This is a genomic window from Streptomyces coerulescens (assembly GCF_042657965.1).
Taxonomy (GTDB): Bacteria; Actinomycetota; Actinomycetes; order Streptomycetales; family Streptomycetaceae; genus Streptomyces; species Streptomyces coerulescens.
In genome coordinates this window covers 1-55,853 of record NZ_JBHSKM010000046.1, presented here as the reverse complement: position 1 = coordinate 55,853, position 55,853 = coordinate 1, and the positions used below count along the sequence as shown (strand labels likewise).

The window sequence follows — 55,853 nt, the reverse complement described above, 5'->3', positions numbered from 1 at the left end:
GGTGGCGCTGGTGATGTTCATCGCCTCCAACGCCCTGGGCACGGTGGGCGACATCCTCTCCGACGCCATCTCGGCGATCGGCCTCCAGATCGCCGTCTACTACGGGCTGGCGGGTCTCGCGGCCGTCGTCGCCTACCGCAAGATGCTGCTGACGTCGGTGGGCGACTTCGTGCTCGGCGGTCTGTGGCCCCTGTTCGGCGCCCTGTTCATGTTCTGGATCTTCGTCGAGTCGCTGGGCGAGCTGAGCAGTTCGGCGGTCGCGATCGGCCTGGGCGGTATCGCGGCCGGTCTGATCCCGATGCTCTGGTACTGGCGGCAGGGCAGCGACTACTACCGGCCGGCCAAACTGGACGCCACACAGACCGTCCGGGCGGACTACGTCCCGGCCGATGGCGGCGGCGACAACTCCCTCGTCCACGAGGGTCTTCCGACCGACTTCTGAGGGAGACCCCGATGGCGCGAGGCAACTTCAGACGCGACTTCACTCCCGACTTCGACCCCGACTGCGGGGACTCGGCCCTGACCAGCGCCCGCCAGGACATCGTCATCGGCCGCTGGCAGGGGCTGCGGGAACTGCTGCGCTCCACCGGGCCCGACTGGCCGGTGCGGGGTCACCGGGTGCGGCTGCTCGCGCAGGCCTGCGCGAGCAGTTCCACGGTGGAGTCGTGGCTGGCCGCCGAGCCGCACAGCGGTGACGCGCTGGTGCTGCGGGCGGCCACGGAGACGGCCCGGGCGTTCAACGTGGCCATCTCCGCGGGCCGGGGCGTACCGATCGACACGCGGCGCATCGACACCGCGGTGCTGTCGTGCCTGAAGGCCGCCGACTCCTATCCCGACGACCCGACGCCGTGGATCTCGCTGATCTCGGTGGCCCGGCTCTATCCGAAGGGGGTGCGGCGGCAGGAACTGGGGCGCTGGTGGGACGAGTTGCACGGCCGCGACCCGTACAGCGTGGAGGGGCATCTCCAGGTGCTGCACTACTACTCCTCGCGCTGGCACGGCACGCACGGCCTGATGTACGACTTCGCCCGTGACGCGGCCGGCGTGGCACCCTCCGGCTGCCCGCTGCCTGTGCTCGTGCAGTACGCCCGGGTCGAGGAGTTCCGCTTCGCCCTGGACGCGGCCAAGGGACAGCACGCCTCGATGGGGATCGGCCAGCACTGGAGCAACGACGGCGCCGTCAGCGACGTACGCCGGACCTGGGAGCGCTGGATCATGGGCCGCGCCGCGAACGACGTGGCCCCGGTCGAGCTGCGCGACCTCAACTACCTGGCCCACGCGGCCTGTCAGGCGGGCGTCCACGACATCGCCGCGGCCCTGTTCCGGATGCTGGGACACCGGGCCACTCGGGCACCCTGGGTGTACACCGGCGACCCGGACAAGCAGTTCGTCAAGTGGCACCGGGAGGTGGGGGTACGGGGCTGACCCGCACCGACGGGTGAAAGGGCCGGCCGGGAAACGCTGTCGGGCTCACAGGGCCCGGCGCCGGACGAGCACCGCGAGTACCGCCAGGCCCGGAATCAGCGGCAGCCACACCGTCAGCATCCGGTAGCCGATGACGGCGGAGGCGGCCGCCGCGGCCGGGGCGCCGGAGAGGGTGAGCGCGAGGGCGAGCGCGGCGTCGAGGGAGCCGATACCGCCGGGCGTGGGCAGCAGGGCTGCGGCACTGCTCGCGGCGAGGTAGAGCAGCGCCACCCGGACCGGGGCGAGCGGCAGGGCGACGGCGCGGGTGACGGCGATCAGCACGGCACAGTGCAGGACCACGAAGGCCAGCGAGCCTCCCCACAGGGCCGCCGCTCTCACCGGTCGGGCGTGGACCGCCGTGATGTACGCCCACACCGCCACCAGGGCCCGTCGGCACCGAGGCCGCAGCGGGCCGGCCAGCACCAGGAGCACGACGGCGGCCGCGGCACAGACGGCGGCGACGAACCCGCCGTTGACGTGCGGGAGATGCAGCACACCCGGGGAGGCCGCGAAGAGTACGGCGATCAGGGCGCCCCGGGCGATTCCACCCGCGGTGCCTTTGACCGCGACGGCGGTGGCGGCGTCGCCGAGCGGTAAGCCGCGGCGTATGAGGAAGCGCAGGTTCACTGTGGCCGTGCCGAGCCCGGCGGGCAGTACCTGGTTGGCGGCGGAAGCGGCGAACTGTCCCGCCACCAGCGGTCCGGGCGGTAACCGGCGCGGCACCGCGCCCTGCTGGGCGAGTGCCGAACACGGCCAGGTCAGCAGGGTGATGGCGGCGGCGACCAGCAGCCAGCCCCGGTCGGCTTCGGCCAGCCGGACCGCGCCGGTCTGCAGCACCGGCCAGTGTCGCCGGGCCGGCAGGGCCACGGCCACCAGGACGGCGAGCGTGAGGGCGGTGTGCCAGTAGAGCCTTCTGCGCCGGAGGGGGGTGAGGATCTCCTCCGACGTCATGCCGTTCCGCCCGCGAGCGGCGTCGGGGCGATGCGGACGTCCAGGCCGTCGAGGCGATGGAGTTCCCAGTCACGGGCGTGGTGGGGCGGCTCGTGGCCGGGCCGCGTGAGGACGCCGACCGGGACACGGCGGGTGGTGCGCAGGATGTCGGCCCTGGTGGTGTTGGCGTTGTGGCCGTTCGTCGCGCCGGAGGCGCAGCCTGCGTAGTAGGCGACGGGGATGGCCTCGTGCCCGGTCAGCAGGCAGGGCGGGCGCACACCGAGGCGGTGCAGTTCGGTGGCGGTGCGTGCCCAGGCGTCGCGGGCGGCGGTGATGCGGTCCACGGTGCGGTCCAGGACGGAGTACTGCACGACCAGATGTCCGGTGAGCACGAGCCCGACGACGGCCGCGACCGCGGGGCGCCACCGTCCGTTCGGCGTGGTGACGACGTGGAACAGCGCGTCGGCGACCGGGACGGCGAGCAGGGCGTAGGCGGGCAGCAGGAAGCGGGGTGCCGCGTAGCCGATGAGGAACAGATAGGGGAAGGCGGCTGTCGTGGCGCAGGCCAGCGGGATCAGGCTGCGGGCGGTACGGCCGGCGCGGACCGCGACCCTGAGGCCGTAGGCGGCGAGCAGGGGCACCACCAGCCACCAGGCGAACACGGTCACATGGGGCGTAGCGATGTCGCACGGCCGGCACAGCGTGCTGCCGACGAGGCTGCGCAGCTGGTCGTCGACGGCGAGGTTCCAGCCGAGGTCGCCCTGGATGCGGGAGGCCTCGTTCAGCCGCTCCCGCAGCCCGCCGTAGCCGATGTACGCCTCGATGACCCACTGGACGCCACCGGCGAAGAGCCCGGTGGCGAGGGCGGACCCGAGGCGCCAGTGCCGTGCCGCCACGGCGAGGCCGAGCAGCGGCATGGTGACCCAGACGGCGTCGGTGGGCCGCATCCACGCCATCAGCAAGGCGCCCGCGAGAACGCCCCACAGGGCCCGGTGGTCGAACCGGTCGCGTCGGGCGCGCACGAAGCAGCCGACGCAGATCAGGGCGCCGAACGCGACCCAGAGGTTCGGCATGGCCTGCGGGCCGTAGAAGAGGGTGATCCACAGCGTGGTGAACAGGGCGCCCGCACCTGCCAGGACGCGGGCCGGGAACAGCCGGCGCCAGACGCGCAGGGCCAGGTACAGGGCGAGTCCGGACAGGACGGCGAGGAAGACGCGCAGCAGGACGGTGGAGTCCGACCAGGAGGCGATGGGCCACACCAGCAGCGGGACGCCCCGCGCGCGGGGAGCGCTGAAGAACGCGGCCGGCGCCTCGGTCCCGACCTGGCTGACGTAGACGACCTCGTCCCAGCCGAGGCCCATCGAGGGCCGGACGAGGAGGAGTTGGAGGAGGGTGAAGGCGGCGGCCACGGCCGTGAGCAGGGCGTCTCCGCGTGTCCGCCAATGCCTGCCGGACACGAACACCTCGTGGTGTCGCCCCGCACCGACGAACATGGGCTTCGTGCCCTGAGCCATCGTCCACCCCTCACCCCTACGACCCGTAGGGCGGCTGAGCCCACAGCCCGGCGAGTGGGACAGCGGGGACCGGAATGATCACAAACATGGACAAACTATCCCGCAGGGGGTAGGTGTGCCGAGCATCGTTCGGCCAGGCGAATGACATGGGCCGATGACCGCACGGCCAAGTGGGTCCGGTACACCGCCGGAAGCCGCCGCGGCCCGGGTGCCACACTTTGCTGTGTGACGTTGACCTTCGACGACCTCCTCGCGCGCGCCCGCTCGCTCCCCCGGGACGGCCGACGCGCCGTCCTCGGAATCGCCGGCAGCCCCGGGGCGGGCAAGACGACGCTCGCCGAACGCCTGGTGCGGGAGCTGAACGGTGTCGGGGCCCCCTGGGTCGCGCATGTGCCGATGGACGGCTTCCATCTCGCCGACGTCGAGTTGGAGCGGCTCGGACTGCGGGACCGCAAAGGCGCGCCCGACACGTTCGACGCGGCGGGGTACGCGGCGCTGCTGCGGCGGCTGCACGAGGACGCCGCTGACGAGATCGTGTACGCGCCCGGCTTCGAGCGGGTGCTGGAGCAGCCGATCGCGGGTGCCGTGCCGGTCGAGCCGGCGGCCCGGCTGGTGGTGACCGAGGGCAACTATCTGCTGCTGGACACGGCCGCGTGGGCCGGGGTGCGGTCGCGGCTGGACGAGGTGTGGTTCTGCGAGCTCGACGAGGAGGTGCGGCTGCGGCAGCTGATCGCCCGGCACGAGCGGTTCGGCAAGTCGCACGAGCAGGCGGTGGCCTGGGTGATGCGCTCGGACCAGCGCAACGCGGAGCTGGTCGCCTCGACCCGGGACCGGGCCGATCTGGTGGTCCCGGTCACGGCACTGCCCGCCCCGCACGAGCCGCCGACGGCTCGTGCGGGGACGTGAGCGGCGGCCTACACGGCCTTCAGGGTCAGTTCCGGCTCTCCGTGAGCGTCGCCCGCGGGCTCGCCGATCACGGCGGTGAAGGACTCGGTGCGGACCGTCAGACCTGAACCGGTGGCTGCGAAGACGGGCGAGAAGGGACCGGCCGGTCCGTAGCGTACGGCGAAGACGTGCAGGTCGTCCGGGGCGCCGGGGGCCGGTCCGGCCTCCAGGGCCGTCGAGCCGACCAGGTGGCTCCAGCCCAGGTCGGGATTGCCGTAGCCGCGGGGATCGGCCGCCAGGGCGAAGGCGGCCTCCTCCTGGGTCCGTTCGGCGCGGGCGTCGAAGTGGTCCACCGCGTCCGACTCGGGGTGCGTCAGCCGCAGTTCACCGTCCGCCGTGACCTCGCCTTCGGCGGTACGGCGCACTCGGTCGCCGTCGTCGGCGGCGTACGGCAGTCCCGCCAGCAGGTAGGGCGAGCCGGGGAGCCGTTCCACCGCGACCGTCGTCCACAGGCTCGTGCCGTCGGTGACGTACAGGGACCGCACATGGCGCAGGACGTGGTCGCGGCCGACGACCGGCTTGGTGACCAGTTTCGCCCGCAGGCCGCCGGCGGCGATGTCCCGGACCCGGGTCTCGCCCATCGGCCGGCAGTACAGGAAGCCGTCCGTCACCGGGCCGAAGCCGTGCTGCCGGTTCACGGCCGCGGGGAGGTAGTAGGTGCCGGCCGCCTCGACCAGTGACGGGGTCATCCGGTCGTCGAAGGCCACCGAGACACCGCCCGCGCGCAGTTGGTGGCGGGCCGGGGTGGTGGACGGTGTGCGGTGCCAGCGCGTGCCGTCCTGGATCTGCCAGACCAGCATCCACGCGAAGTGCCCGTCGATGCCGCCGTCCGCCTTGACCGCGTGCCGGCCCCAGCGGGTGTCGCCCCGGTAGCGGCCGAGGTCGGAGCCGATCCGTGCGCTGAAGTAGCGCAGCCCGAGCACCGACTCGAAGCCGCTGTGCTGCTCGCTGTAGCGGGGGCCGCCGTGGTCGAAGCCGCCGCCGGGCAGCCGGGCGTCGATGTACCGGGCGAGCGCGTCGCCGTCCTCCGCGAAGACCGCCTCGCCGCTGACGCGATGGGCCTGGGCGAGGAAGGACAGGGAGATCGGGCCGTAGTTGTTGTCGTAGGCGCCGCCGTGCTCGGGAGGCAGCAGGGCACCCCGGTCGCGCACCCGGTGGGCGCGGATCCTCTCCTCGTACAGGCGCAACGCGCGCTCGCGCGTCGCTTCGCCGTCCGCGGCAGGGAGATGGCGGGCGAGCATCAGGCCCCCGACCACGCAGCCGACCGCCTGGTTGCCGGCTTCCTGAGGGTTGAAGAACGTCGCCTCGGTCAGCCACCGCCAGTATCCGTGGGCGACCCGCACGAGCTCGGCGCGCTGCTCGTCCGCGACGAGCCCCTCCGCCAGGTCCAGCAGGTTGACCGACTGCAGCAGCGCCCACACGGTGCTCGGCCAGTCGCCGATGGGGTGGGCGCCCGCCTCCAGGACGTAACGGGCGTACGGCAGTCCGGTGCCGCGGGCCGTCAGGTTCGGGTAGCCGGGGTTGTCCTCGGTGTACACCCGCTCCCGCAGATGGAAGGCGAGGCTGCGGCGCACCGCCTCCGGCAGCCGGGGGTCCTTGCCCCGCTGCCAGGCGAGGGCGAGCAGCGAGGTGACGCCGAGTGAGGTGTCGCCGATGTCGTCGCCGCAGTCCGGGTGCTCCAGGCTGCCGTCCGGTGTGAGCCGGGCGAGGGCCTCCTCGACGACACCGGCGAGGACCGCGTCGTAGGCCTCCGGGGTGTCGGGGAGGTCGTGCAGGGCGCCGAGCTGGCGAGGGAGATGCACGGGGTCAGCCCTTCATACCGGAGGTGGCCATACCTTCCACCAGCCTCTTCTGGAAGATGAGGAAGCAGATGAGCGTCGGCAGGAGGGCGAGTGTCGACATGGCGAACATCGCGCCGTAGGAGGAGCCGCTCGTCTGGTCGAGGAACAGGGTCAGGCCGAGGGGGACGGTGAACTTGTCGTTCTGCTGGAGGTAGACGAGCTGGTGCAGGAAGTCGTCGTACGTCCAGATGAAGGTGAAGATCGTGGTGGTGATCAGGGCCGGCTTCATCAGGGGCAGGATGATCTTCCAGTAGATCTTCCATGGGTTGGCGCCGTCGACCATGGCGGCCTGGTCCAGCTCGCGCGGTATGGAGCGGATGAACTGCACCATCAGGAAGATGAAGAAGGCGTCCACCGCGAGGAACTTCGGCACGATCAGCGGCAGGAACGTGTTGATCCAGGTCAGGTTGTAGAAGATCGTGTACTGCGGGATCAGCACCGCCTGCGTGGGCAGCATCAGCGTGCCGAGCATCAGGCCGAACCAGATCTTCTTGCCGCGGAACTCGAAGCGGGCGAAGGCGTAGGCGGCCAGCGAGCAGGAGATGACGTTGCCGATCACCGCGCCGATCGTGACGATCAGCGAGTTGGTGATGTACAGCGAGAAGGAGTTGCCGGAGCCGCTCCAGCCCTCGGAGTAGTTCTCGGGGCGCACCTGGTTCGGGATGAGCCCGGGGTGGGTGAAGATCTCGGTGTCGGGCTTCAGGGAGCTGCTGAGCATCCACATCAGCGGATAGAGCATGACGACGGCGACGCCGATGAGCAGGGTGTGGGCGAAGATGCGGCGCGGTCCGGTGAGCGAGCGCAGCCGGTGCAGCGGTGACTTCGACGGCTGGGCCGAGGTGATGGCGGACATGGTGAAGGACTCCTCGCTCGGACGTCAGTCGTCGTAGTGGACCCAGTAGCGGCTGCCGATGAAGTTGACCGCCGTGAACAGCGCGATGACCAGGAACAGCACCCAGGCCAGCGCCGAGGCGTACCCCATCTGAAGGTCCGTGAAGCCCTTCTTGTACAGGTAGAGGGAGTAGAGCATGGTCGAGTTGAGGGGGCCGCCGGAGCCGTTGCTGATCACGAACGCGGGGGTGAACGTCTTGAACGCGTCGATGATCTGGAGCACCACGTTGAAGAAGACGATCGGCGTGAGCAGCGGCAGGGTGATCCTGAAGAACCGGGTGACGGGGCCGGCGCCGTCGATCGAGGCCGCCTCGTACACGTCCTTCGGCAGCTGCTTGAGGCCGGCGAGGAAGATGACCATCGGGGTGCCGAACTGCCAGACGGCCAGCAGGACGAGCGTGTAGAGCGCGGTGTCGGGGCTGGAGATCCAGTCCTGCCCGGTGTCGAGGCCGAACCAGCCGAGGAAGTCGTTGAACAGGCCGTCCCCGCCGAAGACCTGCCGCCACACGATGGCGATGGCCACCGCACCACCGAGCAGCGACGGCAGATAGAAGGCGGCCCGGTACAGGCCGATGCCCTTGAGGTCGCGGTTGAGCAGCATGGCCACGCCGAGGGCGAGGGCGAGCTTGAGGGGCACGGAGACGACGACGTACACGAGGGTGGCGTGCACGGAGTCCCAGAAGACCGGGTCGTCGTGGAACATCCGGTCGTAGTTGTCCAGGCCGACCCACTGCGCGGGCGTCAGCAGGTCGAAGTCGGTGAAGGACAGATACAGCGAGTCGAGCATCGGGTAGATGGTCAGCCCGAACAGGCCGACGAACCAGGGAGCCAGGAAGAGGTACGGCCACCAGCCCCCGCCCCGCCGTCTGGCGAGCCGGCGCCGCATACGGTCGCGCTCCCGCTGGTCGGCCCCGGCCACGGAACCCGGCGGCTCCTTCACGACCGCGTCGGTCTGCGCGGTGGACATACTCATCTCTCCCTGGCCCTCTCCCGGTGCTGCCTATGTGCCCTGCCCTGCAACGCCCTGAAGGGGCGCGGGGCTCTATTTGAATTGCGGCTACCGCCGCGTGGGCGCGACCAGCCACAACGCGCCCGCAGACGCAGAACGACACATCCCGCCACCCCCTTGGGCGCTACCCCCCGAGAATCCCGGCGGCCTGATCGAAGAACTCACCGAGCTGCGCCTTGATCGACTTCTTGCCGAAGGCCACCGCCAGGTTCGACTGGAACAGCAGATCCCAGATCTGGTCGGCCCCCTGCGGCGGCGGCACCGGCGCGGGCAGCGCGTTCGACGCCTTGGAGACACGCTGGGAGATGTAGTCGGCGTTCTCCATGTTCAGCTTGTCCGTCTCGGTCAGACCCGAGGCGATCAGATTGCGGGCCTTCTCGGTCGGCGGAATGCCGCGGAACAGCTGCATGTCCTTGATCGCGGTGTCGTCCTGGGCGAAGAAGTTCATGATCTTCACCGAGTCGGCCACCTTCTTGCTGGCCTTGGTGGCGCTCAGCAGCACACCGCCGTTGACGAAGTTGCCCTCGCGCGCACCGGAGAAGTCGCCCTGCGGCGTCGGCAGGAAGTCCAGCTGCGCGTCGGTGATGGAGCCTCCCGCGCCGTAGACACCGGAGTCGAAGGTGAACAGGGCCTTGCCTATGACGACCGCGTTCTTGGTGAGGTCGTTGTGCGCGGCGGAGGTGATGGCGGGCGGCGGGGAGGCGTTGGTCTTCCGCATCTCCGCCCAGTACTCCCACCATTCCTGGAGGGTGTCGGAGGTGAAGCCGAGCTTCTTGCCGTCGTCGGAGAAGAACTGCTGGCCCTTCTCACGGGCGAAGATCTCGAAGCACTGGAGGGTGGAGCCGCCGCCGTCGTCGACGCCGTAGATCTTGCCGCCGCTCTTCTTGTGGACGTCCTGGGCGACCTCCTTCAGGTCGGCCCACGTCCACTCGCGGTCCGGCAGCTTCAGGCCGAGGTTCTCCAGGCCGCTGCGGTTGACGGTGAGCTGGTTGACGCCGATGCCGGACGGCACGCCGTAGAGCTTGCCGTCGACCGTGCCGGCGGCGAGGAGCGTCTTGGAGAAGCCGGTGAGGTCCAGGGACTTGCCGACGTAGGAGTCCAGTGGGGCGAGGACGCCCTTGCGGGCGTACTGCGCGACCAGGGCGGTGTCCATCTGGAGCAGGTCGGGGGCGCTGCCGCCGGCGATGTTGGTGTTGAACTTGTCGAAGTAGCCGTCGTAGCCCTGGTAGGTCTCGCGGATCTTGATCTTCGAGTTCTGCTTCTGGAAAGTGGCCAGCGCCTTCTTGTAGGCGTTGTGGCGGTCGTCGCTGCCCCACCAGGTCATGGTCAGGTCGCTGCTGGTGCTGCCGGCACCGGTGCCACCGGCGCAGGCGCTGAGAGAGCTGCCGAGCGCGCCGGCGACGGCCAGTCCGCTCGCGGTGCGGAAGAGGGTTCTGCGCGAGATCTGGTGACCCACCGGGTCCTCCCTGGATGTGCGTGACGGATCGCCCGGCCCTGAGGCGGCTCGGATCCCTGTGTGGATGGCGTTTCCCGGCCCGCGACCTCGCCCGGTCGCACCGCCGTGTCGGACGGGGTTCCGCGGCCGTGGTCCCGGCCGTGACCGTGCGAGCACGCCCTCGCACGGCTCGCCGTACGTGTCGTACGGCGGAGTACCTCGTCCCGAGCCGGGTCCCGCCGGCTCAGAAAGCGCTTGTCCGGACATTGGCAGAAGCGGGGCGAGTCCGTCAATGCTTCGCCTGGAGAGCCCCGGTCACGGTTTGGATTCCGTGGGCCACGGCGAGCCGGGTGGCCCCCACGACGGTGCCGCTGTCGGCGAGCGCGCTGCTGACGACCTCCGTGGGCCAGCTCAGCCGGGCGAGTTCGGCCCGCACACCCGGCACCAGCTGCGGGTTCGAGCCGACGGCGCCGCCCAGCACGATCAGCCCGGGATCCAGTACGGCAGCCACGGCGGCGGCGAGTCGCCCGATGTCGGCGGCGTGCCGCGCGACCACGGCACCCGCCGTGGCGTGCCCTTCACCGGCGAGCGCGAACAGCCGCTCGGCGGTGTCGGGGCACGGCCCGTCGGCGTCCCGCCATACCTCGGCCGTGCGGCGCAGCAAGGAGTCGACGCCGATGTGCTCCTCGAGCGCCTCCTGGCGCGGTTCGCGGCCCTCGTCCCACGGGTACGGCAGCCGGGCCACCTCACCGGCCGCTCCGTTCGCCCCGCGCAGCACCCGGCCGCCGACGACGATGCCGAGGCCGATGCCCACGCCGATGCGCAGATAGCCGAAGGTCTCCCGGCCGCGGGCCGCGCCCTGGTGCAGTTCGGCGAGGGCGGCGCAATTGACGTTGTTCTCCAGGTGGACGGGGACGCCGGGCGGCAGGGCGACGGCCATGGCGTCGAAGACGGGGCCGGCTTTGGCGGTCGCGGGCCGCATCCCGGTGCCGTCCCGGTCCCGGGTGGTGACATCGCCGACCGCGACGACGACGGCGCGCAGCGGGGCGTCGACCGGCAGCGCGTCGAGCGCCTTGCGGACGGTGTCGGCGGCCTCGGCGCGGGTGCCGGTGCCCGTGGCGAGCAGGGTGCCGTCCAGGGCGCAGCCGCGCACCTGGGTCCGGGCGGGTCCGAGGTCGACGGCGAGGACGGCGCCGGAGGCTGGCCCGAGCCGGTAGACGGCGGCGGACCGGCCGGTGGCGCCCGAGGCGGTACCGGAGTGGGCGGCGAGGTCGGCGGCCTCCAGTTCGGCCACGGCGGTGGAGACGGTCGGCTTGGACAGGCCCGCGCCGGCCGCCAGCTGGGGGCGCGTGGCGGTGCCCGCCGCGGCCAGCACAGCGAACACCCCACGCGCGCTCTCGCTCAGGTCCATGGTCTCCCCAGGTCGTGCTGCGGCGACATTACGCGCCGCGATGATCGATCGGCACCGGCAATTCCGCGCCTCTTGACGCACCCTACTTCGTTAGTTAACTTCCTAACGAACTAAGGCGGTACACGCCCACCGCCCCACCCCGAAGCCCGTCCCGGGGCTTCCCGAGACAACGCCGGTCTCGCGCCCCCGAAGGGGCGCGAGGAACTGCGCGACCAGCCACAACGATCCCGCAGACAACGGCGGCTCAACCCGGCCCTCCCAGCGGAGCGCCCACACACGGTTCGCCCGCCGTCGCAGCCTTCAGCGCTCCGACGAAAGAGGATCCGTGCAGGTCACCCCCCAGTCCTCCCCCCTCGTGGTCGGCATCGACGTGGGCGGCACCAAGACGCATCTCCGCGCTCACGCGGGGGAAGACCTGGTCGCCGATCACGTCCGCACGAGCAGCGGCTGGCGGCCGCACGACCCGGTGGCAGCCGCCGGGTGGCTCGCGGCGCTGATCGCCGGCGCCCTGCCGAAGGGGGTGCGTCCGGCCGCCCTCGCGGTGGGCGGACACGCCTGTGAGACGGCCCGCCAGTGCGCCCAGATCCGCACCGCCCTCCAACTCCACCTCGACGCGCCCGCGTCGGTGGTCGGCGACGCCGAACTCCTCGTCCCCGCCGCCGGGTTGGACAAGGGCGTCGGTCTGGTCGCCGGTACCGGTTCCGTCGCGGTCGGCCGGCTGGCCGACGGCACCGCGGTCCAGGTCGGCGGCTGGGGCGCGGTCCTCGGCGACGAGGGCGGCTCCGCCGGTCTCGTCCGTGAGGCAGCACGGGCCGTATGGGCGGCGCACGACCTCGGCGAGGAGCCCGACGCACTGGCGCTCGGGCTCCTCGACGCGTTCCAGGTCCCCGAAGTGCCCGCACTCGGGGCGGCCTTGGAGCGGGCGCAGAGCCCTTCCGCGGACTGGGGCCGGCACGCGCCGGTGGTGTTCGCCGCCGCCGAGGCCGGTTCGCCGCTCGCCCGGGCGGTGATCGACGAGGGCGGCCGGTCACTTGCCGCGCTGGTCGAGCAACTCGCCGCGCGCGGGGTGCCGGTGGACGACGTCGTGGTGGCCGGCAGCACGATTCTCGCGCAGCCCGTCCTGTACGAGGCGTTCGGCGCGGCGCTCGCCGACAGCGTGCCAGGGGTCCGGTCCCGCCCCCTGGAAGTGCCGCCGGTGGAGGGGGCCGTGGCGCTCGCCCGTTCACTCCTGTGACATCCGCCGGACGCCGGGTCATCCCGAGTCCGACACAACTCGCCCGTAGATCTCCGCTCGTAGGACTCGATCTCGATCGCCGGCGCCCCGTGCGCCGCACGCCCGTCCGCTGCGTGCCGATCGGTCGGGTCGGTCGTTTCGATCTCCTCCCGGCCGTTCGGCCGAAGAATTCGAGAGAGGCACTTCATGCCGTCACCCTCCGGGGCCCAGGCCACTCCGACCCTCAACAGAAGGCGCTTTCTGCTGACGTCCGCAGGAGGCGGTGCGGCGCTGGCGGTGGTGCCCGCCTTCGCCGGCTGGCTGCCCACCGCCGACGCCAGGACCGCCGTGCGGGCGGCCGCGTTCGTCGACGACTACCGGACCAACGTCGTCGCCAACCAGACGCCAGAGACCAACGCGGTGGTCCGGATCCTCGGCGGCTTCGCGAGGGTGTGGAAGACCGGCGGTGCCTGGAACACCGGCACGCCGCTCCTGCCCGAGATGCTGCGCGCCAACATGCGCTACTGCGCCCGGATCACCGCCGCGCGCACGGACGCCCAGGCAAAGGAATCGTTCATCATCGACCGTCAGCACCAGAGCTACTCGGTGATCGCCGGGCTCGGTCCGCTGGCGGAGCTGTACCGGACCGGTGCCAAGGCGGTCACGTCGATCACCGGCGCCCCGGACGGCACACCCGCCGGGAAGATCAGCGACGCGCTGCCCGCCGACGCCCCGGCCGGGTCCGCGATCGGCGCCGGTTCCCACGACTCGGACCTCGGCCAGGTGGCCAGGCTGGTCGACACGGTGCGCGGCCCGTTCGCCTCCGGCAACCCGGCGAAGTTCGCCTTCCAGTACCCGCGTCCCTGGCGGATGAACGAGGACAGCGAGGTCGTCGACACCGGGGCCAAGGACGCCTTCGGCTTCCCCGTCTACGACTCGCGGGTGAGCGTCGCCCCGCAGCTCCTGCGCCAGCGCGCCGAGACCCCGGCCGAGGACGGCGGCTTTCCCAGCGGGCACACCAACGCCCTGCACCTGGCGGCCCTGGCGTACGCCCACGCCGTGCCCGAGCGCTTCCAGGAGCTGGTGACCTGCGCCTTCGAACTGAGCCACACGCGGATCGTCGCGGGCATGCACTCCACCGTCGACGTCCTGGGCGGCCGTGTGATGGCCACGGCCCTGGCCGCCGCCGCGCTCGCCGACCCGGCCAACGCCGAACTCAAGGCCGCAGCCCGCGCCCAGGCGCTGGCCTACTTCCTGCAGCACACCGGCAGCACGGCCGACACGCTGTACGCCCATGCCCACTCGGCCGGCACCGACACCGACCCGTACGCCGACCGCGAGGCCAACGCCCGCACCGTCGAGCCCAAGCTGACCTACGTCCTGACCCGGCAGGGCCGTGACGTGCCGCTGACCGTGCCCAAGGGCGCCGAGGTGCTGCTGGAGACGCGCCAGCCCTATCTGACGGCGGCCCAGCGCCGCGAGGTGCTGCGCACGACCGCGCTGCCCGCCGGGTTCGTCCTGCTGGACGGCTTCGAACAGTGGGGGAGGCTCGACCTGTTCTCGGCCGCCGACGGCTACGGCGCCTTCGACTCCGACGTGACCGTCACGCTCGACGCGGCCGCGGGCGGGTTCGGCGCGGCGGACAGCTGGCGCAACGACATCCGCGGCGAGGGCGGCCTGACCAAGCGCGGCACCGGCACGCTCACCCTGACGGGCCACAACCGTTACCACGGCGGCACGGCCGTCGAGGACGGCGTGCTCGTCGCGGCGTCCACCCACGCCCTCGGCCAGGGCGACGTGCGTGTCCTGGGCGGCACGCTGTGCGCGGGCCAGGTGCTGCGGGTGCGCGGCGCCTACGTCCAGGAGGGCGACACCCGCCTGGAGCTGCCGCTGCGCAGGAACCACGGTCCGGCGCTCCAGGTGTCCGGCCGGGTCGTGCTGGGCCGGGGCGCTGTGCTGTCGCTGCGCCTGGACGGCGAGCGCCCGCCGGTCGCGGGGACCACGGTTCCCGTCATCGGGGCACAGCGGCTGCGCGGCCGGTTCGACCGCATCGAGCTGAACTCGCGGGCCTTGCGAGCCGTACCCGTCCATACGGCGGAAGGTCTGTCGGTACGACTCCTGAAGCGGTAACCGGCCTCCCGGCGGAAGCTGATGCAGAGTAGGCCCATGGGCCGCCCGAGGATCAGCTTCCGCCGTCGCGGGGCCGAGGATGCCGCGGAGCGGATGATGGCGCTCGAACAGCAATCGGCCTCGAACCCGACCACAACTCCGACCACGACCCCGGCTCCGGCTCCGCCCGCGGCTCCTGAGGGGCCGGCCGATCCGCCCGATGCCCGGCGCGCTCGGCGGTCCGTCGGGCGCCTCCTCGTGCCGCTCGTCGTGATCGTGCTGCTCGGCCAGATGGCCGTGGCGATGGTGACCACCGCCGTGCGGCAGACGCCGACCATCGACGAACCCGTGTACGTCGGCACGGCGGCCGAGTACCTGCACGAGCGCCGGGTGGTCCACAATCCCGAGCATCCGCCCCTCGGAAAGCTGGTCATCGGCGTCGGGGTGGCCCTCGCCGATCCGCGGGTCGATGCCTCCTTCGACGGCGATCAGGGCCGGTTGGGGCGGCATCTGCTGTACGAGTCCGGGAACGACCCATGGCGTCTGATGCTGTTCGCCCGGCTGCCCGTGATCGCCCTGACGCTCGCGTTCGGGCTGGTCGTGTTCGCCTTCGCCCGGGAACTCGCCGGTGCGGCGGGCGGTTTGGCGGCACTGGGTCTGTACGCCTTCTCCCCCGACCTCGTCGCGCACGGCTCGCTCGCCACGCTGGACGTGCCGGCGGCCGGGTTCGTGCTGACGTCGGTCTGGCTGCTGTGGCGGGCCCGCCATCGGCCGCGGCTGTATGTGCCGTTGGCCGGGGCGGCGCTCGGGGCGGCCCTGGCGACGAAGATGAGCATGCTGGCGGCGATCCCGGTGCTCATGGCACTCGCCGGGCTGTCGGTGTGGTGCGCGAGAGCGCCCACCGCCTCCCGTCGCCGGACGCTGGGGCGGGCCGCCGCGGGCGCCGGCGTCCTGGCGCTGGTCGCGGTCGCGGTCGTATGGGCGTCGTATCTCGTGGTCGATCCGCGGCTGCGCTGGGCGCCGGAGCAGCCCGTGCCGGCGGTGCAGGGCCTGCGGGGGCTGGTCGTGGACCTGCTGCCGTTCCCGGAGGCGTACCGGGACGGTATGCGCGTGCAGTTCGACTTCGAGGACTACCCGTGGCAGGGCTTCCTGTTCGGCCGGCTCTACACCGGCTCGCTCTGGTACTACCTGCCGGCCGCACTGCTGGTGAAGACGCCGCTGGGCATGCTCGCGCTGTGGGCCGCGGGCGCCGTCACCCTGGTGACCGTACGACCGCTGCGGCCCGTGGCGCCGTATCTGCTGGTGCCGACCGCCGTGCTGCTCGGGGCGGCCATGCTCGGGTCCCGGGACTTCGGCACGCGGTACGCCGTCTTCGTGCCGATGTTCCTGGCGGTGGCGGCGGGTTGTGTCCTGGTGGTGCGCCGGCGGTGGGTGCCGGCGGCGGTCGGCGCGCTGGTGCTGTTCGTCGCGGTGAGCTCGCTGCGGACGTACCCCTACTATCTGCCGTACTCCAACGAGGCGTTCGGTGGTCCGGAGAAGACTCATCTGCGGCTGCACGACTCCAACGTCGACTGGGGTCAGGACCTGGGCCGGCTGGCGGACCGGCTGCGCGAGCGGTACCGGGGCGAGCGGATCTGGCTCGTCTACAAGGGCAGCGGAGTGCCGTCGTACTACGGCATCCGCGCCGTGGATCCACGCAGGACGGACGACATCGGCGAGGTGCGCGGACTGCTGGTGGTGTCGGACTCCGCGGCGGCCAAGGCGACCGGACGGCTGGCCGCACTGATCGACAGCAGTCGGCCGATCGACGGCGTCGGCCATTCGATCACGATCTATCGTCGCTGAGTACGGGCGCCTGAGCGGTCGGGTCGACACGGTGTGTGAGCTATGTTGAGGCACTGTGGGAGACAAAAGAGGCGCACCGGTGCCATCGCCCCAGCAGGCACGCGCACAGGCATCCGCCATCACCTCTGGAAAGTCGGTCCCGGAGGCCGGGGTGTCCCCGACTTCCCAGCTCAGGGCGCTCTTCGACCAGCCTCGGCTCTCCCCCGGGCAGCGACGGATCGCCCAGTACCTGATCGAGCACATCACGGAGGCGGCGTTCCTTTCGATCACCGACCTCGCCGAGCGGGTCGGGGTCAGCCAGCCGTCGGTGACCCGCTTCGCCGCCGCCGTCGGCTTCAGCGGTTACCCCGCGCTACGGGAGAAGCTGCAGTCGATCGCCCTGGGCGCCCTGTCCGGCGGCCCGGTGCCGGCCGAGGAGAACGGCGCCAACGAACTCCAGTCGGCCGTGGACGCCGAGATCGACAACCTGGAGAACCTGCGCCGTGACTTCGCCGACCCCGACCAGGTCATCGAGATCGGCCGCAAGCTGTCGCAGTCGACCCCGCTGACCATCCTCGGGCTGCGCATCTCCGCCTCGCTGGCCGAGTACTTCGCGTACGCCGCACGCCGTATCCACCCCGACGTCCGGCTGGTGACACGGGGCGGCAGTGTCGCCTACGACGCGCTGCTCCAGTCACGCGAGGCGGGCGGCACCTGGGTGCTGGCGTTCTCCATGCCGCGGCACGCGCAGGAGACGCTCACCGCGGTGCGGGTCGCGCGCAGCGCCGGACTGCGGGTCGCCCTGGTGACCGACCTGGCGCTGGGCCCGGTGGCCGACACGGCCGACGTCGTCTTCGCCACCGGCACCGGATCGCGGCTGGTCTTCGACTCCTACGCCGCGCCCGGCGTGATGGCCGCCGCGCTGCTCCAGGCCATGACCGACGCGGACCCGGAGCGGACGCAGGCGCGGCTGGAGGACTACGAGCACATCTCCGACCAGCACCAGTTCTTCTTGCGGGACTGAATCCATGCCAAAGGGATGCACAGCGGCCCTATTCACATCAAATCACGCATGAATGTTTTCATACGTCTTGCAAACCGGACGGCATATATAAATACTTCACACCGCACCACCCGCCCGCCGAAAGCAGTCGGTCCGCTCATGCGCACGTCACCCCATCCGTCGTGCGACTGCCGTCTGCCTTCCGGGCTCCACCGCGAACAGCCGCGGCCGCCGTCTCCTACCCGCGTCGGCGCTCAGGCTGTTCGGTCGGGCATCGCCTGCGCGAGCGCCCGTGGCGGCGGCCCCGGTCATCCCCTAGGCCGGGGCCGCCCCGACCCCGTCGGACACCCCCGACGACGCCGCACACCGGAAGCGATGACCATGCCCCTGACGACCACGCGCATCACCCCGGACTGGCCGTGCCAGGTCAAGACCCCCGGCTCCTACGACTGGGAACGCTCCGCCGCGAAGTGGCTGCGCGAACTGGTGCCGGCCCGCTACGCGAGCTATCCGGCGCTGATCCGCCACCCCGTCCTGCTCGCCCGGCACGCGCAGATCCAGGTCCAGAACGAGATCCGGGTCGCGCGCACCGCGCTCCAGACCGCGCGCGCCGACCTGCCCGCGCTCGGCATGCCCGAGTCGGTCATCGAGCACACGATCAAGATGTACGCGGCGGAGGTCATGCAGTTGCAGCACATCGCCCGCAGCGTGCGCGCGGTGTCCCAGGCGCTGGTCGACCGCGGGCGCTGAGCCGGCGCCCTCGGCGCCACGGGCATCCCGGCAGGCGGCGGGCGGTCAGGACGCGCCCGCCGTCGCCGCGCAGGTGACCGTCGCCGACGGCTCCCCGACCTGGTCCGACGTGGCGGCGAGGAACCCGAAGGTGACGCTGGCGCCGGGTTCCAGGGTGCCGTTCCATGAGGCGTTGGAGACCGTCGCCCTGCCGTCCCCGGTCGTGGCGAGGGTGCCGTCCCAGACCTGAGTGAGCCGGGCGCCGGTGGGCGGCACGACCGTCGCGATCCAGCCGGAGGCCGCAGACGCGGGCGCGTTGGTCACCGTCACCTCGCCCTGGAAGCCGCCCTGCCAGCTGTTGACGGTCCGGAAGGACGCCTTGCAGTCGGGGTCGCCCTGCCCGCCCGAGCCGGGTGCGGCGGATCCGCCGGACGCGGAAGGCCCGGGCTCGGCCGATGCGGACGCGCTCCCGGACGGATCCGGCTCACGGGCCTGCGAGCCGTCGTCACGCCCGGCGAGCAGGAGCGCGCCGCCGAACCCGACGACGGCGGCCGCCGTCACGGCGACGGCGACGGCGGTACGGCGGAATCCGGGGCCCGACCCGGCCGACCCGGAAGGGGCATCACGGCGCCGCGCCCTTCCCGTCTTCTCGGCGACGGCGGGCAGTTCCTGTGTCGCCTCCTCGGTGCCCGGCAGGACCACGGTCTCGTAGCCGGCGTTGCTCTCCTCCCACTCGCGGAACAGCTCCGCGAGGGCGTCCGTGCGGCGTGGGCGCAGGACGTGGATCGGTTCCAGGACCGGGCCTTCGTCCGGCTCCGCGGGGTCGGGCCGTGTGGACACACCGCTCTCCTTCCGTCCCCGTCGGCACGGGGCTCGCCAATCCCCGAGGAGTGATACGAGGCTCGCCTCCCGCCGGTTCAGCCCCCGCGCGGCGAGCGCGTGGCCGCGGTCAGGCGGGCACGGCGAGGAAGCGGTGCAGGGACGTCTTCATCGCGGCGACGAAGGCATCACGGCCGGCGTCGTCCAGGGCGTCGAGCGACAGGTACGGGTTGAGGTCCTCCAGCTCGACCAGCAGGAGTTCCCCGCCCGGCGCGCGGCAGGCGTCCACGCGCTGGATGCCATGGCCGAGGCCGTTCCACTGGATGAAGCGCCGGGCGAACGCCAGGTCGCCGTCGGTCGGTTCGTACGGCTCCAGCTGCCAGCGCCTGTCGGTGTGCGGCGCGTACAGGGCGTACTGGAAGTCGTGGTCGACGAAGTAGAAGGAGACCTCGTAGGCGAAGTCGACGCACGGCTGGACGAGGACGTCTCCGTCGGCCGAGGCGTGCACCTCCTTCGCCGGCACGATCCGCAGCCCCATCGAGTCGGCGCCGAGCTTGGGCTTGACGACATAGCGGTCGGCCTCGGGCAGCCGGTGCAGGTCCTCGGCACCGTCGACGGTCGCGATGACCGGGTATCCGGCGGCGGTCAGATCGAGCAGGTACTGCTTGCCGGCCATGTCCGCCCTGCCGGAGAGCGGGTTGTAGACCCGGATCCCGTCGGCGGCCGCGCGCCGGCGGAAGTCGTCGTACGCCTCCTGGTAGGTCAGGACCGGGCCGCTGTTGCGGACGACGACCGCGTCGAAGGCCCCCATGAGCGCCGCCGCGTCCCGGGGGTGGCACAGGGCGAGGTCGAAGTCGTCGCGCAGACGTGAGGTGAGGAAGATGTCCTCGTCGCAGTAGCGCCGCCCGCGGGCCGGGTAGGCCAGGTCGGTGACATACAGGATGCGGGGTCTGGCGGGCGGCATACGGGCTCCTCGGCTGCGGCGGCAGGCGATCGTAGGCAGACGGAGGTCCGCCGGACAAACATCGGATCGGCCGGAGACCGAGAGCACTCAGTTCCCTCGTATCGCTGCACTGAGTGCCATTGATGCAGCTCCGGGTGCTACGTTCCGTCCATGAGCTCCAGCAGCACGAAGCCCCCGATGCGGGACGCCCTGGTCGCGGCGGCCTTCCGGCTGTTCCTGGAGCGGGGCTACGAGCAGACGACCGTCGACGACATCGTCGCGCTGGCCGGTGTCGGACGGCGGTCGTTCTTCCGCTACTTCCCGTCCAAGGAGGACGTGGTCTTCCCGGACCACGAGCGCTGCCTCGCCGACATGACGGCCTTCCTCGCCGCGAGCGGCGCGGAGCACGAGCCGGTGCGCCGGGTGTGTGACGCGGCGCGGCTGGTGCTGCGCATGTACGCGGAGAATCCGACCTTCTCGGTGCAGCGCTATCGGCTCACCAAGAAGGTGCCCGGGTTGCGCGCGTACGAGCTGTCGGTCGTCTGGCGCTACGAGCGGGCCCTGGCCGAGTATCTGCGCGAGCGTTTCGCCGGCCGGCGGGACGGCACGCTGCAGGCCGATGTGATCGCCGCCGCCGTGGTCGCGGCGCACAACAACGCCCTGCGGTCCTGGCTGCGCTCGGACGGCCAGGACGACGCGAGCGCCGGTGTGGACCAGGCCCTCGGGTACGTCCAGGCCACCTTCGGTGTCGCCCCTCCCCCGCCCCCGTTGCGCGCCGAGGGGCCCGAGGACGTGGTCGTCGTCGTGTCCCGGCGCGGTGCCCCGCTGTGGCGGGTGGTCCAGGAGATCGAGGCGACGCTGGACCGCGGCTGATCGGGCCGCGTCGAATCTCCACAGATTCAGGGAACGGAGTGCCTTTACGTGTGGCACTGAGTGCCATACGCTGACGGCGTGCACGGTGGCACGGTGAACCGGGCACGTGCGTGCACGGGCGACCCGCGCACGTGGGATTCCGGGCGAGCGCAGGGAGTTGACCAGCGTGTACCACCACTCAGGAAGCGTTGCCAGTCAGACCGTCGGCTTCGCGGCGGGTGTCCTCGACCGCGCGGCCCCCGACACGGAGGCCATCGTCTTCCAGCGCTGTACGTGGTGCGGCACCGCCATGTACCACCGCCTGCTGTGCCCGGTCTGCCAGGGCAGCGAGCTGCGGACGGAACGCAGCGAGGGTGTGGGGACCGTCCGTCACTCCACGGTGGTGCACCGCAATTCCCCTGCCGCGCGCAATGTGTCGCTCATCGAGATGGCCGAGGGATTCGTCGTACGCGGCCGGGTCATGGGCCCGCCCATCGGCATCCACAGCGGCGACCGGGTCCGGCTGTCGACGGCGAAGGATCCCGTCCGGGGCGAGCCGGTGTTCCAGCTGGTCGACGAGCCCTACCGCGCCTGGACCTGATCCGGCCGTTCCCCGTGATCCCTGCCAGCCTCTGAGTCCGGCCGCAGCCCTGGCACCAACTCCCTCACGGCTACGGGCAGTCCGGTCTCGAAGCACCGGTTCGCCGTCGGATGCGCCGCAGCACCCCGCCTCGGCCGACCGCGCGCCGTCGACCGGGCCGAACAGGGCGTCGAGCATCCGTGGGTCTCCCCCGCCGTGCGCCTCGTGGGCGCTCACGAGGGGGATGTCCACCGCTGCCCGCCACAAGGGCCGCAGGGTGAGCCGTGCCCGGCCCGCGTGCTCGGCGGCGGTGTCCCCGCGCACCGCACCGCCGGCGGAGCCGATCCGGCTCGTGGGCGGCTGCCGGCGGCGCTCCCCCACCTCCAGTTCCAGCGGGCCGCCGCTGCCGTTGAACATGACGCGGTAGCCCTCCCACGGGGAGTACGCGGTGAGGCGGTACGTCATCGTCGCGCCACCGGCGTAGCGCACCCGGACGGCCATGTCGTCCTCGATCGTTACGGGTCCGCCGAAGACGTTGCGGTCACGCACGTACCCGTCGTCCGGCTCGGCTTCGAGGTAGAGGGCGCGCAGCGGGTCGGGCCGGGGTCGCACAGGGCGGCGGCGAGGTGGCCGGGGCGTTCGGCGAGGGCCCGGGTGAAGGGCTGGGCGCGGTGGCCGGTGCCGACGACGACGGCGCGGCGTGGGGGAGTTCGGCTCCTTGTCGTGGCCTTTCCCGTCGAACTCCCGGCCAGTCATGTCCGCCGGCCGATTCGGCGGCCCCTGATCCCCTTTCTCCCTCGTCACAGGCAACGCACGGCCAACTCCTTCCGTCCTCCCCGGTTGAGGGACCGGGACCGTCCGTCCCGGAGCGAACGGAAGGAGGGGCACGTGATCCGTGCCCGGCGAATAGGGGTCACCGCCGTGGCGGTGCTCGCGATCGTGGGGGCGTCGCCAGGGTGGGCCCAGGCTCAACCGGCGTCGCAGACAAGACCGTTAGCGGAATCGGCCGACAGCGGGGACGGCCTGCCGCCGGACTGGAGCGTCACCGGTGAGGGACCGGCACGCAAGCTGGTCTGGCGGTCGGACGAACGGGTCCCCATGGGGAACGCCCGCGTCGAGTTCTACGCCGGTGACCGTCTGCTCGGCCATCCGGCGCCGGCGAAGGACGGCCGGACGTTCCGGCTCGGCCTCGACGGGCTCCGGCTGGACTCCGTACAGGACCTGCAAGTACGGGCTGCGGGGCGCCGGTTGGACGCGGCCTCCGGCTCTTCCTCCGGCCCCCGCGCCGGAGCGGCACTCCCGCCCCGGCTGCCGGCGAACCCGGTCGACCCCGGCAAGCCGGGTACGTACCGGACCGTCACGGGCGAGTACGACCTCGACCCGGTACGGCTGCCCGGCTTCGACCAGCCGGTCGAGATGCGGGCCGTGGTGGTGGCGCCCAAGGGTGCCGAGGGCCACCGTCCGCTCGCGCTGTTCCTGCACGGGCGCCACTCGACCTGCTACACACCGCAGGGCGAGACGACCGGCGACTGGCCCTGCGCGACCGGCGCCAAGCCGATTCCGAGCCACCGCGGCTATCTGCGCGACCAGCGTCTTCTGGCCTCCCAGGGCTATGTGACGGTGTCGGTCTCCGCCAACGGCATCAACGGCCAGGACTGGCAGGCCGACGACGGCGGCGCGCAGGCCCGTTCCTCGCTGGTGCGGCAGCATCTGGCCCGCTGGGCCGACTGGTCCGCCCACCCGGGCACGGGACCGGCGGCCGTACGGCAGGCGCCCCGTGCCGATCTGTCCCGGGTGCTGCTCGTGGGACACTCGCGCGGCGGCGAGGGCGTCAACCGGGCGGCGATGGACAGCCTCTACGCGCCGCCCGCCGCCCAGGACGGCTATCACGGCCCGGTGCGCTGGCGCATCCGCGGCACGGTGCTCATCGGCCCGACGATCTTCGGTCAGAACCCGGTCGCGGACGTGCCGTCGATGACGATCCTGCCGGGCTGCGACGGCGACGTGTCCGACCTCCAGGGCGAGGTGTACGTCGACGGCACCCGTCAGGTCAGCCGCGGTGCCGCCCTGCACAGCGCGGTGTACGTGGTCGGCGCCAACCACAACTACTTCAACAGCGAATGGACGCCCGGCCAGGCCCAGGCGCCCGCCGAGGACGACTTCTGGAACGACGAGGAGCAGCGCGACCCGGTCTGCTCCCCCGGCACCAGGACGCGGCTGACCGCCGACCAGCAGCACAAGGCCGGCGCGACCTACATCGCGGCGGCGGCACGGCTGTTCGTCGCGGGCGACGACCGGGTGCGTCCGCTGCTCGACGGCTCGGAGCGGCGCGCGCCCTCGGCCGACCCCGCGCGTGTCCTCACCCACGCGGTGGGCGCGCGGCGCGGCGCCGGCTTCCTGCCGGACGGCAAGGTCACCGTGAGCGGCGCCCGGCTGTGCTCTGCGGTGGATCCCGACACGGCGAAGGCCTGTCTGTCGTCGGAGACGGCAGGTGTCTCACCGCACTTCGCGCGCTGGGAGACCGACCGTGAGCCCGGCCGCCGCGCGGTCGCGCTGCGCTGGACGGCGGCCGGATCGGCCGCGCGGATCAGCCCGGACCGGCCCGTGTCCCTCGCCGGTTCGAAGGCGCTGGCGCTGCGCGTCATCGTCCCGCCGAACACCACCGGTACGCAGCTGGACGTCTCCGTCACCGACACCGCCGGACGGCACCGGACCCTCGGCCGCGTCAAGGTCGACGGGCTGCCCGGGACGGACCGGACCGCGTCGTACTGGGCGCGTGAGGTCCGCGTGCCGCTCGGGGCCGACGACGCCTCCGCGCTCGACCTGCGGCACGTCAAGTCCCTGACGCTGACCCCGCGCACGCGCTCCGGGAAGGCCTGGCTGATGGACGCCTGGGCCTGGCGGCCGGGCACGCCGGCGGTCTCGGCGGCCCCGCTGCCCCGCGTCGACATCGGCCGGATGACGGTCAAGGAAGGCGACTCGGGTGTACGGACCTACCGGGTGCCGGTGAGCGTCTCCGGGCAGGGCAGCGGGCAGGTACGGCTGTTCGTGCCCGACCCGGCCACGGAGGCCGTCACCAGCCGGCTGGTTACAGTCCGGCCCGGCACGAACGTCATCGACGTGCCGGTGAAGGTCGAGGGCAACACCCGTTACGGCTACGACTCGGGCCAGGACGTGTTCGTGAAGGCGGTGCGCACCGCCGTGGTCGGCTCCCACCTGGGCGGTGTGACCGTCCAGAACGACGACCCGATGCCGTCGGTCTCGGTGGCACCGCTCGCCGACCGGGTGACCGAGGGACAGCCGCTGAAGTGGCGGGTCTCGCTGTCGGCGGTCGCCGACGCAGACGTCACCGGTGTGTACGCGCTGCTGTCGGTCACGGACGGCCGGGAACTGTCGACGAAGGACGTCGACCCCCGCTGGCTCGACGAGAACACCGGTCAGTTGCCGGACCCGGAACGGCCGTTGTCCGGGGTGGACGGGCTTTCCCTGTGGGTGAACGTCGAGGCGGGGAAGAAGTCCGCCGACCTCGTGATCCCGACGGTGAAGGACCAGGTGGCGGAACAGGCCGAGTCGATCCGCTTCCGGGCGGACGACGACTCGGGTGAGCCGCAGCCCGGTGCGCCGGTGATCACGGGCACGGTGCTCGACGCCTCGTGACCCTCTCGCGCTGACGCCCTGGCCCGTGAGGTCAGGGCGTCAGCGTGATCCGCACGCCGACGGTGCCGTTCGCACCACGGCGCAGTCGGCTGCCGAAGAGCGTGAGGCGGCCGGTGATCCCGTACTTGCGGGCGATGAGTCCGCGGTAGCGTGCGCTGGTCGCCTCGTCGCAGATCTCGGCGGTCGCGGGGACCTGCTCACCCGTGGGGTTGCCGCGCAGGTCACAGGGGCCGACGAGGACGTCGCCGCGGTTCCGGATGCGCTTGACCTTCCAGGAGTCGGCGACCGTCCACACGCCCAGCGCGTCCCCGTCCCGGACGACCCAGACCGGCGTGGCGACTGAGGTGCCGTTCTTGCGGTAACTGGTGACGAGCAGATACTTGCCCGCGCCGAGCTGCTCCAGCGACGTGTCGTCCATGGCGGGAAGTGTAGGCGCCGGGGTGGGACACGGAACCCCGGCCCCTTCCCGGCCGGCTCAGTCGAGCGCCGCCGCCATCCGCCGTACGCCCTCCTCGATCAGCTCGGGCGAGGTGGCCAGGTTGAGCCGCACGTGCCCGGCGCCGCCGGTACCGAAGGGGATACCGGAGTTGAGGGCGACCCGGCCGCGGCGCAGGAAGACCTCCGCCGGGTCGTCGTCGAGGCCGAGGGCGCGGCAGTCGAGCCAGGCGAGGTAGGTGGCCTCGGCGGGGCGGTGGGTGATGGCCGGGAGGTGCTCGGCCAGCAGGTCGGCGAGCAGGCGCCGGTTCTCGTCGAGGCCGGCCAGCAGGCTGTCGAGCCAGTCGGTGCCGTCGCGCAGGGCCGCGCTGTGGGCGATGATGCCGACGTGGCTGGGCCCGTGGCTGACCTCTTCGGGCAGCCGGGCCAGGTCGGCGGCGGAGTCGGGCCCGGCGATGGCCAGGGCGGCCTTGAGGCCGGCCAGGTTCCAGGCCTTCGACGCCGACATGAGCGACAGCCCGTTCGCGCCGCCGGTGACGCTCAGGTAGGGCACGAAGTCGACCCCGCGCGCGGTGATCGGTGCGTGGATCTCGTCGATGACGACCCGTACGCCGTGGCGGTCGGCGAGGGCGGCGACGGCGGCCAGTTCGTCCGCGGTGTGCACGGTGCCGGTCGGGTTGTGCGGGCTGCACAGCAGGAAGGCCGCGGCACGGCCGCCCTCGGTCACCCGGCGAAAGGTTTCCTCCAGTACGTCGAGGTCGATGCGCAGATCGGAGCCCAGCGGGGCCTCGACGACCTGCCGGTCCATGTGGTCGACGAACTGGTAGAACGGCGGGTAGACGGGCGAGTTCACCACGACCGGATCGCCGGGTCCGGTGACCAGTTTGAGCATCTCGACCACGCCGAGCATCACATCCGGCACGATCGCCGTGCGCTCCACGGCCAGTCCGTCCCAGCCCCACCGCTTCTCCGCGAAACCGGCGAGCGCCTCGGCGTAGCCGGTGCCGGCCGGGTAGCCGGTCTCGCCGAGGGCGAGGGCGTCGGTGATGGCGCGGACGACGGCTTCGGCGGGCAGGACGTCCATCTCGGCCACCCACAGCGGCAGGACGTCGTCGGGGTAGGCGCGCCACTTCATGCTCGTGCGACATCGCAGGCGGTCGAGGGTGAGGGCGCGCAGGGGATTCGGTTCACCGGACGTTTCGTGCGGGATCCTCGTCATGGATCACAAGATAGGCGGGCCGGGCGGCGGCCGGGAACGGGCGCGGCGGGCAGCGGCAGGTGCCGGTGCGCCGGATGCCCGGAAGCGGCCGGTGCCGGTCCGCCGGTTGCCCGGGAAGCGGTCGGCCGGTCCGCCGGCGCGAGAAAGATCACCCGCGCCGTGAACGCGGGCGGGCCGCGCTCCGTATGGAGAGAGGGTGCTCAACTCCGGGAGGGCCCCGTGGCGTTGATGCCGCGCTGTACTTGGTTCGGGAGCCATGCATGAGGCACGCACGACGACGTCTCGTCCGGCGAGTGACACGGCTGGCGGCCGTCGGCGGACTCCTCCTCGGCGGAACGATGGTCACACGCGCCGTGGCGAGCGAGCCCGACGGCACCTCCGTCGCCCCGGGCACCTACGCCGCTTCGCCCGGCGACACCGGCAGTGACCTGGTCTCCCGTCTGGGCACGTCCCGCACGGCGGGCAGTTGGCTCAATGCCGCCGGGAAGCCGGTCGTCGCCGTCACCGACGAGCAGGCGGCCGCCGAGGTCCGCAAGTCCGGCGCCGAGCCGAAGATGGTCGACCACAGCATGGACGAGCTGAAGTCGGCGACGTCGACGCTGCGCTCGGCGCCCCGGGTGGCCGGTACGGCGTGGGTGATGGACTACCGGTCCAACGAGGTCGTCGTGAAGGGGGACAGCACCGTCTCGGCCTCCGACTGGTCGCGGATGACGCAGCTCGCGGACGGCATGGGCGGCTTCGTCCGGATGGAGCGGACCGAGGGCACGTTCACGACCCGGCTCAACGGCGCGTTGCCGCTGCTGTCGACCGCCGGGCGCTGTTCGGCCGGCTTCAACGTCACCGACGGGCGGCGCGACTTCATCCTCACGGCCGGGCACTGCGGGCCCGACGGTTCCGTGTGGTTCGCCGACAACAAGGGCACCCAGCAGATCGGGCAGACCGTCCGGCAGAACTTCCCCGGCGGTGACTTCTCGCTGGTGCAGTACGCGAGCGGCAAGGCGGGCGCCGGTGCCGAGGTGGTGTCCATCGGTGACGGCAAGGGTGTGCGGATCACCGGCGCCGCCGATCCGGCCGTCGGCCAGCGGGTGTTCCGCAGCGGCAGCACCAGCGGGCTGCGCGACGGTGAGGTGACGGCACTCAACGCCACTGTCAACTACCCGGAGGGGACCGTCACCGGGCTCATCGAGACGAACGTGTGCGCCGAACCCGGGGACAGCGGTGGTCCCATGTTCGCCGAGGGGGTCGCCCTGGGGGTGACATCGGGCGGCAGCGGTGACTGCGCCTCGGGCGGTACGACGTTCTTCCAGCCGGTGACGAAGGCGATGGCAGCGCTGAACGTCAAGATGATCGTCGCGGTGCAGAACGGTCAGGGCACCGCACCGGCGCCGTCGGCGACGCAGAGCGCCATCGCGCCCGGTGACGCCTCCCCCGGCTCGTCGGCCCCGATCACCGGCGAGGGCGCCGCGACGCTGCTGGCCCGGCTGGCGGACCCGAAGAACGCGGGCCCCGGGCTGCTGGTCATCGCGGGCAGCCTGGTCGCCCTGGCGGCGACTCGCTTCATCCGCGCGGAACAGGACCGCAAGGAGTACCGGCGGTACTACTCCGCGACCTGGGGGTGAGGGGCCCGGCCGGCGCACGAGGCCGGCCGCGGCGGGGGTGAGAGAGGTCTGTGTGAGAAGGGCACCCCTTGGATCAGGGGGTGCCCCGGGAGGATCAGGGGGTGGCGAGGCGGGTCGAGGAGGGAGTGCTCGGGCCTCTGCCGCGGTGGGCGCTCAGGCCGCCTTCTCCGTCTGCGGGGCCGCCTTCGCCCACTCCAGGACCAGGCGCTGGTATTCCTCGCGCTGCTCGACGCTGAGCGTCCCGCCCGACCGGCGCCACAGCGCCCGGATCTCCTCGTTGACCTCGTCAGCCGATCGATCGGAGGCGATTTCAACAGTGGTGGACATGCCGTGAAGCATACGGGGCGAGACGTGAAGGCGCTGTGAGTAAGCACACTCAATGCGGGCATAACGGACCGTGTTGCTGATCACGTCATGTGCCAACGGGAGATGCCCAGTTCAGGCGTCCGCGGCCCCCAACACCAGCACCTGGATGGCGAGAACGGCGGCACCACGCGCCCAGTCGTGAAAGTCGGACACCTTGGTCTCCAGGTCGATCGGGGCGGCGAGCGGATGCCGGTGGGCGCGCATGGCGTCTGCCACAGTCCCGCCGGCTACGTCCATCAGCCCCACCCCCTCCCCCGCGAGAAGGATCTTCTGCGGCAGCACGAAGTTGGCGATCTGCGCGACCAGGACGCCCAGCGCGGCTGCTGCCTCCTCGATCACGCGGGCGGGCATCGGCTCCCCGGCCGCGGCGAGCTCCAGGATCTCCTCGTACGTACGGTCATGGCCGGTGGCGGCCCGCACCTGGTAGCGGATGTTCGGGATGGTCAGCAGGGACACGGCGCTGCCGCGCGCCCCGTCGGGGGTCAGCGGGCCGTTGGGGTTGATGATCCAGTGCCTGCCGAAGCCGCGGTCCTCCTCGGCGTAGGGCACCCGCTTGCCGCCGAGGACCAGCCCGTAGCCGATGCCGGCGCCGATGGTGAGGACGACGAACCGGTCCAGGCCGCGGCCGGCGCCGAACCAGGTCTCGGCCTCGACGAGTGCGGCGACGTCGTTCTCCACCACCACCGGCAGCCCGGTGCGCTCCTCCACCAGCTCGGCGAGCGGCACGTCCCGCCAGTGCAGGAACGGTGACTCCCCGACCACGGCACGGTCCTCGACCAGACCGCCCACACCGATGCCGATGCCGGCGAGCCGGGGGTGGCTCGCGGCGAGCTCCTCGGTCATCTCGCCCAGCAGGTCCACTACCTCGGTCGGTTCCTGGGAGGCCAGGGGGCGGTCGTAGCGGGCGACGATCTCACTGCGGAGGGTGGTCACGACGCCGTAGACCATGTCCTCGGTGATCTTGTAGCCGACGAAGGAGCGTGATTCGGCCACCACGTCCAGCGGCTGGGAGGGGCGCCCCTGACGCACCTCCATCACCCCGCCCGCCTCGGGGACCTCGATGAGCAGGCCCGACTCGATCAGCGGTTTGGTCAGCCGGGTGAGGCTGCCGGCGGAGAGATCGAGTCGCCGGGCGAGTTCGGTGCGCGACAGGGGGCCGGCGAGGAGCACCTCGATCGCCACCGAGCGTTCACCGGGGCTGAGAGGAAGCCAGCTGGCGGCTACTGCGGTCATGGTCGTCAGGCTCCCACATCCATGATTTCTTTCTTCTCAAAATCAACCAGGCCAGTCTATGACGGCCGGGGCGGCCTGAAGAAGATGTTCGCAGGACTCTTGACGGCTCGATTCTTCCGCCACAAAAGTAAGTGGCCGAGGATGAGCCGCAGACGAGGGAGTCTCCCGATGACCATCGCCTCCAGCAGCCCACCGTCGCGTCTGCCGCTGGGCGACGCCATGGGGGCAGGGACGAAGCAGCGAATACGGCGGGCGGCGACCCGCGAGAACCGGGGCGACGGACGGCTGGCCGCCGTGTTCATCGCCCCTGCGCTGCTGGGCTTCGCCGTCTTCCTGCTCTGGCCCACGCTGCGGGGCATCTACCTCAGCTTCACCCGCTTCAACCTGCTCACGCCGCCGGAGTGGGTGGGCCTGGACAACTACGTCCGGATGGTGAACGACCCGATCTTCTGGGACTCGCTGCTGGTGACCGTCGAGTACGTGGTCATCAACATCGGCGTGCAGACGGTGTCGGCGCTAGCCATCGCCGTGCTGCTCCAGCGGCTGACGCAGTCGGCGGTGCTGCGCGGGATCGTGCTCACGCCGTATCTGATGTCCAACGTCGTCGCCGGCATCGTCTGGCTCTGGATCCTCGACACCCAGCTCGGCATCGGCAACGAGATCATCGCCGGGATCGGCCTCGACCGGGTCCCGTTCCTCGCGGACGAGACCTGGGCGATCCCGACGATCGCCCTGATCAACGTGTGGCGGCACGTCGGCTACACCGCCCTGCTGCTGTTCGCGGGGCTCATGGCGATCCCGAACGACATGTACGAGGCCGCGAAGGTGGACGGCGCGAGCGAGTGGCGGATGTTCTGGCGGATCACCATGCCGCTGCTCAGGCCGGTCCTCGCGGTCGTGCTGATCATGACGGTGATCGGTTCGTTCCAGGTCTTCGACACGGTCGCGGTGACCACCGCGGGCGGCCCGGCGAACGCCACCAACGTCCTTCAGTACTACATCTACGGCGCCGCCTTCGGCCGCTTCCAGTTCGGCTACGCCTCGGCGATGTCGGTCGCCCTGCTGGTCGTGCTGAGCGCCATCACCGTCCTGCAGTACCGGCTCACCCGGGCCGGCCAGAGCGACCTCGGCTGAGGGAAGGGAGACACCGACATGGCTGCTGTGGCAGAGACGACGACCGTACGGCGTGTCCGGCGCGGGCCCTCCCCGGGGCGGATCGTGGCCTGGGCGGTGATGGCCGCCATCGTGCTCATCACGCTGTTGCCGTTCTACTGGATCCTGCGCACCGCGCTGTCCTCGAACACGGCGCTCGCCGCCCATCCCGGCGACGTGCTGCCGGTCGACGCGACGACCGGAGGCTTCGAGCGGGCCCTCGGCCTCCAGTCGACCGAGGAGGCCATCGCGCAGGGCGGTTCGGGCGGCGGGCTCAAGTTCTGGCGCTATCTGGTCAATTCGGTGATCGTCTCGACACTGATCACCGTCTGCCAGATCTTCTTCTCCGCCATGGCCGCGTACGCCTTCGCCCGGCTGCGCTGGCGCGGGCGGGAGAAGATGTTCGGCCTGTTCCTGGCCGGCCTGATGGTGCCGACGATCTTCACCCTGCTGCCGAACTTCGTGCTGATCAAGCAACTCGGCCTGGTGGACAGCCTGTTGGGCGTGGCGCTGCCGACGATGTTCATGACGCCGTTCGCGGTGTTCTTCCTTCGGCAGTTCTTCATGAACGTGCCCCGCGAGGTGGAGGAGGCCGCCCTGCTGGACGGGGCCGGGAAGATCCGGATCTTCTTCCGGGTGATGCTGCCGATGGCGTCCACACCGATCCTCACGCTGGGACTGCTGACGTACATCACCGCCTGGAACGACTACTTCTGGCCGTTGATGGTGTCCTACAGCGACAGTTCGCGGGTGCTGACCGTGGCGCTGGCCATCTTCCGGGCACAGACACCGCAGTCCGGCTACGACTGGTCCGGCCTCATGGCGGCCACCCTCATCGCCGCGCTCCCGATGCTCGTGCTGTTCGGCTTCTTCGCACGCCGCATCGTCAGCTCCATCAGCTTCACCGGCATCAAGTAAGGGGACAGGGATGCGAGTTCGGATGCGTACGCTCCTGGCGCTCACCGGGGCGCTGACGCTGTCCCTGGCCACCGGCTGTGCGCAGGGCGGCGCGGCCGGGTCGGGCGGGAACGCGGTGACGTACTGGCTGTGGGACGCCAACCAGCTGCCCGCCTACCAGGCCTGCGCGAAGGGCTTCGAGAAGCAGAACCCGGGCCTGAAGGTGAAGATCACCCAGATGGGCTGGGCCGACTACTGGACCAAGCTGACCGCGAGCTTCATCGCGGGCACCGAGCCGGACGTCTTCACCGACCACGTCCAGAAGTTCGGCCAGTTCGCCGACCTGCAGGTCCTCGAACCGCTGGACGACCTGGGCCTGGACGACTCCGCCTATCAGGCCGGGCTCGGCGCCAACTGGAGAGGCCAGGACGGCCATCGCTACGGCGCGCCCAAGGACTGGGACACCGTCGCCCTCTTCTACAACCGGAAACTCGTCAAGGACGCCGGGCTCACCGCCGAGCAGCTCAACACGCTCGCCTGGAACCCCGAGGACGGCGGCACCTTCGAGAAGGCCATCGCGCATCTGACCGTCGACAAGAATGGCAAGCGCGGTGACGAGAAGGGCTTCGACAAGAAGAACGTGAAGGTGTACGGGCTGGCGACGGCCGGCGCGGGGGACGCCGACGGCCAGACCACCTGGAGCCCGTTCGTCTCCTCGGCCGGCTGGAAGTACACGGACAAGGCGCGTTGGGGCACCAAGTACCAGTACGACAGCGAGACCTTCCAGTCGGTGATCGACTGGTACTTCGGTCTGGCGAAGAAGGGCTACCTGGCGCCCTTCACCGACTACACCGACGGCGCCAACCCGCCCAACGCCCAGGTCGCCTCCGGAAAGGCGGCGACCTCCCTCGACGGTGCCTGGATGATCTCCACCTACTACGGCACCAAGGGTCTGGAGGTCGGCACCGCGCCCACACCGGTCGGCCCGACCGGCAAGCGGGCCACCATGATGAACGGCCTCGCCGACTCCGTCACCAAGAACGCCCGCAACAAGGAGGGCGCGAAGAAATGGGTGCGGTACCTGGCCTCGAACGAGTGCCAGAAGACCGTGGGCGGCTACGGCATCGTCTTCCCGGCCACCCCTGACGGCACCCGGGCGGCCGTGGCGGCATACGAGAAGAAGGGCATCGACGTGTCCGCGTTCACCGAACCGGTCACCGACAAGAAGGACGCCACGACCTTCTCCTTCCCGATCACCGACTACGCGGCGGACGTGTACTCCCTGATGCGCCCCGCCATGCAGGACGTCTACGCCAACGACGCCCCGGTGCGCGGCCTGACCAGGACCAACGACCAGATCAACCTCATCCTCGGCCAGTGAAAGGCACACACTCCATGACGTTCTCCCTCGGCATCGTCGGCGCCGGCCAGTTCTCCGGCCAGTTCGCCACGCTGTTCCAGGCCCACCCCGGTGTCAGCGACGTCTACGTCACCGATCTGCTGCCCGAGCGGGCCGAACAGCTCGCCGGCGCACAGGGACTGGCCGGCACCTTCCCCTCGTACGAGGCGATGCTGGAGTCGAACGCCGTCGACGCGGTCGCCATCTTCACCCAGCGCTGGACCCACGGCCCACTGGTGCTCCAGGGCCTGAACGCCGGCAAGCACGTCTACTCCGCCGTCCCCATGGCGATCACCACGGAGGAGATCGCGGCCATCATCGAGGCGGTCAAGGCGACCGGGCTGACCTACATGATGGGCGAGACCAGCCAGTACAACCCGGCCACCGTGCACGCCCGCAACCAGATCGCCGAGGGCGCCTTCGGGCGGCTCTTCTACGCCGAGGGCGACTACGTCCACGACATGGACCTGGGGTTCTACGAGGCGTACCAGTACAGCGGCGGCGAGAACTGGAAGGCGACCGCCTCCTATCCCCCGCTGCTGTACCCGACGCACGCGGTGGGCGGGGTGCTGGGCGCCTGGCAGACGCACGCCGTGAGCGTGTCGGCGATCGGGGTCGTGGACGACCGGGGCGACGGGGTCTTCGACAAGTCCGTCAGCCAGTTCGGCAACGACGTGTCGAACGCGACCGCGCTCTTCGAGGTCGCGGGCGGCGGGTCGTTCCGGACGAACGAGTTCCGGCGCGTCGGATACCCGTCCCACATACGGGAGTCACGGTTCCGGTTCTTCGGCACCGAGGCGAGCATGGAACAGCTCGCCACGGTCGCCTTCTGGCAGGACAAGAAGGGCGTCAAGGACATCAGCGAACTGCTGGAGCCCAAGCCCACCCTGTCGCCGGACGACCCCTCGCTCAAGCACATCGCGCCGGAGCTGCGAGCCGCCTTCACCTCGGGTTCGGCACCGGTGCACGACCGCGCCCGGCTGCCGAGGGCGTTCGACAACCTGCACAACGGGCACGAGGGCAGCCACCACTTCCTGGTCGACGACTTCGTGACCGCGGTCAACAGCCGCACTTTGCCGTCCGTGAACGCGTGGGTGGCGGCCCGCTACACCCTGCCGGGGATCATCGCGCACGAGTCCGCGCGGCAGGGCGGAACCAGGCTGGAGATCCCGGACTTCGGGGACGCGCCCGAGGCGTGACGTTTCCCCGAGATCGACCCGCGAGCCGGGTGCCTGTCCTGACTCAGGTGCCCGGCTTGCGGCCGTACACGTAGACGTCGTCGCCGTTCTTCAGCAGCGACCAGTACTTCTTGGCGTCGGTCTTCGTCATGTTGACGCAGCCGTGCGAGCCCGGCGGGTTCCACATGCTGACGCCGACGGAGTGGAAGGCCTGGCCGCCGTCGAAGAACTGGGCGTAGGGCATGGGCACGTTGTAGATGCTCGACACGTGGTCGATGTTGCGCCAGTAGATCTTCTTCAGACCGGTGCGGGTCTCGTAGCCGTTACGGCCGGTGCGGACCGGGACCGGGCCGTACACGAGCCTGCTGCCGTCCTGGACCCAGCTCAGCTGGAGCGTGAGGTTCACACAGGCGATGCGGCCCTTGTTGACGGGGCACTTGCCGTCCTTGTTGGGGTTCTTGCCGACGGCCTTCTGCTTGTTCATCAGGTCCATCACACCCCAGGTGACGGGACCCGCGTAGCCGGCGTTCGGGCTGATGCCGTGCTTGGTCTGGAAGGCCTGGATGGCCTTGCAGTCGGCGCTGGACTGCCTGCCGTCGACCGGCCGGCCGAGGAACTTCTCGACCTTCTTCTGATAGGGCCCGGCCTGCGTCGTACAGCTCGGAGCCGCCTGCGCCGGTGCGGCGGCGAGCGTCAGCGTGAGCGGTGCGACCAGTCCGCCTGTGATGCCGAGTGCGACGGCGCGCCGTCTGCGTATGTCCCCCATGGCCGGGCCCTTCCCTAGCGTGTTCCTGTGGACTTCTGCCAGGTAGACCCGTGTATCGGGGTATCGGTTGTGCCGCCGGCCCGGCTGTGACCGAACAGTGAAATTTCGCCGGGCGGAAGGGCGGGGTTCGACCGGTGCGCCGGACGGCTCAGGCGTCGTCCGCGCCCCTGACCGCTGCCAGGAATCCGGTGTTCACCGCGGTCAGGCCGCCGTCGACGGTGAGCGTGGTGCCGGTGATCCAGGCCGCGTCGCGGGACGCCAGGAAGGCGACCGCCGCGGCGATGTCCTCTGGCTCACCGACCCGGCCCAGCGGGTACAGGCCACGGATCGCGTCGAGCTCCTCGTCCCGGCCCTCCCACGCCGAGGTGCGCACCGTGCCCGGGTTCACGAGGTTGACGCGGACACCGCGGGCGGCGGCGTGGCCGGCGAGGGTGCGGGTGAGGGAACCGAGGCCGGCCTTGGCGGCGCTGTAGGCGTGGTTGCCGAAGTCCTGGAGGCCATTGACGGAGCCGATGTTCACGATGGCGCCGCGGCCCGTGGCGGCCAGGTGCGGCAGGGCGGCGCGGCAGCAGCGGTAGGTGCCGGTCAGGGTGACGTCGAGGTCGAGCGCCCACGCGTCGTCCGGGCCGTCCTCGAAGAGCTCGGTGTCGGGTGTGCAGGAGGCCGCGCTGTTGACGAGGACGTCCAGCGAGCCGAAGGCGGCGACGGCGTGGGCGACGGCCGCCTCGACACAGGCCCGGTCGCCGACGTCGCAGGCCATCGCCTCGGCCACGAGCCCGCGCCCCCGCAGCTCCCCCGCCGTTCGCTCGGCCTCGGGGCCGTCCCGGTCGGTCACCAGGACGCGGGCTCCCTCCTCGGCGAAGCGGCGCGCGGCCGCGGCGCCGATGCCGCGGCCGGCGCCGGTGATCAGGACTGCGTGATCTGCGAAGCGCGTCGTGTCCGTCATGGAGGGAACCGTAGTGCCGGGACGATCATCCGGGCAGATAGCGTGCCTCCATGTCGGTGTTCCTGCAGCAACTCCCCGCGCTCATGGGCGTCATGGTCGGCGCCCTCGGTTCCTACGTGGTGGTCGTGCGCGGCGACCGCATGCGGTTCGGACGGGAGCAGGCGGCGCGCTGGGAGGAGCGGCGGCTCGCGGTGTACGCCGACTACGCGCAGTCGGTGAAGAAGACGGTGACGGTGACGTACCGGGTGGCGGCCGATGCCGGTGTCGATCCGCACCCGGACCCCCTCACCCTCGAACAGGCTCAGCCACTGCTGGCCGATGCCACCACCCGCCGGGACCCGGCGGGTGAGGCACTGATCATGCTGGGCAGCCCGGCCGTGGTGGAGAAGGCGCGCGCCTGGGTCGTGACGGCGCTGGAGATGGAGCGGTTCGTGCGGGAGCACCGGGAGGACCGTGAGGCATGGCAGGCGCTGCTGGAGCGGCAGCGCGCCGGGCGTGAGGGCTACTACGCGGCCGTGCGGGAGGACCTCGGGCTCCCGCCGGGTCACTCCGCGCGCTGGCCGCTGCCCGCGGTCGATCCGGTGCCGCCTCAGCGGTAGCCCGTCGTGTCGGCCGGCTTGCCCGCGTCCTGGACCTCGACGAGATAACGCCAGGCGTCGGGGCGGCTGCCGTCGAGGTCGGTGAAACCGTAGACCTGGGCGAGCTGCCCGCTGGAGAGGGACTCGCCGTTCCAGCGGGACAGGTCGGGGTCGGCGGCGAGGGCGGCGACGGCCCGGCCGACGTAGCGCGGGGTCTCGGAGATGGCGAAGTGCGGGACGCGTGCGAGGGCGTCGCGCCAGTTGTCCTCGCGCACCTCGAAGGCGTCCAGCATCATCTCCGAGCGCAGCCAGCCCGGGGTCAGCGCGACGGCGGTGGCGCCGCGCGGTCCGAGCTCGTGGCCGAGGGAGAAGGCCATGCGCAGCACGGACGCCTTGGCGAGGTCGTAGAAGAAGGAGTTGCGGTAGTTGACGCTGTTGTAGTCCGCCGTGCCGTCGGTCATCTCGACGACCAGTCCGCCCGGGTTCCGCAGCAGCAGGGGCAGGGCGTGGTGGCTGGTGATGGCGTGCGTCTCGACGGCGAGGCGCAGCAGCTTCAGGCCCTTGTCGAGGTCGTGCTCCCAGACGGGGCTGTCCCAGGCGAAGAGCTTCTCGCCGCCCCAGACGTCGTTGACGAGGACGTCGAGGCGGCCCTGTTCGTCGGCGATCCGGTCCACGAGGGTGCGGACCTGCCCCGGGTCGAGGTGGTCGGTGGGTACGGCGATGCCCCGGCCGCCCGCCTCGGTCACCAGGTCGGCGGTGTCCTCGATGGTCTCGGGGCGGTCGTACTCCGAGCGCCGGGCGCGGGTGCTGCGTCCCGTCACATAGACCGTGGCGCCGGCCGCCCCGAGCTCCACCGCGATGCCACGTCCGGCACCTCGGGTCGCCCCGGCGACCAGTGCGACCTTGTCCTTGAGCGGCTGTGACATATCCGGCCTCCCGTGCCCTCGTGTGTGGTGTCGTCATCGAGGGTGCCGGGGAAGCCGGACATCTTCTGTCGTCTTTTTCGGGAGGATGCCGTCTGTTGCCGCAGGGTCACCCGGCCGGGGCAGTCGCGCGTCGCGGTCCGGCCGGTCGGGGGCTCAGTGGCCTCGGTCGATCCACTCCTGGAGGTGCGGTGCCTCGTCGCCGATGGTGGTCGGGTCGCCGTGGCCGGTGAGGACCTTCGTCTCGGGCGGGAGGGTGAGGAGCCGGTCGCGGATCGAGCCGATGATCGTCGGGAAGTGGGAGTACGAGCGGCCGGTGGCGCCGGGGCCGCCCTGGAAGAGGGTGTCTCCGGTGAAGATCACGCCGAGGCCGGGGTCGTGCAGGCACACGGCGCCCGGCGCGTGCCCCGGGGTGTGCAGGACGGTGAGGTCGGCGCCCGCGGCCTCGATGACCTGGCCGTCCAGGAGATGCGCGTCGGGGTCGCGGTCCGGGTGGGTCAGCTTCCACAGCGGCATGTCGTCGGGGTGCAGCCAGATCGTGGCGCCGGTGCGGTCCGCCAGGGCGGGCGCGGCGTCGATGTGGTCGTTGTGGGCGTGGGTGCACACGATCGCCTTCAGGCGCCGGTCGCCGACGGCCGCGGCGATGGCGTCGGCGTCATGGGCGGCGTCGATGACGACCACCTCGTGGTCGTCCCCGATCAGCCACACGTTGTTGTCGACGTCCCAGGTGCCGCCGTCGAGGCTGAACTGCCCGGATGTGATGAGGCGTTCGATACGGGCGGTCATCAGAACACCACCACCGAGCGCAGGACGTCACCCTGGTGCATCCGCTCGAAGGCCTTCTCCACATCGGTGAGTTCGATCGTCTCGGTGACGAACGCCGCCAGGTCCAGTCGGCCCTGCAGATGCAGGTCGATCAGCATCGGGAAGTCGCGGGAGGGCAGGCAGTCGCCGTACCAGGAGGACTTCAGGGCGCCGCCGCGGCCGAAGACGTCGAGCAGCGGCAGTTCGAGCTTCATCTCGGGGGTCGGTACGCCGACCAGGACGACGGTGCCGGCGAGGTCTCGGGCGTAGAACGCCTGCTTGTAGGTCTCGGGGCGGCCGACGGCCTCGATCACGACATCGGCCCCGAACCCGCCGGTCAGCTCGCGGATCGCCTCGACCGGATCGGTCTCGCGGGAGTTGATCGTGTGGGTGGCGCCCATGGAGCGGGCCTTCTCCAGCTTGCGGTCGTCGATGTCCACGGCGATGATCTTCGCGGCCCCGGCGAGGTGCGAGCCCGCGACGGCCGCGTCACCCACGCCGCCGCAGCCGATCACGGCCACGCTGTCGCCGCGGCCGACGTTCCCGGTGTTGATCGCCGCGCCGATGCCGGCCATCACCCCACAGCCCAGCAGGCCGGCGACCGCCGGGGCCACCGACGGGTCGACCTTGGTGCACTGTCCGGCCGCGACCAGCGTCTTCTCGGCGAAAGCGCCGATGCCGAGCGCCGGGGAGAGTTCCTGGCCGGTGGCGGCGAGGGTCATCTTCTGGCCGGCGTTGTGGGTGGCGAAGCAGTACCAGGGCCGGCCGCGCAGACAGGCCCGGCAGTTCCCGCACACCGCACGCCAGTTGAGGATCACGAAGTCACCGGGCGCCACGTCCGTGACGCCGTCGCCGACGGACTCCACTACACCCGCCGCCTCATGGCCGAGCAGGAAGGGGAAGTCGTCGCTGATGCCGCCCTGCTTGTAGTGCAGGTCGGTATGACAGACCCCGCAGGCCTGGACCCGTACGACGGCTTCTCCCGGCCCCGGATCCGGCACGACGATCGTCTCCACGCGCACGGCCTCGTCCTTGCCCGGTGCGATCACGCCCCGCACTTCCTGCGCCATGGTGCCCAGCCCTTCCCTCCGCGGATCTCCGTCCACTTCCGACCCTAGACGCAACTGATCAGTAAGGGCACGGAGCCGCGGTCCTCGTATGTGCTTCCGGCCACCGCCCCTCGAATACCCCCAGGGGTACCCTGCTACTGTGGGATGCATACCCCCGGGGGTAAATCTCCCGACGGGGTGGGCACGGGCTTCACCAGGACAGGAGAGGAGTGCTGCCGTGTACTTCGTCGACACCATCGAGGTGCCGGGACTCGGCAACCGCGGCTATCTGGCGGGCGGCGCGAACAGCGCCGTGGTGGTCGACCCGCCGAGGGACATCGACCGGGTGATCACGGCCGCCGCACGGCGGGGTGTGCGCATCACACATGTGGTGGAGACCCACGTCCACAACGACTACGTGACAGGCGGCCTGGAGCTGGCACGTCTCACGGGTGCCGCCTATCTCGTGCCTGCCGCGGCTCGGGTCGCCTACGCGCGCGTGCCGGTCGCCGACGGGGACCGTACGCCGATCGAGGACGGCCTCGTGCTGCGCGCCCTTGCCACCCCCGGGCACACCCCGCACCACACCTCGTACGTACTGGAGCAGGCCGGGCGGGCCGTGGCCGTCTTCACGGGCGGCTCCCTGCTGATCGGCACCGTGGGGCGGCCCGACCTGGTCGAGCCCGGGCTGACCGACGGGCTCGCGCGGGCGCAGTACGACTCCGCGCACCGGCTGGCGGCCGAGCTGCCCGACGAGACGCAGGTCCTGCCCACACACGGCTTCGGCAGTTTCTGTTCGGCCGGCCGGTCGGCCGGTGGGACGGCGACGACCATCGGGCGTGAGCGGCAGGCCAACGACGCCCTGATCAAGGATGTCGACACCTTCGTCGCCGAGCTGCTCGCCGCACTCGACGACGTACCGGCGTACTACGCACACATGGGGCCCGCCAACACACTGGGCCCGGCTCCTGTGGATCTGACGCCGCCCCGCCAGGCCGACGCCGAGGAGATCGCGGCGCGGCTGGCTGCCGGGGAGTGGGTCGTGGATTTGCGTCACCGGGTCGCCTTCGCCGAGGGCCATGTCGCCGGGTCGGTCAACTTCGAGGCCGAGGGGCAGCTGGCCACCTATCTGGCCTGGCTGCTGCCCTGGGGCAAGCCGGTGACGCTGCTCGCCGAGACACCCGCCCAACTCGCCGACGCCCAGCGCGAACTGGTCCGCGTCGGCATCGACCGGCCCGCCGCGGCGGCCACCGGTTCCCCGGCGGACTGGGTACGACCCGGCGAGCGCCCGCGCTCCTTCCCCCGGGGCACCTTCGCCGACCTGGCGGCCCAGGACGACGTGATCACGCTGGACGTACGCCGCGACTCGGAGCGTCAGGCCGGCCACATCAAGGGCTCGATACACATTCCGGTGCACGAGCTGCGCGGCCGTCTCTCCGAGATACCGGACGGCGCCGTGTGGGTGCACTGCGCCGGCGGTATGCGCGCCGGTATCGCCGCCTCGCTGCTCGACGCGGCGGGCCGTGAGGTCGTCGCCGTCGACGACTCCTTCGACTCCGCCCGCGCGGCCGGGCTGCCCATGGCCCGCGTGACGCCGGCCGAGGCGCGGGAGCGGACGGACGCGGGCGCGGTCCTCGTGGACGTCCGCGAGGCACCGGAGTGGGCCGAGTGCCACGCCCCCGGCGCCGTCCTCGCTCCCCTGTCCGCCCTGGCCGCCGGCGAGCCGCTGCCCGAGTCCGCGCGGTCCCGCCCGGTCGTGGCCATCTGCCGCTCCGGCAAGCGCTCCCGCGAGGCGGCGGCCCTGCTCTCCGCGCGCGGTGCGGAGGTCGTGGACGTGGTCGGAGGGATGCGCGCGTGGGCAGAGGCCGGACTTCCGGTGGTGGCCGAGACGCACGTGTCCGCGGTGGCGGAGTCGGGGCGGTCCGGTGGGGAGTGAGGTCCGGATCGACGGCCGTCGTCGCATGGCGCCCGCTCCCGGCCACCAGCCCGGGAGCCCGAGCCGTGGGTCGTATCGCCCTCCCGCGGCCCGAGCCGTCGGTCGCGCCCGGCCAGGGAGCGCCCAGCACACGTCACGACGGATCCGGGCGAGTCGCGTGGTCACGCCCGGGCCGGTCCCAGCGGGTCGCGCGAACGCACCCCGCATGCCGGCTCTCACTCCGGGAGCCCCCTCGTGACCACCCTGCTCCTCGGGCTGCTCGCCGGAGGCGCGACCGGGCTCGCGCTCGGAGCGCTCGGTGGGGGCGGCAGCGTGCTGGCGGTGCCGGCGCTGATCTATCTGCTCGACTTCAGTCCGGCCGCCGCGGCCACCGCGAGCCTGCTCGTGGTGGGCGTCACCTCTGCCACCGCGCTCGGCGCGCACGCCCGAGCGGGCACCGTGCGCTGGCGGGGCGGGGCGCTGTTCGCGGCGGCGGGGCTGGTCCCGGCGGCGATCGGCGGCGTGGTGTCCGGGTGGCTGCCACCCTGGCTGCTCACCGGAGCGTTCGCGGTGATCGCCGCTGTCGCCGCGCTGCGCATGCTGCGCCCGTCGGCGTCCGTACGGCACGAGGATGTGCCGGTGCGGTCCTGGCAGGTCGTCCGGGCCGGAGCGGGACTCGGCGCGGTGACCGGTGTGCTGGGGGTCGGCGGCGGTTTCCTCGCCGTACCGGCGCTGGTGAATGTCGTAGGGCTGCGGATGCGGGCCGCCGTGGGGACCAGTCTGCTGGTGATCACCGTCAACTCGCTGGTCGCCCTGGTGGCGCGGGCCGGCACGGAGGCGCGGATCGACTGGGCCGCCGTGGCCCCGTTCGCGGCGGCCGCCGTGCTGGGCGCGTGGGACGGCAAGCGCCTCGCCGGGAAAGTCTCCGGCGACCGGCTGCGACAGCTGTTCGCCTGGGCTCTGCTGGCGGTGGCCGCCTTCATGCTGGTGGACGCCGTCGTATGACCCGAGTACGGCCCGTGGCTACGCCAGGGACAGGAAGAGCTTCTCCAGACGGGCCTTCATCTGCTCCGTCGTCTCGCCGTCGGCGCGCCCCTTCTCGGTGTCGGTGAGGCACTGCTGCAACCCGGTCGCGATGATCGCGAAGCCGGCCCGGTCCAGGGCGCGCGAGGCGGCGGCGAGCTGGGTGACCACGTCCTCGCAGTCGCGGCCCTCCTCGATCATCTTGATCACTCCGGAGATCTGCCCCTGTGCCCGGCGCAGCCGGTTCAGCACCGACTTGAGGTCATCGCCCTCGAACTGAAGCTCCACGATCACTCCTCTACATACCCTTGGGGGTATTTTACCCCTCCTCTGAAAGGATCTCACTCCCCATGACTTCTCCCCTCGACCCGCGCGCCCTCGACGTCGACGCGGCCCGCACACAGCTGCCCGGTCTGACCGTCATCGACGTCCGCACCCCCGGCGAGTACGCCTCCGGTCATCTGCCGGGCGCTCTGAACGTCCCCCTGGACCGGCTCGACCGCGCCCTGCCCGCGCTGCGCCGGCACTACGGCGAGCTGCTGGTCGTCTGCGCCTCCGGAGCCCGCTCCGAGAACGCCTGCCGGCTCCTCGCCGAGCACGGCATCGCGGCCTTGACCCTGACCGGCGGCACTCAGGGCTGGGCGGCGAGCGGGCACCAGCTCGACCGTCCCGCGTCCGGCGGGCGCCGCACATGGTCCATGGAACGGCAGGTCCGGTTCACCGCGGGCGCGATCGTCCTGGTCGGTTTGGGGCTCGGACTGCTGCACCCGGCCTGGCAGTTGCTGTCGGCCGGTATCGCGGGCGGTCTGGTCTTCTCGGCGCTCACCAACACCTGCGGGATGGCCGCGATGCTCTCGAAGCTGCCGCACAACCGCCCGCGCCCCGCCGAACTCGACACCACCCTGGCCGCCCTGGCCCAGCGCGCGTAGGCACACACCACCACATGCGGTCCCGCCCTCGCCCGGGCAGTCCCGTCCCCCGAGGACGTCCCCCACTGCCCTGGGCGATGGCGGCCCTGGCCCACGAGAAACCCGCGGGCCCGGCGGGCGGGAGCCGACGTAGCCTGAATGCTCCGTACGACTCCGGAGGAGCCCCGTGAGCATCGCCGACACCCAAGTCACCCCGCCCACTTGGCGGCTGCTTCTGGGCTATGTACGCCCCCACCGGTGGGCCCTCCTGGTGGGCGCCCTGCTGTCGCTGGTCACGGGCGCGACCGGGCTGCTCCTTCCGCTGGTCGCCCGGGAGCTGATCGACGACCTGTCGCACGACCGGGCCATCACCGGGGCGCTGCTGATCATGTCCGGCCTTGTGGTGGCCAACGCGGCGCTGGGCGCGCTGGGTTCGTACGTGCTGCGGCGCACCGCGGAGTCGGTGGTGCTCGGCGCGCGGCGCGCTCTGTCGTCGTATCTGCTGCGGTTGCGCATCACCGCCGTGGACCGCAGCGAGCCCGGCGATCTGATGGCCCGCGTCACCTCGGACACCACGCTGCTGCGTGAGGTCACGACCGACTCGCTCGTGGGCCTCGGCACGGGTGGGCTCACGCTCGTGGCGACGGTGGTGATGATGGGCCTGGTGGATCCGGTGCTTCTCGTGGTCACGCTCGCCGTGATCCTGGCCGCCGGCACGGTCCTCGGCGTCATCGTGCCGCGCATCAACAAGGCCAGTCGCCAGGCGCAGGACGCGGTCGGGGTGATGGGGGCCTCGCTGGAACGGATCCTCGGCGCGCTGCGGACGGTGAAGGCGTCGGGCGCCGAGCACCGGGAGGAACGTACGCTGCACGACGCCGCCGAGGAGTCCTGGCGGCAGAGCGTGCGAGCCGCCAAGTGGGCGGCCGCGGCGGGCAACACGGCGGGGCTCGCCATGCAGATCGCCTTCATCACGGTGCTCGCGGTCGGTGGGGCACGGGTGGCGACCGGCGCCATCGACATCGGCACGCTGGTCGCGTTCCTGCTGTACGTCTTCTATCTGATGTCGCCGATCCAGGAGGTCGTCGGCGCGATCACCCAGTACCAGACCGGCTCGGCCGCGCTCGCCAGGATCCAGGAGGCGCTGCGGCTGCCCGCCGAACCGGTCGCCCCGCCCGCGCCGTTGCCGGCCGCCGGGGCGCAGCCCGCCACGCTGGCCTTCGAGGACGTGCGCTTCCGGTACGCCGAGGACCTGCCGTACGTCCATCACGGGGTGACGTTCGCCGTGCCCGCGCAGGGCATGACGGCGTTCGTCGGTCCGTCGGGCGCGGGCAAGACCACGGTGTTCTCGCTCATCGAGCGGTTCTACGACCCCGAGGAAGGGACCATCACGCTCGACGGGCGGGCCCTGGCGGACTGGGAGCTGGTGCAGCTGCGTTCGGCGATCGGGTACGTGGAGCAGGACGCGCCGGTTCTGTCGGGTTCCCTGCGCGCCAACCTGCTGCTCGGCAACCCGGAGGCGGACGAGGACGCCGTGACGAGGGTGCTGAAGACGACCCGGCTGGACGGTCTGGTCGCGCGGCTGCCCGACGGTCTGGAGACGCTGGTCGGGCACCGTGGCACCAAGCTGTCGGGCGGCGAGCGCCAGCGCGTGGCCATCGCCCGCGCCCTGCTGCGGCGGCCGCGGCTGCTGCTCCTCGACGAGGCCACGTCGCAGTTGGACGCGGTGAACGAGGCGGCGCTGCGGGACACGGTCGCCGATGTCGCCCGTACGACCACGGTGCTGGTCGTCGCGCACCGGCTGTCGACGGTGACGATGGCCGACCGGATCGTGGTGATGGACGCGGGCCGGGTGCGCGCGGTGGGCACGCATCGCGAACTCGTGGCCGCGGATCCGCTGTACGCGGAGTTGGCGGCCACGCAGTTTCTGGCGACGGCGGGGTAGCGCGCAGTCGGGTTCGCCGCGACTACGGGGGTGCCGGGGGCGGTTCGTGGTCGTCCGCGGGTTGGGTTGTGGCTGGTCGCGCAGTTCCCCGCGCCCCTATTAGGGGCGCTGCCGGTAACGCCGTTTCAGCCCTCGAGGCGGCGTTGGCGTTCCGTGTCGTCGGTGCGGGGGCAGGTGGTGCACGCCTCCGCCGGGCGGATCGTGTAGTACATGCAGCAGCCGGCGCGGGTGCGCGTCGGGTGGCGGCGGCCGTCGTCCGTCGTCAGGTGCCGGAAGTCGGCGCCGCTCGGGTACGGGGCCACCGGGGACGGCAGCAGTCGGGTGGCCGCGCGCACGGCCTCGTCCTCGTCACCCAGGAGGCGGCCGAGGTACCAGATGCCGGAGACCAGGTCGTCGCAGACCATGCCCCACAGGGCGCGGGAGCCGCGGCGCGCGACCGGGGCGATGGCGTCCAGCAGCGGCGCCATGTGATCGGCGACCGCGGCCCTCAACTCGGCGCGCAGAGCCTCTTCATGAGGAACCGTCAGTACGCCGGGCAGAGCCGCCGCCGGATCGTCGGCCAGACAGGCGAGGTCGCTTCCGGGTGTGACCGTGAACTCGGCCGTGGCGAGGTCCAGTCGCAGGTCCTCGGGCCGGATCCGCGGCACCCGGCGTTCGAGGTACCAGGCTCCGCTCATCAGGAGCGACACCGACCAGGCGTAGTCGTGCAGGGCGCGCGAGGCGGCGACGTGACGGCGCGGAACGACCCCGTAGCGATCGTGAATCCGGGTCTCCTCGGCGGCCACGAAGGCATCGAGCACGGCCCCGTCCTTCACCAGTTCCGCCGCCGACACGCCCACTCGTGCATCGTCCGCACCGGGTTGGACGACCCGCACGGAAAGCACGTCGCACAGGCCGGTGAGCCTCATGTAGACGTCACCGAGCGTATGCGCGACCGTGGTGGCCGGTGGGGCTGTCGGGGCCAGGGACATCGTTGCTCCCCTGCGGGTTTTCCATGCGGAGTCAGATAGGTAAGGCTTACCTTACACTCACGATCAAGCGGGGAAGTCCAGGTAGTTCACTTGCGAGTGATCGAGCGTCATGAAACGCCGAACCGACAGGATGGCGTTTTGAGAGATAAAGCAAGCCTAACCTAAGCTCACTGCTTGTGACCGCGACTCGACGAGGCGCACCGCTCGGTGTGCCCATCCCTCTCCGGGCGCGGCCCGCGACCCTCCACCCGCCAGCGGAAGTCAGTTCATCGCCATGCGCCTGTATCTGCTCGCTCTCAACCCGACCGACGCCGTCTCCGAGGGCTTTCTGCCCGCCGCGGCCCGGCTCGGCCTGGATGTCACGGTCCTCACCGACCAGCCCGCGGCCCATCGCCGCGCTCACCCGGAGATCGAGGTCCTGGAGTGCGATGTACGTGACTTCCGGGCGGTGATCAGTCGCGTCTCGGCTCATCACCGGCCCGACGCCGTCTTCACCAACAGCGACCATCTCCAGACCCAGGCCGCCCTGGCCGCCGCCTACTTCGGCCTGCCCGGCAAGGACTGGCGGGCCACCCTGCGGTGCAAGGACAAGGCCGAGATGCGCCGCCGGCTCGCCGCGGCCTGCGTGGACACCGTGTGGTCGGCCGAGCTGACCGTGCCGGTCGCGCCCGGCGACGCGCCGTACCCCTGCGTCCTCAAGCCGCGCGAGGGCGTGGCCAGCGAGGACGTCCTCCTCATCGAGGGCCCGGAGGAACTGGTGACACACGCCAAGGAGATCCTGGAGCGCCGTCCGGGCACCGTCCTGGTCGTCGAGGAGTACCTCCCCGGCGACCTGTTCACCCTGGAGACCCTCGGCGACGGGCACGTCCGCCATGTCTTGGGCGGCTTCCGCACCGAGCTCTCCCCACCGCCGTACTTCGTCGAGGAACGCCTCACCTTCGCCCCCGCCCATCCCGCGCCGGTCCTCGCGCAGGTCCTGGAGCAACTGGACACGCTCGGCGTCGGGTTCGGGGCCTGCCACACCGAGTTCGTGGTGCACGAGGGGCGGGCGCGGATCATCGAGGTCAACTACCGTGCCATCGGCGACCAGTGCGACCTGCTGCTGGCCCGCCTGCTGGAGATCCCGCTCTTCGCAGATATCCTGCGCACCCACCTGGGCGAGCCCCTGCCGGCCGACCTCGGCGCCCGCCGGGACGGCGCCGCCCGTCTGGAGTACCCGTGCGCCGACCGCGCCGGAACCCTCGTCGACGCTCCCTCCGCCACCGAACTGGCGCTGGGCGGCGTACATCTGACGTACCGTCCGTTGCGTGCGGTCGGTGAACGGCACGAGCTGTACCGCACCAATCGTGACTACCTCGGCGTCCTGCGCGCCACCGGCACCGACCAGCCGGCCGTGGACCGGGCCGTGGCGGGCTTCCTGGCCGGGCTGCGCTGGGAGATCCAGCCGTGACCACGCCGACCACCACCACGGACACCTGCGAGGCGGAGCTGCTCACCCGGGTCCTCGGCGCACTGCTCCGCGAAGACGTGGTCGGGCTGCGCAGCCGGGGCACACCGGTGCGGCGGCCGGACGGGAACTGGGTGCGGCTGCCGGTGCCGGGCGACGCGCTGTTGCTGCCCGTCACCGAGGACGGCTACCAGGGCGCCTTCGCCGCCCGGTTGCCGCTGCTCGTGCGCGAGTCGAACGGCGCCGAACTGGCGTCGTGCGACAGCGTGCTCGGCGCTCTGCGTGTGCTCGCCGAGCCCGAGGACCGGGACGGCTTCGACGCCTTCGCCGAGGAGTGCCGTCAGACGCTGGCGACGATGCGGCTGCACGCGGCGACGCGGCATGAGGTGATGGAGCGGCTGAGCTTCGGGACGGGTCTCGGCGGGAGCCTGGCGTACGACACGCTCGCGGCCCGGCTCGACCATCCCGTCTATCCGACGGCACGCGGCCGCTCGGGGCTGGGTGAGAAGCATCTGCTTTCGTACGCACCGGAGTTACAGCCTCGATTCCCGCTGCGTTGGGTCGCCGTGCCGCGCGAGACCGTCACCGTCTCCGGCACCCTGCCGGAGTTCTGGCCCACGCCCGCGGGCCTCGGGCCGGCGGACCCGCACGGCACCCATGTGCTGCTGCCCGTGCATCCGCTGACCTTGGACGCCCTGCGCGCCGCCGGTCTCCCGGACGGTGCGGTGCTCGTCGAGCGGGCCCACCTGGAGGTCGTGCCGACGCTGTCCATGCGCACCGTGGCGACGGTCGCCGATCCGTCCGTGCACCTCAAACTCCCCCTCGCCACGGCCACGTTGGGCCTGCGCAACAAGCGGACCGTCAAGCCGGGCACGCTGGTCGACGGCGCCGTCGGGCAGCGGCTGGTGGAGGCGGTGATCGACCGCGAGCCACGGTTCCGGGACGTGATTCTCCACGCCGACGAGACGACGTACGCCCACGCCGGGAACGAGCTGCTCGCCGTACTGTGCCGCCGCTACCCGGCCGGTCTCGACGACGCCGTGGTCGTGCCGATGGCGGCGCTTCTCGCGGACGCCCCCGACGGACGGCTGGTGCTGGACCATCTCGCCGACCGCTTCCAGGGCGGTGACCCCCTGGCCCTGCTGGATTCGGTCATCACCTTGCTGTTCGACTGGCAGACCACGCTGTTCGGATACGGTGTCGCCCTGGAGTCCCACCAGCAGAACGTCTCGCTGGTGCTGAGGTCCGACGGTCCACGTCTGCTGTTCAAGGACAACGACGGGCCCCGAATCAACACCGAGCGGCTGCACGCCGCGCTCCCTGGCCCGTGGCCCTTCAATGACGAGCGGATCCTCGGCACGGACGACGGGCCGGTCGCCGACCTGTTCACCACGATCACCGTGCACCTGTGCGCAGGCGCGTACGCCTTCGGGCTCCCCCGGCACCGCCGCGCGCTCCTCGACCTCGTACGGACCCGGCTGACGGAGTCCGTCGACCGGCTCGGCGGCGACGCGGCGGACGTCCTGCGCGCGCGAGTCCTGCACGCGCCGGAGCTTCCCGTGAAGGCGATGGTGACGGCCGGGACCCTGCTGTCCAAGGAACGCTCGGGCGCGGCCGACATCAACAAGCACTACACCAGCGGGCCCAACTACCTGCTGCCGCCCGGTGGTTCGGCATGAGCCACCGAGCCTGCCGCTCCTCCCTTCCCGCTCTCCTGTCCACCCCGCACCCGCCCATCCGCTGGAGCCGCTGATGCCCTTCCTGACCGACACGCTCCCCGAGCAGGGCACCGCCCCGGTCGACTGCCCCCGGCTGCCCGCCGCCGACGAGGTCGTGGCCCACACACTCCTCAACTGTCTGCTGCGCGAGGTCTCCGGACCCGAGCACCAGAGCGTCGTCACCGACGGCCGGCTGCTGCTGCGGCTGCCGCGCCGCGGCGTCCTGCTGCGCGTCGCCCTGCGCCGTACATCGCTGCTCGGCGCGCACCGGTTCACCGGGCCGGTGAGCGAGCAGCGGGGCAGCGTGTGGACGGAGCTGGACTGGCGCCGGCTGGCCGAGTACACGCACGACGAACTGTGGCTGCGGACGGGTCTGCGCAACGAGGAGTTCCTGGAGCAGATCGCCTCCAGCCACGGGGCCGTCGCGACGGCGCTCGCCGCCACGCGGCCGGTCCACGACCCGCAGGACCGGCTCTCCGCCTACCTGGCCTCCGAGCAGTCCCTCCTCTTCGGCCACCGCTTCCACCCCACCCCGAAGGCCCGCACCGGCGACCCGCGCGCCTGGTCCGCCTACGCCCCCGAGACCGGCGCGTCCTTCCAGCTGCGGCACCTGGCCGTGCGCAGCCCTCTGATCGCCGAGGAGTACACCGACCCCGCGTCCCTCGCACCGCTCGACGCCCAACGCCCGGACGTCCCCGACGGCTACCGGCTGCTGCCCGCCCACCCCTGGCAGTTCGAGACGCTGCGCGAGCATCCGCTGCTGCGCATCGCCCTGGAGCGCGGCGACGTCCTGGACCTGGGGCTCGGCGGTGCGCCGTTCGCGGCCACCGCGTCGGTGCGCACGCTGTACGACGGGAAGACGTTCCTGAAGTTCAGTCTGAATGTGCGCATCACCAACTGCCTGCGCAAGAACAGCAGTTACGAGCTGTCCGGTGCCGTAGCCCTCACCCGGGCCATGGCGCCGGCGTTCGCCGACATCACCGAGCGTTTTCCGGGTAGCGACATGCTCCGTGAGCCCGCCTATCGCACGCTCGCCCTGCCCGGCCCCGACGGCACACCGGACCGCGCGCTGCTGGAGGGCTTCGGTGTGATCGTCCGCGAGGGCCTGCCGGACCGGCTCGCCCCTGGCACCACTCCCCTGCTCGCGGCGGCCGTCGCCGACGAGTACCCGACCGGCGGCGCACACATCTCCCGACTCCTCACCGGCTCCGGCGAACGGGCGGCCCTCGACTGGTGGTCGGCGTATCTCCAGCTCCTCGTCCCGCCGGTCCTGTCCGCCTACTTCGACCACGGCCTGGTCCTGGAGCCCCACCTGCAGAACGTCCTGATCTGCGTCGACGGCGACGGCCGACCCGCCCAGGTGCTCTTCCGCGACCTGGAGGGCACCAAGCTGGTCCCGGACCACCACGAGGACACCCTCGCCGCGCTGCCGTCCGAGGTAGCGGGGCCGATGACGTACGACGCTCAACGCGGCTGGGACCGCGTCGTCTACTGCCTGCTGGTCAACCATGTCGCCGAACTGCTCGCCGCCCTCGCCGACCTGCACCCGCCGGCGGAGGCCGAGCTGTGGGCCCGGGTGCGCGACACGCTGCGGGCGTATGCCGACGATCACGGCTGCCCGCCCCGGCTGGCCGCGCTCCTCGCCGGGGTGCCGCTGCCCGCCAAGGCCAACCTGCTCACCCGCTGGGAACGCAAGGCCGACCGGGAAGCGGGCTACGTCCGGCTGCCGTCCCCGCTGGCCGAGGACGTCCTGCGCGACACGACCGGGAGCACCTCCCGATGACACGGCCCACGCCCGCGGTCCGGGACCGTGTGCTGTCCCTGTCCTCGGCGGAACTCCCCGCGTATATCTACGACTTGGGGGCACTGCGCATCCACGCGGCCACCGTTCGGGGCGCCCTTCCCGAGCAGGTGGAGCTGTACTACGCCGCCAAGGCCAACCCGGAGCCGGAGATCCTCACCGCGCTCGGACCGTACGTGGACGGCTACGAGGTGGCCTCGGGCGGCGAACTCGCCCATGTCGGCAAGGCAGTTGCCGGACGCCCGCTCGCCTTCGGCGGTCCCGGCAAGACACCGGACGAGATCATCGCCGCGCTGGAGCAGGGAGTCGAGCGCTTTCACGTGGAGAGCCGGCACGAGTTGCTGATGCTGGCCGGGCTTGCGCGACGGGTGGCGCCGGGGCGGCGGGTGGCGGTTCTGCCGCGCGTCAATCTGCCCATGGCCGACGACTTGTTGGCGGGCAGTTCGCTCTCGATGGGCGGCCGGCCGACCCCCTTCGGCATGGACCCGGCGCGGGCCGAGCCGATGATCCGGCAGCTGGCCGACGGCGCGTTCCCGCAGCTCGAACTGCGCGGCGTCCACGCCCACTTGGCGAGCGGCCTGGAGGCGGCGGAGCAGGTGGCGGTGGCCGGGTCCGTCGTCTCGTGGGCGACGGGCCTCGGGGTCCGGCTCGGAGAGGTGAACGTCGGCGGCGGCATGTACGTCGACTACGGCGACCCCGAGCGCCGCTTCGACTGGGCCGCCTACGGGACCGGGCTCGCGCGGCTCACCGAGCGGCATCCGCGGCTGACCCTGCGCATCGAGCCGGGCCGGGCGCTCACGGCGTACTGCGGCTGGTACGCCACCGAGGTGCTGGACGTGAAGCACAGCCACGGCGAGGAGTTCGCCGTGGTCCGCGGCGGCACACATCATCTGCGGACCCCCGCGACCAAGGGGCATGACCAGCCCTGTTCCGTCCTGCCGGTGGACGCCTGGCCGCACCCGTGGCCGCGTCCGGCGGCCGAGAGCGAGCGGATCACCCTGGCCGGTCAGCTGTGCACCCCGAAGGACGTACTCGCCCGCAGGGTGCCGGCGGCCGCGCTGCGGGCCGGGGACCGGGTGGCGTTCGCGCTGGCCGGGGCGTATGCGTGGAACATCTCGCACCACGACTTCCTGATGCACCCGAGGCCCGGCTTCCACTTCCTGGACGCCACTGCGTAGACGGCTCGTGACTCTCGGCACACGCGAAGGGCCGCCCGGTGCACGGGCGGCCCTGATGCGTGCGGGTGTGCGGCACCTCAGACGTCGAGGGGCGGCAGCATCCTGGTCACCGGGGTGTCGACCGGCCTGAACTGCTGCGGCCGCTGCGCCCGGCTCAGCTCCTTGAGCTGGTCGAGGCGGGCCAGCTGCTCGGAGGGCCGGGGCACCTTGGCCCTGCGGTCCGCGGGCACGCCGGTGGCGGCCAGGGAGTCGAGGGTGGTCACCGGGTTGAGCATGCCGGCGTTCGGGGGGTCCAACGGGGCCGCGTTCGCCAGCGGAGCGGCGAGGCCGGTGAGGCCGGCCGCGAGACCAACGGCTGTGGCGATACGTCGTGTTGAGATCATGCCTATCGCAACGCCGTCGGCCTGCCGCCGGACACGGCCGGCCGGCGTCCCTCACCCATCAGGCCGAGCGCATCGACAGCGCTTGCCGAGGCACGCGCCGCGGAGGACTCTCAGAGGTGAGGCACTCGCGGCCGCCCCTCGTCCTGCCGCGGGCCTCGGAGGAGGTCACCATGGGCACCACCGCAACCCCGTCATTCGACACCGACACACTGCGCCGGGCCGTAGAAGGGCACAGCCCGGACAGTCTTCTTTCGCTGTACACGGACGACGCGGAGATCCGCGTAGTGAACCGCAACGCGCAGCCGAGCCATCCGAAGGTGGTCAGCGGCCGGAACCAGATCGCCGAGATGCTCACCGACGTCTACAGCCGCGACATGACGCACAAGCTGGAGGGATGCGTGGTCCAGGGCGACCGCGCGGCCTACAGCGAGTCGTGCGAGTACGCGGACGGCGTGCGGGTGATGTCGGAGTCGATGATCACGCTGCGCGACGGGAAGATCTCCGAGCAGATCATCATCGAGGCATGGGACGAGTAGGGAGGACGTGGCCGAAGGTCCAGGTCTCGGCCCGGCTGACCTGGACCTTCAGGGCACGTGCGGCAGCGGGCCGGACCCGTCCGGTCCGGCCCCGGCGGGCCTGGCCGATCGCCGTGGCGGGCCGGCTGGTGTCCGGCGCCCTGTCGCGGTCGGCCTCGCGGTCGGCCCGGCCACGGCAGCTGACCCCACTCAGCGCATCCAGGCGCTGTATGTCATCACGTCACCGGCTTTCACGCCGAACGGGGGGTCGTCCCGGGTGAAGGTCAGCTCCAGCCCCAGGACGGAACCGTCGACCGGGTTCATGATCAGCATGCGGCGGCTGCCGGCACCGTCGTACACGTACGCCTGTCCGCGCCGGCCCAGCCGGTCCGTGACCTGACCGACCGGCCGCAGTCCCTCGGCGCCCGCAAGGAGCCGGGCCAGCGCGGCGGACTCGCGGGGGCCGAGGGTCCAGTTGTCGAGCAGGATCTTGGCGGCGTCGAGGAGTTCGGCGGTGGACAGGGGCTTGGAGTGGTCCGCGAGGAAGGCGCGCTCGGCCTCCTCCAGATAGTCGTGCAATGCCTCGGGCTCGTGCGGTGGCGGGGACTCGGGCGGGGCGTCGCTCCAACTCGGCGGGTAGGTCTGCCTGCTCAGGACATGGCCGTCGTCGACCAGGCGGGGTGCGCCGTCCTCGTCGGTGAGCACGGGTCGGCCCGGGTGGCGCGGGTCGGTCGCCACGACGAGCTCCGTGTGGCTGTCGTCGGCGTTCCAGCGCACGATCGTCTCCCGCGGCAGGGTGATCGGCGGATCCTGGTCGCTCATGGCGAGGCTCCACGACTGCACATGCGTGCCCTTGCGCAGCTCGGGTGAGTCCGCCGACGCCGCCTGTTCGGCACGCTCGGCGAGCCGTGCCATGGATACGGGCGTGGAGTCGGCCCGCACGACCAGCGGGCGGGGCGCGGCGGCCGCGGGGGCGGTGGTCTGGCCGGTGAACAGCAGTGCCGACACGAGCGCGGCGACGACGGCCGAGGCAGCGAGGCCCCAGACCAGCCGGGCGCGGCGGCGGGGAGTTGCCGGGCGCTCGTGCAGCAGCCGGCCGAGAAGCCGTTCGGCGTTGTGGTCCAGCGGGCCGTCGCCGTAGTGCGGGCCGTCGACCGGTTCCGGGTTGGCTCGGCGCAGCAGTTCGAGTTCGTCAGCCATGGCTTCGTTCCTTGGGCACGGTCGTCGGGCTCACACGGTCTATCTCGGCTCTCAGCCGGCGGCGGGCGCGGTGCAGCCGCATCGAGGCGGCCCGGCTGCCGCAGCCGAGGGCGACCGCGAGTTCGTCGACGCCGAGTTCCTCCCACGCCGTCAGCCGCAGCACCTCCTGGTCGGCCGCGGACAGCCGGGCCAGCGCCTCGTGCACCCAGGCGCCGGGCGCCTCCGTGTCGGGGCTGTCCACGATGTGCCGCCCGTGCGCGGCGTCGTCGTTGCCCATCCGGTCGACCAGCCGCCGACGGCGCCCGTAGCCGCGTACCGCGTTGGCCAGGCAGTTGCGTGCCACGCCGTAAAGCCAGGGCAGCGGGGCGGCCGGGAGGTCGGCCCGGCGGCGCCACGCCACGGTGAACACCTCCGCCACCACTTCCTCGACCTCACTCGTACGCCCGTCCAGTCGCCGCGCGACATAGCGGCTGACCGCCCAGTAGTGCTCGCGATAGGCAGCGGCGAAGGTCTCGTCGTTGCTCATGTTCCGTTCGTGTCCGGCACCGGCCGGATCGTCACACCCCTTTCCGTGATTCTCGTCGCGTCGGTCGAGTGTGACGTGCGGGTGGGGTGCGGACACAGGCGGGGCGTGAAGAGGATCAAAGACTTCAAGGCCGTCCAGTGGCTGACCACCACGGATCACAAGACCATCGGCACGCTGTATCTGGTCACGTCGTTCGCCTTTTTCTGCCTGGGCGGGGTGATGGCGCTGTTCATGCGCGCCGAGCTCGCCCGGCCCGGTCTGCAGATCATGTCGAACGAGCAGTTCAACCAGGCGTTCACGATGCACGGCACGATCATGCTGCTGATGTTCGCGACGCCGCTGTTCGCCGGCTTCACGAACTGGATCATGCCGCTCCAGATCGGCGCGCCGGACGTGGCCTTCCCCCGGCTGAACATGTTCGCCTACTGGCTCTACCTGTTCGGCTCGCTCATCGCGGTGGGCGGCTTTCTGACTCCGGAAGGCGCGGCCGACTTCGGCTGGTTCGCCTATTCGCCGCTGTCGGACGCGGTCCGTTCGCCCGGCATCGGCGCCGACCTGTGGATCATGGGCCTGGCCTTCTCCGGCTTCGGCAC

50 protein-coding genes (1 of these 50 running past the window's edge) are annotated in these 55,853 nt (G+C 71.6%); 27 read left to right on the top strand and 23 right to left on the bottom strand.

Translation table 11 applies throughout. The features are described 5' to 3' along the window. On the top strand, nt 1-442 hold the 3' end of the coding sequence (locus ACFPQ9_RS40695; protein ID WP_380864664.1) for an APC family permease. Its footprint begins 1,031 nt before the window's first position; only the last 442 of its 1,473 coding nucleotides appear in the window; its start codon lies off the left edge, out of view; it ends in the stop codon at nt 440-442. Between the two features lie 11 nt (nt 443-453). Next, nucleotides 454-1,425 carry a hypothetical protein gene (locus ACFPQ9_RS40690; RefSeq protein ID WP_380864663.1) on the top strand — a complete coding sequence of 324 codons (972 nt, stop codon included), beginning with the start codon at nt 454-456 and terminating at the stop codon, nt 1,423-1,425. A 45-nt stretch (nt 1,426-1,470) separates the two neighbouring features. Here the strand turns inward: ACFPQ9_RS40690 and ACFPQ9_RS40685 are convergent, their stop codons facing one another. Beyond that, nucleotides 1,471-2,415: a lysylphosphatidylglycerol synthase transmembrane domain-containing protein gene (locus ACFPQ9_RS40685; protein ID WP_380864661.1), complete on the bottom strand. Its 945-nt coding sequence runs from the start codon at nt 2,413-2,415 to the stop codon at nt 1,471-1,473. Then, nucleotides 2,412-3,908, bottom strand: a complete 1,497-nt coding sequence (locus ACFPQ9_RS40680; RefSeq protein ID WP_380864659.1) for a hypothetical protein — start codon at nt 3,906-3,908, stop codon at nt 2,412-2,414. Before ACFPQ9_RS40680 ends, ACFPQ9_RS40685 begins: the two co-directional genes overlap by 4 nt. Nucleotides 3,909-4,133: 225 nt before the next feature. Here ACFPQ9_RS40680 and ACFPQ9_RS40675 point away from each other — a divergent pair, with 225 nt between their 5' ends. Beyond that, nucleotides 4,134-4,814 carry a nucleoside/nucleotide kinase family protein gene (locus ACFPQ9_RS40675; protein ID WP_380864657.1) on the top strand — a complete coding sequence of 227 codons (681 nt, stop codon included), beginning with the start codon at nt 4,134-4,136 and terminating at the stop codon, nt 4,812-4,814. An 8-nt stretch (nt 4,815-4,822) separates the two neighbouring features. Here ACFPQ9_RS40675 and ACFPQ9_RS40670 read toward each other — a convergent pair whose 3' ends face one another. From ACFPQ9_RS40670 to ACFPQ9_RS40650, 5 genes are all read right to left on the bottom strand, one after another. Further along, a complete protein-coding gene (locus ACFPQ9_RS40670) occupies nt 4,823-6,655 on the bottom strand; it encodes a hypothetical protein (RefSeq protein ID WP_380864656.1) in 1,833 nt (610 codons plus the stop codon). A 4-nt stretch (nt 6,656-6,659) separates the two neighbouring features. Further along, on the bottom strand, nt 6,660-7,547 hold the full coding sequence (locus ACFPQ9_RS40665; RefSeq protein ID WP_380864654.1) for a carbohydrate ABC transporter permease: 888 nt from the start codon (nt 7,545-7,547) through the stop codon (nt 6,660-6,662). Between the two features lie 24 nt (nt 7,548-7,571). Further along, nucleotides 7,572-8,552, bottom strand: coding sequence for a carbohydrate ABC transporter permease (locus ACFPQ9_RS40660; RefSeq protein WP_380864652.1), 981 nt, complete (start codon nt 8,550-8,552; stop codon nt 7,572-7,574). 166 nt (nt 8,553-8,718) lie between these two features. Then, complete coding sequence (locus ACFPQ9_RS40655) at nt 8,719-10,050, bottom strand: ABC transporter substrate-binding protein (RefSeq protein WP_380864650.1); 1,332 nt, start codon at nt 10,048-10,050, stop codon at nt 8,719-8,721. 268 nt (nt 10,051-10,318) lie between these two features. Next, nucleotides 10,319-11,440, bottom strand: coding sequence for an ROK family protein (locus ACFPQ9_RS40650; protein ID WP_380864648.1), 1,122 nt, complete (start codon nt 11,438-11,440; stop codon nt 10,319-10,321). A gap of 325 nt (nt 11,441-11,765) precedes the next feature. On the opposite strand from ACFPQ9_RS40650, the gene ACFPQ9_RS40645 reads away from it, so the two are divergent. The 5 genes from ACFPQ9_RS40645 (at nt 11,766) to ACFPQ9_RS40625 (ending at nt 18,339) form a co-directional block, all read left to right on the top strand. Further along, nucleotides 11,766-12,674, top strand: coding sequence for an N-acetylglucosamine kinase (locus tag ACFPQ9_RS40645; RefSeq protein WP_380864647.1), 909 nt, complete (start codon nt 11,766-11,768; stop codon nt 12,672-12,674). Nucleotides 12,675-12,860: 186 nt separating this feature from the next. Next, nucleotides 12,861-14,783: a phosphatase PAP2 family protein gene (locus ACFPQ9_RS40640; protein WP_380864645.1), complete on the top strand. Its 1,923-nt coding sequence runs from the start codon at nt 12,861-12,863 to the stop codon at nt 14,781-14,783. A gap of 270 nt (nt 14,784-15,053) precedes the next feature. Continuing rightward, nucleotides 15,054-16,607, top strand: coding sequence for a phospholipid carrier-dependent glycosyltransferase (locus tag ACFPQ9_RS40635; protein ID WP_380864985.1), 1,554 nt, complete (start codon nt 15,054-15,056; stop codon nt 16,605-16,607). A 79-nt stretch (nt 16,608-16,686) separates the two neighbouring features. Then, nucleotides 16,687-17,610, top strand: coding sequence for a MurR/RpiR family transcriptional regulator (locus tag ACFPQ9_RS40630; RefSeq protein ID WP_380864644.1), 924 nt, complete (start codon nt 16,687-16,689; stop codon nt 17,608-17,610). 354 nt (nt 17,611-17,964) lie between these two features. Next, nucleotides 17,965-18,339 carry a hypothetical protein gene (locus tag ACFPQ9_RS40625; RefSeq protein ID WP_030959331.1) on the top strand — a complete coding sequence of 125 codons (375 nt, stop codon included), beginning with the start codon at nt 17,965-17,967 and terminating at the stop codon, nt 18,337-18,339. Between the two features lie 45 nt (nt 18,340-18,384). Here the strand turns inward: ACFPQ9_RS40625 and ACFPQ9_RS40620 are convergent, their stop codons facing one another. Together ACFPQ9_RS40620 and ACFPQ9_RS40615 are read right to left on the bottom strand one after the other, a co-directional pair. Next, nucleotides 18,385-19,158: a cellulose binding domain-containing protein gene (locus ACFPQ9_RS40620; protein ID WP_380864642.1), complete on the bottom strand. Its 774-nt coding sequence runs from the start codon at nt 19,156-19,158 to the stop codon at nt 18,385-18,387. Nucleotides 19,159-19,267: 109 nt separating this feature from the next. Further along, nucleotides 19,268-20,101 carry an ATP-grasp domain-containing protein gene (locus ACFPQ9_RS40615; protein WP_380864641.1) on the bottom strand — a complete coding sequence of 278 codons (834 nt, stop codon included), beginning with the start codon at nt 20,099-20,101 and terminating at the stop codon, nt 19,268-19,270. Between the two features lie 177 nt (nt 20,102-20,278). Between ACFPQ9_RS40615 and ACFPQ9_RS40610 the strand changes: the two genes are divergently transcribed. From ACFPQ9_RS40610 to ACFPQ9_RS40600, 3 genes are all read left to right on the top strand, one after another. Continuing rightward, nucleotides 20,279-20,953 carry a TetR family transcriptional regulator gene (locus tag ACFPQ9_RS40610; protein WP_380864983.1) on the top strand — a complete coding sequence of 225 codons (675 nt, stop codon included), beginning with the start codon at nt 20,279-20,281 and terminating at the stop codon, nt 20,951-20,953. A gap of 166 nt (nt 20,954-21,119) precedes the next feature. After that, entirely contained in the window at nt 21,120-21,533 is a 414-nt protein-coding gene (locus tag ACFPQ9_RS40605; RefSeq protein ID WP_380864639.1) for a Zn-ribbon domain-containing OB-fold protein, read from the top strand. 867 nt (nt 21,534-22,400) lie between these two features. Next, entirely contained in the window at nt 22,401-25,169 is a 2,769-nt protein-coding gene (locus ACFPQ9_RS40600; protein WP_380864638.1) for a hypothetical protein, read from the top strand. A gap of 31 nt (nt 25,170-25,200) precedes the next feature. On the opposite strand, the gene ACFPQ9_RS40595 is transcribed toward ACFPQ9_RS40600, so the two are convergent. Next, on the bottom strand, nt 25,201-25,587 hold the full coding sequence (locus ACFPQ9_RS40595; RefSeq protein WP_380864636.1) for a PPOX class F420-dependent oxidoreductase: 387 nt from the start codon (nt 25,585-25,587) through the stop codon (nt 25,201-25,203). A 57-nt stretch (nt 25,588-25,644) separates the two neighbouring features. Next, on the bottom strand, nt 25,645-26,823 hold the full coding sequence (locus ACFPQ9_RS40590; protein WP_380864634.1) for a MalY/PatB family protein: 1,179 nt from the start codon (nt 26,821-26,823) through the stop codon (nt 25,645-25,647). Between the two features lie 260 nt (nt 26,824-27,083). Between ACFPQ9_RS40590 and ACFPQ9_RS40585 the strand changes: the two genes are divergently transcribed. Further along, nucleotides 27,084-28,442 (top strand): S1 family peptidase, encoded by a 1,359-nt coding sequence (locus ACFPQ9_RS40585; protein ID WP_380864632.1) that lies wholly within the window; start codon nt 27,084-27,086, stop codon nt 28,440-28,442. A gap of 153 nt (nt 28,443-28,595) precedes the next feature. Here the strand turns inward: ACFPQ9_RS40585 and ACFPQ9_RS40580 are convergent, their stop codons facing one another. Together ACFPQ9_RS40580 and ACFPQ9_RS40575 are read right to left on the bottom strand one after the other, a co-directional pair. Continuing rightward, nucleotides 28,596-28,781 (bottom strand): hypothetical protein, encoded by a 186-nt coding sequence (locus tag ACFPQ9_RS40580; protein WP_380864631.1) that lies wholly within the window; start codon nt 28,779-28,781, stop codon nt 28,596-28,598. Nucleotides 28,782-28,880: 99 nt separating this feature from the next. Further along, nucleotides 28,881-30,041, bottom strand: coding sequence for an ROK family protein (locus tag ACFPQ9_RS40575; protein WP_380864629.1), 1,161 nt, complete (start codon nt 30,039-30,041; stop codon nt 28,881-28,883). A gap of 168 nt (nt 30,042-30,209) precedes the next feature. Here ACFPQ9_RS40575 and ACFPQ9_RS40570 point away from each other — a divergent pair, with 168 nt between their 5' ends. Genes ACFPQ9_RS40570 through ACFPQ9_RS40555 form a run of 4 tightly spaced genes read left to right on the top strand, consistent with a single transcriptional unit; the run spans nt 30,210 to nt 34,688 of the window. Continuing rightward, a complete protein-coding gene (locus ACFPQ9_RS40570) occupies nt 30,210-31,175 on the top strand; it encodes a carbohydrate ABC transporter permease (RefSeq protein WP_380864628.1) in 966 nt (321 codons plus the stop codon). A gap of 18 nt (nt 31,176-31,193) precedes the next feature. Beyond that, complete coding sequence (locus tag ACFPQ9_RS40565) at nt 31,194-32,111, top strand: carbohydrate ABC transporter permease (RefSeq protein WP_380864627.1); 918 nt, start codon at nt 31,194-31,196, stop codon at nt 32,109-32,111. A 22-nt stretch (nt 32,112-32,133) separates the two neighbouring features. After that, complete coding sequence (locus ACFPQ9_RS40560; RefSeq protein WP_380864625.1) at nt 32,134-33,471, top strand: ABC transporter substrate-binding protein; 1,338 nt, start codon at nt 32,134-32,136, stop codon at nt 33,469-33,471. 14 nt (nt 33,472-33,485) lie between these two features. Further along, nucleotides 33,486-34,688 (top strand): Gfo/Idh/MocA family protein, encoded by a 1,203-nt coding sequence (locus ACFPQ9_RS40555; RefSeq protein WP_380864623.1) that lies wholly within the window; start codon nt 33,486-33,488, stop codon nt 34,686-34,688. Nucleotides 34,689-34,731: 43 nt separating this feature from the next. Here the strand turns inward: ACFPQ9_RS40555 and ACFPQ9_RS40550 are convergent, their stop codons facing one another. Together ACFPQ9_RS40550 and ACFPQ9_RS40545 are read right to left on the bottom strand one after the other, a co-directional pair. Further along, entirely contained in the window at nt 34,732-35,433 is a 702-nt protein-coding gene (locus tag ACFPQ9_RS40550) for a L,D-transpeptidase family protein (protein WP_380864622.1), read from the bottom strand. A 148-nt stretch (nt 35,434-35,581) separates the two neighbouring features. After that, a complete protein-coding gene (locus ACFPQ9_RS40545; RefSeq protein ID WP_380864620.1) occupies nt 35,582-36,379 on the bottom strand; it encodes an SDR family NAD(P)-dependent oxidoreductase in 798 nt (265 codons plus the stop codon). 50 nt (nt 36,380-36,429) lie between these two features. Here ACFPQ9_RS40545 and ACFPQ9_RS40540 point away from each other — a divergent pair, with 50 nt between their 5' ends. Continuing rightward, entirely contained in the window at nt 36,430-36,978 is a 549-nt protein-coding gene (locus ACFPQ9_RS40540; RefSeq protein WP_380864618.1) for a DUF6887 family protein, read from the top strand. Here ACFPQ9_RS40540 and ACFPQ9_RS40535 read toward each other — a convergent pair. The 3 genes from ACFPQ9_RS40535 to ACFPQ9_RS40525 form a co-directional block, all read right to left on the bottom strand. Continuing rightward, nucleotides 36,969-37,883, bottom strand: coding sequence for an SDR family oxidoreductase (locus tag ACFPQ9_RS40535; protein ID WP_380864617.1), 915 nt, complete (start codon nt 37,881-37,883; stop codon nt 36,969-36,971). The two genes, ACFPQ9_RS40540 and ACFPQ9_RS40535, sit on opposite strands and share 10 nt — an antisense overlap. A 153-nt stretch (nt 37,884-38,036) precedes the next feature. Next, entirely contained in the window at nt 38,037-38,666 is a 630-nt protein-coding gene (locus tag ACFPQ9_RS40530; protein WP_380864615.1) for an MBL fold metallo-hydrolase, read from the bottom strand. Further along, a complete protein-coding gene (locus tag ACFPQ9_RS40525) occupies nt 38,666-39,754 on the bottom strand; it encodes an S-(hydroxymethyl)mycothiol dehydrogenase (protein ID WP_380864613.1) in 1,089 nt (362 codons plus the stop codon). The genes ACFPQ9_RS40530 and ACFPQ9_RS40525 overlap by 1 nt, the downstream gene beginning before the upstream one ends. Before the next feature lie 217 nt (nt 39,755-39,971). On the opposite strand from ACFPQ9_RS40525, the gene ACFPQ9_RS40520 reads away from it, so the two are divergent. Further along, nucleotides 39,972-41,669 carry an MBL fold metallo-hydrolase gene (locus ACFPQ9_RS40520; protein ID WP_380864611.1) on the top strand — a complete coding sequence of 566 codons (1,698 nt, stop codon included), beginning with the start codon at nt 39,972-39,974 and terminating at the stop codon, nt 41,667-41,669. Nucleotides 41,670-41,903: 234 nt separating this feature from the next. Beyond that, nucleotides 41,904-42,653, top strand: coding sequence for a sulfite exporter TauE/SafE family protein (locus tag ACFPQ9_RS40515; protein WP_380864610.1), 750 nt, complete (start codon nt 41,904-41,906; stop codon nt 42,651-42,653). An 18-nt stretch (nt 42,654-42,671) separates the two neighbouring features. On the opposite strand, the gene ACFPQ9_RS40510 is transcribed toward ACFPQ9_RS40515, so the two are convergent. Beyond that, nucleotides 42,672-42,959 carry a metal-sensitive transcriptional regulator gene (locus ACFPQ9_RS40510; RefSeq protein WP_030960363.1) on the bottom strand — a complete coding sequence of 96 codons (288 nt, stop codon included), beginning with the start codon at nt 42,957-42,959 and terminating at the stop codon, nt 42,672-42,674. A gap of 62 nt (nt 42,960-43,021) precedes the next feature. Between ACFPQ9_RS40510 and ACFPQ9_RS40505 the strand changes: the two genes are divergently transcribed. Continuing rightward, nucleotides 43,022-43,600, top strand: a complete 579-nt coding sequence (locus ACFPQ9_RS40505) for a rhodanese-like domain-containing protein (protein WP_380864608.1) — start codon at nt 43,022-43,024, stop codon at nt 43,598-43,600. 166 nt (nt 43,601-43,766) lie between these two features. After that, entirely contained in the window at nt 43,767-45,521 is a 1,755-nt protein-coding gene (locus ACFPQ9_RS40500; RefSeq protein WP_380864606.1) for an ABC transporter ATP-binding protein, read from the top strand. A 125-nt stretch (nt 45,522-45,646) separates the two neighbouring features. Here the strand turns inward: ACFPQ9_RS40500 and ACFPQ9_RS40495 are convergent, their stop codons facing one another. After that, a complete protein-coding gene (locus tag ACFPQ9_RS40495) occupies nt 45,647-46,492 on the bottom strand; it encodes a (2Fe-2S)-binding protein (protein WP_380864604.1) in 846 nt (281 codons plus the stop codon). 274 nt (nt 46,493-46,766) lie between these two features. On the opposite strand from ACFPQ9_RS40495, the gene ACFPQ9_RS40490 reads away from it, so the two are divergent. The 4 genes from ACFPQ9_RS40490 (at nt 46,767) to ACFPQ9_RS40475 (ending at nt 52,636) form a co-directional block, all read left to right on the top strand. Continuing rightward, nucleotides 46,767-47,942, top strand: a complete 1,176-nt coding sequence (locus ACFPQ9_RS40490; RefSeq protein WP_380864602.1) for an ATP-grasp domain-containing protein — start codon at nt 46,767-46,769, stop codon at nt 47,940-47,942. Continuing rightward, nucleotides 47,939-49,618 carry an IucA/IucC family protein gene (locus ACFPQ9_RS40485; protein WP_380864601.1) on the top strand — a complete coding sequence of 560 codons (1,680 nt, stop codon included), beginning with the start codon at nt 47,939-47,941 and terminating at the stop codon, nt 49,616-49,618. The genes ACFPQ9_RS40490 and ACFPQ9_RS40485 overlap by 4 nt, the downstream gene beginning before the upstream one ends. Before the next feature lie 73 nt (nt 49,619-49,691). Then, nucleotides 49,692-51,440, top strand: coding sequence for an IucA/IucC family protein (locus ACFPQ9_RS40480; RefSeq protein ID WP_380864599.1), 1,749 nt, complete (start codon nt 49,692-49,694; stop codon nt 51,438-51,440). Then, nucleotides 51,437-52,636 carry a type III PLP-dependent enzyme gene (locus ACFPQ9_RS40475; RefSeq protein ID WP_380864597.1) on the top strand — a complete coding sequence of 400 codons (1,200 nt, stop codon included), beginning with the start codon at nt 51,437-51,439 and terminating at the stop codon, nt 52,634-52,636. Before ACFPQ9_RS40480 ends, ACFPQ9_RS40475 begins: the two co-directional genes overlap by 4 nt. Before the next feature lie 77 nt (nt 52,637-52,713). Here the strand turns inward: ACFPQ9_RS40475 and ACFPQ9_RS40470 are convergent, their stop codons facing one another. Continuing rightward, nucleotides 52,714-53,019, bottom strand: coding sequence for a hypothetical protein (locus ACFPQ9_RS40470; RefSeq protein ID WP_380864595.1), 306 nt, complete (start codon nt 53,017-53,019; stop codon nt 52,714-52,716). Nucleotides 53,020-53,189: 170 nt separating this feature from the next. Here ACFPQ9_RS40470 and ACFPQ9_RS40465 point away from each other — a divergent pair, with 170 nt between their 5' ends. After that, nucleotides 53,190-53,555: a nuclear transport factor 2 family protein gene (locus ACFPQ9_RS40465; RefSeq protein ID WP_380864593.1), complete on the top strand. Its 366-nt coding sequence runs from the start codon at nt 53,190-53,192 to the stop codon at nt 53,553-53,555. Between the two features lie 189 nt (nt 53,556-53,744). Here the strand turns inward: ACFPQ9_RS40465 and ACFPQ9_RS40460 are convergent, their stop codons facing one another. Then, nucleotides 53,745-54,734: a CU044_5270 family protein gene (locus ACFPQ9_RS40460; RefSeq protein ID WP_380864591.1), complete on the bottom strand. Its 990-nt coding sequence runs from the start codon at nt 54,732-54,734 to the stop codon at nt 53,745-53,747. Beyond that, complete coding sequence (locus tag ACFPQ9_RS40455) at nt 54,727-55,260, bottom strand: RNA polymerase sigma factor (RefSeq protein WP_380864589.1); 534 nt, start codon at nt 55,258-55,260, stop codon at nt 54,727-54,729. The genes ACFPQ9_RS40460 and ACFPQ9_RS40455 overlap by 8 nt, the downstream gene beginning before the upstream one ends. Nucleotides 55,261-55,365: 105 nt before the next feature. On the opposite strand from ACFPQ9_RS40455, the gene ACFPQ9_RS40450 reads away from it, so the two are divergent. Next, the coding region (locus ACFPQ9_RS40450; protein WP_380864981.1) for a cbb3-type cytochrome c oxidase subunit I at nt 55,366-55,853 on the top strand (488 nt) is incomplete at its 3' end.

What these genes read in the sequence shown, in the direction of transcription:
- ACFPQ9_RS40525 (WP_380864613.1), bottom strand. Translation starts at nt 39,754, where the DNA reads ATGGCGCAGGAAGTGCGGGGCGTGATCGCACCGGGCAAGGACGAGGCC.
- ACFPQ9_RS40625 (WP_030959331.1), top strand. Translation starts at nt 17,965, where the DNA reads ATGACCATGCCCCTGACGACCACGCGCATCACCCCGGACTGGCCGTGC.
- ACFPQ9_RS40505 (WP_380864608.1), top strand. Translation starts at nt 43,022, where the DNA reads ATGACTTCTCCCCTCGACCCGCGCGCCCTCGACGTCGACGCGGCCCGC.
- ACFPQ9_RS40490 (WP_380864602.1), top strand. Translation starts at nt 46,767, where the DNA reads ATGCGCCTGTATCTGCTCGCTCTCAACCCGACCGACGCCGTCTCCGAG.
- ACFPQ9_RS40585 (WP_380864632.1), top strand. Translation starts at nt 27,084, where the DNA reads ATGAGGCACGCACGACGACGTCTCGTCCGGCGAGTGACACGGCTGGCG.
- ACFPQ9_RS40570 (WP_380864628.1), top strand. Translation starts at nt 30,210, where the DNA reads ATGACCATCGCCTCCAGCAGCCCACCGTCGCGTCTGCCGCTGGGCGAC.
- ACFPQ9_RS40665 (WP_380864654.1), bottom strand. Translation starts at nt 7,547, where the DNA reads ATGTCCGCCATCACCTCGGCCCAGCCGTCGAAGTCACCGCTGCACCGG.
- ACFPQ9_RS40590 (WP_380864634.1), bottom strand. Translation starts at nt 26,823, where the DNA reads ATGACGAGGATCCCGCACGAAACGTCCGGTGAACCGAATCCCCTGCGC.
- ACFPQ9_RS40595 (WP_380864636.1), bottom strand. Translation starts at nt 25,587, where the DNA reads ATGGACGACACGTCGCTGGAGCAGCTCGGCGCGGGCAAGTATCTGCTC.
- ACFPQ9_RS40465 (WP_380864593.1), top strand. Translation starts at nt 53,190, where the DNA reads ATGGGCACCACCGCAACCCCGTCATTCGACACCGACACACTGCGCCGG.
- ACFPQ9_RS40475 (WP_380864597.1), top strand. Translation starts at nt 51,437, where the DNA reads ATGACACGGCCCACGCCCGCGGTCCGGGACCGTGTGCTGTCCCTGTCC.
- ACFPQ9_RS40550 (WP_380864622.1), bottom strand. Translation starts at nt 35,433, where the DNA reads ATGGGGGACATACGCAGACGGCGCGCCGTCGCACTCGGCATCACAGGC.
- ACFPQ9_RS40540 (WP_380864618.1), top strand. Translation starts at nt 36,430, where the DNA reads ATGTCGGTGTTCCTGCAGCAACTCCCCGCGCTCATGGGCGTCATGGTC.
- ACFPQ9_RS40580 (WP_380864631.1), bottom strand. Translation starts at nt 28,781, where the DNA reads ATGCTTCACGGCATGTCCACCACTGTTGAAATCGCCTCCGATCGATCG.
- ACFPQ9_RS40690 (WP_380864663.1), top strand. Translation starts at nt 454, where the DNA reads ATGGCGCGAGGCAACTTCAGACGCGACTTCACTCCCGACTTCGACCCC.
- ACFPQ9_RS40555 (WP_380864623.1), top strand. Translation starts at nt 33,486, where the DNA reads ATGACGTTCTCCCTCGGCATCGTCGGCGCCGGCCAGTTCTCCGGCCAG.
- ACFPQ9_RS40640 (WP_380864645.1), top strand. Translation starts at nt 12,861, where the DNA reads ATGCCGTCACCCTCCGGGGCCCAGGCCACTCCGACCCTCAACAGAAGG.
- ACFPQ9_RS40530 (WP_380864615.1), bottom strand. Translation starts at nt 38,666, where the DNA reads ATGACCGCCCGTATCGAACGCCTCATCACATCCGGGCAGTTCAGCCTC.
- ACFPQ9_RS40495 (WP_380864604.1), bottom strand. Translation starts at nt 46,492, where the DNA reads ATGTCCCTGGCCCCGACAGCCCCACCGGCCACCACGGTCGCGCATACG.
- ACFPQ9_RS40575 (WP_380864629.1), bottom strand. Translation starts at nt 30,041, where the DNA reads ATGACCGCAGTAGCCGCCAGCTGGCTTCCTCTCAGCCCCGGTGAACGC.
- ACFPQ9_RS40535 (WP_380864617.1), bottom strand. Translation starts at nt 37,883, where the DNA reads ATGTCACAGCCGCTCAAGGACAAGGTCGCACTGGTCGCCGGGGCGACC.
- ACFPQ9_RS40650 (WP_380864648.1), bottom strand. Translation starts at nt 11,440, where the DNA reads ATGGACCTGAGCGAGAGCGCGCGTGGGGTGTTCGCTGTGCTGGCCGCG.
- ACFPQ9_RS40560 (WP_380864625.1), top strand. Translation starts at nt 32,134, where the DNA reads ATGCGTACGCTCCTGGCGCTCACCGGGGCGCTGACGCTGTCCCTGGCC.
- ACFPQ9_RS40455 (WP_380864589.1), bottom strand. Translation starts at nt 55,260, where the DNA reads ATGAGCAACGACGAGACCTTCGCCGCTGCCTATCGCGAGCACTACTGG.
- ACFPQ9_RS40615 (WP_380864641.1), bottom strand. Translation starts at nt 20,101, where the DNA reads ATGCCGCCCGCCAGACCCCGCATCCTGTATGTCACCGACCTGGCCTAC.
- ACFPQ9_RS40545 (WP_380864620.1), bottom strand. Translation starts at nt 36,379, where the DNA reads ATGACGGACACGACGCGCTTCGCAGATCACGCAGTCCTGATCACCGGC.
- ACFPQ9_RS40660 (WP_380864652.1), bottom strand. Translation starts at nt 8,552, where the DNA reads ATGTCCACCGCGCAGACCGACGCGGTCGTGAAGGAGCCGCCGGGTTCC.
- ACFPQ9_RS40680 (WP_380864659.1), bottom strand. Translation starts at nt 3,908, where the DNA reads ATGGCTCAGGGCACGAAGCCCATGTTCGTCGGTGCGGGGCGACACCAC.
- ACFPQ9_RS40460 (WP_380864591.1), bottom strand. Translation starts at nt 54,734, where the DNA reads ATGGCTGACGAACTCGAACTGCTGCGCCGAGCCAACCCGGAACCGGTC.
- ACFPQ9_RS40635 (WP_380864985.1), top strand. Translation starts at nt 15,054, where the DNA reads ATGGCCGTGGCGATGGTGACCACCGCCGTGCGGCAGACGCCGACCATC.
- ACFPQ9_RS40685 (WP_380864661.1), bottom strand. Translation starts at nt 2,415, where the DNA reads ATGACGTCGGAGGAGATCCTCACCCCCCTCCGGCGCAGAAGGCTCTAC.
- ACFPQ9_RS40610 (WP_380864983.1), top strand. Translation starts at nt 20,279, where the DNA reads ATGCGGGACGCCCTGGTCGCGGCGGCCTTCCGGCTGTTCCTGGAGCGG.
- ACFPQ9_RS40470 (WP_380864595.1), bottom strand. Translation starts at nt 53,019, where the DNA reads ATGATCTCAACACGACGTATCGCCACAGCCGTTGGTCTCGCGGCCGGC.
- ACFPQ9_RS40565 (WP_380864627.1), top strand. Translation starts at nt 31,194, where the DNA reads ATGGCTGCTGTGGCAGAGACGACGACCGTACGGCGTGTCCGGCGCGGG.
- ACFPQ9_RS40480 (WP_380864599.1), top strand. Translation starts at nt 49,692, where the DNA reads ATGCCCTTCCTGACCGACACGCTCCCCGAGCAGGGCACCGCCCCGGTC.